At 40.2% G+C, this 57,671-nt stretch carries 57 protein-coding genes and 1 pseudogene (2 of these 58 running past the window's edge); 18 read left to right on the top strand and 40 right to left on the bottom strand.

The window, feature by feature from the left end; translation table 11 throughout:
- Window positions 1-213, top strand: the final stretch of a protein-coding gene (locus ACSFVZ_RS06355) for an SbcC/MukB-like Walker B domain-containing protein (RefSeq protein WP_435558398.1). The gene continues 3,441 nt to the left of window position 1, outside the view; 213 of the gene's 3,654 nt are visible here — the last part of the coding sequence; its start codon lies beyond the left edge, outside the window; it ends in the stop codon at window positions 211-213.
- Between the two features lie 9 nt (window positions 214-222).
- Window positions 223-885 (top strand): class I SAM-dependent methyltransferase, encoded by a 663-nt coding sequence (locus ACSFVZ_RS06350; RefSeq protein ID WP_435558397.1) that lies wholly within the window; start codon window positions 223-225, stop codon window positions 883-885.
- 208 nt (window positions 886-1,093) lie between these two features.
- On the opposite strand, the gene ACSFVZ_RS06345 is transcribed toward ACSFVZ_RS06350, so the two are convergent.
- The 8 genes from ACSFVZ_RS06345 to ACSFVZ_RS06310 form a co-directional block, all read right to left on the bottom strand.
- A complete protein-coding gene (locus tag ACSFVZ_RS06345; protein ID WP_435558395.1) occupies window positions 1,094-1,300 on the bottom strand; it encodes a hypothetical protein in 207 nt (68 codons plus the stop codon).
- 172 nt (window positions 1,301-1,472) lie between these two features.
- Window positions 1,473-1,856, bottom strand: coding sequence for a hypothetical protein (locus tag ACSFVZ_RS06340; protein WP_138556509.1), 384 nt, complete (start codon window positions 1,854-1,856; stop codon window positions 1,473-1,475).
- A gap of 188 nt (window positions 1,857-2,044) precedes the next feature.
- The gene (locus ACSFVZ_RS06335; protein ID WP_435558417.1) at window positions 2,045-2,650 is read right to left on the bottom strand and encodes a DUF998 domain-containing protein; all 606 of its coding nucleotides are present in this window, start codon (window positions 2,648-2,650) and stop codon (window positions 2,045-2,047) included.
- Window positions 2,651-3,000: 350 nt separating this feature from the next.
- A complete protein-coding gene (gene ggt, locus ACSFVZ_RS06330) occupies window positions 3,001-4,698 on the bottom strand; it encodes a gamma-glutamyltransferase (protein WP_435558394.1) in 1,698 nt (565 codons plus the stop codon).
- 142 nt (window positions 4,699-4,840) lie between these two features.
- Entirely contained in the window at window positions 4,841-5,653 is an 813-nt protein-coding gene (locus ACSFVZ_RS06325; RefSeq protein WP_335989528.1) for a substrate-binding periplasmic protein, read from the bottom strand.
- Between the two features lie 25 nt (window positions 5,654-5,678).
- Complete coding sequence (locus tag ACSFVZ_RS06320) at window positions 5,679-6,047, bottom strand: response regulator (RefSeq protein WP_063530004.1); 369 nt, start codon at window positions 6,045-6,047, stop codon at window positions 5,679-5,681.
- A gap of 70 nt (window positions 6,048-6,117) precedes the next feature.
- Entirely contained in the window at window positions 6,118-6,660 is a 543-nt protein-coding gene (locus tag ACSFVZ_RS06315) for a DUF6942 family protein (protein WP_335989534.1), read from the bottom strand.
- Window positions 6,657-7,106 carry a YaiI/YqxD family protein gene (locus ACSFVZ_RS06310; RefSeq protein ID WP_062565438.1) on the bottom strand — a complete coding sequence of 150 codons (450 nt, stop codon included), beginning with the start codon at window positions 7,104-7,106 and terminating at the stop codon, window positions 6,657-6,659. Before ACSFVZ_RS06310 ends, ACSFVZ_RS06315 begins: the two co-directional genes overlap by 4 nt.
- Before the next feature lie 104 nt (window positions 7,107-7,210).
- On the opposite strand from ACSFVZ_RS06310, the gene ACSFVZ_RS06305 reads away from it, so the two are divergent.
- Entirely contained in the window at window positions 7,211-7,744 is a 534-nt protein-coding gene (locus ACSFVZ_RS06305) for a lipocalin family protein (RefSeq protein WP_063528008.1), read from the top strand.
- A gap of 205 nt (window positions 7,745-7,949) precedes the next feature.
- On the opposite strand, the gene ACSFVZ_RS06300 is transcribed toward ACSFVZ_RS06305, so the two are convergent.
- The 3 genes from ACSFVZ_RS06300 to ACSFVZ_RS06290 are packed head-to-tail and all read right to left on the bottom strand — an operon-like array spanning window position 7,950 to window position 10,224.
- On the bottom strand, window positions 7,950-8,285 hold the full coding sequence (locus ACSFVZ_RS06300) for a DUF3325 domain-containing protein (protein ID WP_250660707.1): 336 nt from the start codon (window positions 8,283-8,285) through the stop codon (window positions 7,950-7,952).
- The gene (locus ACSFVZ_RS06295) at window positions 8,282-9,883 is read right to left on the bottom strand and encodes a PepSY-associated TM helix domain-containing protein (RefSeq protein ID WP_435558393.1); all 1,602 of its coding nucleotides are present in this window, start codon (window positions 9,881-9,883) and stop codon (window positions 8,282-8,284) included. The genes ACSFVZ_RS06300 and ACSFVZ_RS06295 overlap by 4 nt, the downstream gene beginning before the upstream one ends.
- Window positions 9,880-10,224: a hypothetical protein gene (locus ACSFVZ_RS06290; protein ID WP_250660705.1), complete on the bottom strand. Its 345-nt coding sequence runs from the start codon at window positions 10,222-10,224 to the stop codon at window positions 9,880-9,882. Before ACSFVZ_RS06290 ends, ACSFVZ_RS06295 begins: the two co-directional genes overlap by 4 nt.
- Window positions 10,225-10,425: 201 nt before the next feature.
- On the opposite strand from ACSFVZ_RS06290, the gene ACSFVZ_RS06285 reads away from it, so the two are divergent.
- From ACSFVZ_RS06285 to ACSFVZ_RS06270, 4 genes are read left to right on the top strand one after another with little or no spacing between them, the layout of a single operon-like run.
- Window positions 10,426-11,118 carry an aspartate/glutamate racemase family protein gene (locus tag ACSFVZ_RS06285; protein WP_435558392.1) on the top strand — a complete coding sequence of 231 codons (693 nt, stop codon included), beginning with the start codon at window positions 10,426-10,428 and terminating at the stop codon, window positions 11,116-11,118.
- Window positions 11,119-11,127: 9 nt separating this feature from the next.
- A complete protein-coding gene (locus tag ACSFVZ_RS06280; RefSeq protein ID WP_062565443.1) occupies window positions 11,128-11,490 on the top strand; it encodes a VOC family protein in 363 nt (120 codons plus the stop codon).
- Window positions 11,491-11,509: 19 nt separating this feature from the next.
- Window positions 11,510-12,091 carry a uracil-DNA glycosylase family protein gene (locus ACSFVZ_RS06275; protein WP_435558390.1) on the top strand — a complete coding sequence of 194 codons (582 nt, stop codon included), beginning with the start codon at window positions 11,510-11,512 and terminating at the stop codon, window positions 12,089-12,091.
- Window positions 12,092-12,094: 3 nt separating this feature from the next.
- Complete coding sequence (locus ACSFVZ_RS06270) at window positions 12,095-12,829, top strand: phytanoyl-CoA dioxygenase family protein (RefSeq protein ID WP_435558389.1); 735 nt, start codon at window positions 12,095-12,097, stop codon at window positions 12,827-12,829.
- Window positions 12,830-12,877: 48 nt separating this feature from the next.
- On the opposite strand, the gene ACSFVZ_RS06265 is transcribed toward ACSFVZ_RS06270, so the two are convergent.
- Window positions 12,878-13,435, bottom strand: coding sequence for a short-chain dehydrogenase (locus tag ACSFVZ_RS06265; protein ID WP_435558388.1), 558 nt, complete (start codon window positions 13,433-13,435; stop codon window positions 12,878-12,880).
- Between the two features lie 112 nt (window positions 13,436-13,547).
- Here ACSFVZ_RS06265 and arfB point away from each other — a divergent pair, with 112 nt between their 5' ends.
- A complete protein-coding gene (arfB, locus tag ACSFVZ_RS06260) occupies window positions 13,548-13,961 on the top strand; it encodes an alternative ribosome rescue aminoacyl-tRNA hydrolase ArfB (protein WP_062565447.1) in 414 nt (137 codons plus the stop codon).
- A gap of 135 nt (window positions 13,962-14,096) precedes the next feature.
- Window positions 14,097-14,417 carry a hypothetical protein gene (locus ACSFVZ_RS06255; RefSeq protein ID WP_062565448.1) on the top strand — a complete coding sequence of 107 codons (321 nt, stop codon included), beginning with the start codon at window positions 14,097-14,099 and terminating at the stop codon, window positions 14,415-14,417.
- A 16-nt stretch (window positions 14,418-14,433) separates the two neighbouring features.
- Here the strand turns inward: ACSFVZ_RS06255 and ACSFVZ_RS06250 are convergent, their stop codons facing one another.
- The 6 genes from ACSFVZ_RS06250 to ACSFVZ_RS06225 form a co-directional block, all read right to left on the bottom strand.
- Window positions 14,434-15,468: a DUF2955 domain-containing protein gene (locus tag ACSFVZ_RS06250; protein WP_062565449.1), complete on the bottom strand. Its 1,035-nt coding sequence runs from the start codon at window positions 15,466-15,468 to the stop codon at window positions 14,434-14,436.
- Between the two features lie 13 nt (window positions 15,469-15,481).
- The gene (locus ACSFVZ_RS06245; RefSeq protein ID WP_435558386.1) at window positions 15,482-16,543 is read right to left on the bottom strand and encodes an HlyD family secretion protein; all 1,062 of its coding nucleotides are present in this window, start codon (window positions 16,541-16,543) and stop codon (window positions 15,482-15,484) included.
- A 4-nt stretch (window positions 16,544-16,547) separates the two neighbouring features.
- Window positions 16,548-17,024: a MarR family winged helix-turn-helix transcriptional regulator gene (locus ACSFVZ_RS06240; RefSeq protein WP_135926648.1), complete on the bottom strand. Its 477-nt coding sequence runs from the start codon at window positions 17,022-17,024 to the stop codon at window positions 16,548-16,550.
- Between the two features lie 135 nt (window positions 17,025-17,159).
- Window positions 17,160-17,636 (bottom strand): TlpA disulfide reductase family protein, encoded by a 477-nt coding sequence (locus tag ACSFVZ_RS06235; protein WP_199526137.1) that lies wholly within the window; start codon window positions 17,634-17,636, stop codon window positions 17,160-17,162.
- The gene (locus tag ACSFVZ_RS06230) at window positions 17,633-18,523 is read right to left on the bottom strand and encodes a spermidine synthase (RefSeq protein WP_235381999.1); all 891 of its coding nucleotides are present in this window, start codon (window positions 18,521-18,523) and stop codon (window positions 17,633-17,635) included. Before ACSFVZ_RS06230 ends, ACSFVZ_RS06235 begins: the two co-directional genes overlap by 4 nt.
- Window positions 18,508-19,134 carry a fused MFS/spermidine synthase gene (locus tag ACSFVZ_RS06225; protein ID WP_135926645.1) on the bottom strand — a complete coding sequence of 209 codons (627 nt, stop codon included), beginning with the start codon at window positions 19,132-19,134 and terminating at the stop codon, window positions 18,508-18,510. The genes ACSFVZ_RS06230 and ACSFVZ_RS06225 overlap by 16 nt, the downstream gene beginning before the upstream one ends.
- Window positions 19,135-19,324: 190 nt before the next feature.
- Between ACSFVZ_RS06225 and ACSFVZ_RS06220 the strand changes: the two genes are divergently transcribed.
- The gene (locus tag ACSFVZ_RS06220) at window positions 19,325-19,783 is read left to right on the top strand and encodes a GyrI-like domain-containing protein (RefSeq protein WP_435558385.1); all 459 of its coding nucleotides are present in this window, start codon (window positions 19,325-19,327) and stop codon (window positions 19,781-19,783) included.
- Window positions 19,784-19,854: 71 nt separating this feature from the next.
- Here ACSFVZ_RS06220 and ACSFVZ_RS06215 read toward each other — a convergent pair whose 3' ends face one another.
- A complete protein-coding gene (locus ACSFVZ_RS06215; RefSeq protein ID WP_435558384.1) occupies window positions 19,855-20,517 on the bottom strand; it encodes an FMN-dependent NADH-azoreductase in 663 nt (220 codons plus the stop codon).
- 119 nt (window positions 20,518-20,636) lie between these two features.
- Here ACSFVZ_RS06215 and ACSFVZ_RS06210 point away from each other — a divergent pair, with 119 nt between their 5' ends.
- The gene (locus ACSFVZ_RS06210; RefSeq protein ID WP_435558383.1) at window positions 20,637-21,485 is read left to right on the top strand and encodes a LysR family transcriptional regulator; all 849 of its coding nucleotides are present in this window, start codon (window positions 20,637-20,639) and stop codon (window positions 21,483-21,485) included.
- A 70-nt stretch (window positions 21,486-21,555) separates the two neighbouring features.
- Complete coding sequence (locus ACSFVZ_RS06205) at window positions 21,556-22,566, top strand: alpha/beta hydrolase family protein (RefSeq protein WP_435558382.1); 1,011 nt, start codon at window positions 21,556-21,558, stop codon at window positions 22,564-22,566.
- A gap of 42 nt (window positions 22,567-22,608) precedes the next feature.
- Here the strand turns inward: ACSFVZ_RS06205 and ACSFVZ_RS06200 are convergent, their stop codons facing one another.
- The 4 genes from ACSFVZ_RS06200 to ACSFVZ_RS06185 all read right to left on the bottom strand — a co-directional run bounded on the left by ACSFVZ_RS06200 (window position 22,609) and on the right by ACSFVZ_RS06185 (window position 27,794).
- On the bottom strand, window positions 22,609-23,661 hold the full coding sequence (locus ACSFVZ_RS06200; protein ID WP_188728559.1) for a HupE/UreJ family protein: 1,053 nt from the start codon (window positions 23,659-23,661) through the stop codon (window positions 22,609-22,611).
- A gap of 96 nt (window positions 23,662-23,757) precedes the next feature.
- On the bottom strand, window positions 23,758-24,981 hold the full coding sequence (locus ACSFVZ_RS06195; RefSeq protein WP_435558381.1) for a DUF3500 domain-containing protein: 1,224 nt from the start codon (window positions 24,979-24,981) through the stop codon (window positions 23,758-23,760).
- A gap of 200 nt (window positions 24,982-25,181) precedes the next feature.
- Entirely contained in the window at window positions 25,182-26,939 is a 1,758-nt protein-coding gene (locus ACSFVZ_RS06190) for a bifunctional protein-serine/threonine kinase/phosphatase (RefSeq protein ID WP_435558380.1), read from the bottom strand.
- Between the two features lie 3 nt (window positions 26,940-26,942).
- Window positions 26,943-27,794, bottom strand: coding sequence for a formate/nitrite transporter family protein (locus ACSFVZ_RS06185; protein ID WP_235381992.1), 852 nt, complete (start codon window positions 27,792-27,794; stop codon window positions 26,943-26,945).
- 518 nt (window positions 27,795-28,312) lie between these two features.
- On the opposite strand from ACSFVZ_RS06185, the gene ACSFVZ_RS06180 reads away from it, so the two are divergent.
- A complete protein-coding gene (locus ACSFVZ_RS06180) occupies window positions 28,313-29,596 on the top strand; it encodes a nitrate- and nitrite sensing domain-containing protein (RefSeq protein ID WP_435558378.1) in 1,284 nt (427 codons plus the stop codon).
- A gap of 261 nt (window positions 29,597-29,857) precedes the next feature.
- On the opposite strand, the gene ACSFVZ_RS06175 is transcribed toward ACSFVZ_RS06180, so the two are convergent.
- From ACSFVZ_RS06175 to ACSFVZ_RS06165, 3 genes are all read right to left on the bottom strand, one after another.
- Window positions 29,858-30,391 carry a DinB family protein gene (locus ACSFVZ_RS06175; RefSeq protein WP_435558377.1) on the bottom strand — a complete coding sequence of 178 codons (534 nt, stop codon included), beginning with the start codon at window positions 30,389-30,391 and terminating at the stop codon, window positions 29,858-29,860.
- A gap of 109 nt (window positions 30,392-30,500) precedes the next feature.
- Window positions 30,501-30,926 carry a hypothetical protein gene (locus tag ACSFVZ_RS06170; protein WP_435558376.1) on the bottom strand — a complete coding sequence of 142 codons (426 nt, stop codon included), beginning with the start codon at window positions 30,924-30,926 and terminating at the stop codon, window positions 30,501-30,503.
- Between the two features lie 607 nt (window positions 30,927-31,533).
- Window positions 31,534-31,791, bottom strand: a complete 258-nt coding sequence (locus ACSFVZ_RS06165) for an Imm32 family immunity protein (protein ID WP_058032185.1) — start codon at window positions 31,789-31,791, stop codon at window positions 31,534-31,536.
- Between the two features lie 246 nt (window positions 31,792-32,037).
- Between ACSFVZ_RS06165 and ACSFVZ_RS06160 the strand changes: the two are divergent.
- A pseudogene (locus ACSFVZ_RS06160) lies at window positions 32,038-33,009 on the top strand (integron integrase).
- Window positions 33,010-33,253: 244 nt separating this feature from the next.
- On the opposite strand, the gene cobA reads toward ACSFVZ_RS06160, so the two are convergent.
- The 7 genes from cobA to tmpT form a co-directional block, all read right to left on the bottom strand.
- Window positions 33,254-34,189 (bottom strand): uroporphyrinogen-III C-methyltransferase, encoded by a 936-nt coding sequence (gene cobA, locus ACSFVZ_RS06155; protein ID WP_435558375.1) that lies wholly within the window; start codon window positions 34,187-34,189, stop codon window positions 33,254-33,256.
- Window positions 34,190-34,217: 28 nt separating this feature from the next.
- On the bottom strand, window positions 34,218-34,580 hold the full coding sequence (nirD, locus tag ACSFVZ_RS06150) for a nitrite reductase small subunit NirD (RefSeq protein WP_105180563.1): 363 nt from the start codon (window positions 34,578-34,580) through the stop codon (window positions 34,218-34,220).
- A 9-nt stretch (window positions 34,581-34,589) separates the two neighbouring features.
- A complete protein-coding gene (gene nirB, locus ACSFVZ_RS06145; protein ID WP_435558374.1) occupies window positions 34,590-37,121 on the bottom strand; it encodes a nitrite reductase large subunit NirB in 2,532 nt (843 codons plus the stop codon).
- Window positions 37,122-37,154: 33 nt separating this feature from the next.
- Window positions 37,155-38,333 carry an alginate export family protein gene (locus ACSFVZ_RS06140; RefSeq protein ID WP_235381985.1) on the bottom strand — a complete coding sequence of 393 codons (1,179 nt, stop codon included), beginning with the start codon at window positions 38,331-38,333 and terminating at the stop codon, window positions 37,155-37,157.
- 453 nt (window positions 38,334-38,786) lie between these two features.
- A complete protein-coding gene (locus ACSFVZ_RS06135) occupies window positions 38,787-41,117 on the bottom strand; it encodes a S9 family peptidase (RefSeq protein ID WP_435558373.1) in 2,331 nt (776 codons plus the stop codon).
- 94 nt (window positions 41,118-41,211) lie between these two features.
- The gene (locus tag ACSFVZ_RS06130; protein ID WP_235381983.1) at window positions 41,212-42,012 is read right to left on the bottom strand and encodes a DODA-type extradiol aromatic ring-opening family dioxygenase; all 801 of its coding nucleotides are present in this window, start codon (window positions 42,010-42,012) and stop codon (window positions 41,212-41,214) included.
- Between the two features lie 112 nt (window positions 42,013-42,124).
- A complete protein-coding gene (tmpT, locus tag ACSFVZ_RS06125; RefSeq protein ID WP_235381982.1) occupies window positions 42,125-42,757 on the bottom strand; it encodes a thiopurine S-methyltransferase in 633 nt (210 codons plus the stop codon).
- A gap of 97 nt (window positions 42,758-42,854) precedes the next feature.
- Here tmpT and ACSFVZ_RS06120 point away from each other — a divergent pair, with 97 nt between their 5' ends.
- The gene (locus ACSFVZ_RS06120) at window positions 42,855-43,736 is read left to right on the top strand and encodes a LysR family transcriptional regulator (RefSeq protein ID WP_435558371.1); all 882 of its coding nucleotides are present in this window, start codon (window positions 42,855-42,857) and stop codon (window positions 43,734-43,736) included.
- Here ACSFVZ_RS06120 and ACSFVZ_RS06115 read toward each other — a convergent pair.
- Window positions 43,731-44,306: a DJ-1/PfpI family protein gene (locus ACSFVZ_RS06115; RefSeq protein ID WP_138556528.1), complete on the bottom strand. Its 576-nt coding sequence runs from the start codon at window positions 44,304-44,306 to the stop codon at window positions 43,731-43,733. The genes ACSFVZ_RS06120 and ACSFVZ_RS06115 overlap by 6 nt on opposite strands.
- A gap of 126 nt (window positions 44,307-44,432) precedes the next feature.
- Between ACSFVZ_RS06115 and ACSFVZ_RS06110 the strand changes: the two genes are divergently transcribed.
- Window positions 44,433-45,137: a hypothetical protein gene (locus tag ACSFVZ_RS06110; RefSeq protein ID WP_435558369.1), complete on the top strand. Its 705-nt coding sequence runs from the start codon at window positions 44,433-44,435 to the stop codon at window positions 45,135-45,137.
- Window positions 45,138-45,175: 38 nt separating this feature from the next.
- Here the strand turns inward: ACSFVZ_RS06110 and ACSFVZ_RS06105 are convergent, their stop codons facing one another.
- The 4 genes from ACSFVZ_RS06105 to ACSFVZ_RS06090 form a co-directional block, all read right to left on the bottom strand.
- Complete coding sequence (locus tag ACSFVZ_RS06105) at window positions 45,176-46,642, bottom strand: DNA recombination protein RmuC (protein ID WP_435558368.1); 1,467 nt, start codon at window positions 46,640-46,642, stop codon at window positions 45,176-45,178.
- Window positions 46,643-46,870: 228 nt separating this feature from the next.
- Window positions 46,871-50,014 (bottom strand): DEAD/DEAH box helicase, encoded by a 3,144-nt coding sequence (locus tag ACSFVZ_RS06100; RefSeq protein WP_435558367.1) that lies wholly within the window; start codon window positions 50,012-50,014, stop codon window positions 46,871-46,873.
- Between the two features lie 415 nt (window positions 50,015-50,429).
- Window positions 50,430-51,392: a transcriptional regulator gene (locus ACSFVZ_RS06095; RefSeq protein WP_199526148.1), complete on the bottom strand. Its 963-nt coding sequence runs from the start codon at window positions 51,390-51,392 to the stop codon at window positions 50,430-50,432.
- Window positions 51,393-51,406: 14 nt separating this feature from the next.
- Window positions 51,407-52,645, bottom strand: a complete 1,239-nt coding sequence (locus ACSFVZ_RS06090) for an AAA family ATPase (protein ID WP_135926631.1) — start codon at window positions 52,643-52,645, stop codon at window positions 51,407-51,409.
- Window positions 52,646-53,415: 770 nt separating this feature from the next.
- On the opposite strand from ACSFVZ_RS06090, the gene ACSFVZ_RS06085 reads away from it, so the two are divergent.
- Window positions 53,416-54,630 carry a hypothetical protein gene (locus ACSFVZ_RS06085; RefSeq protein ID WP_063703764.1) on the top strand — a complete coding sequence of 405 codons (1,215 nt, stop codon included), beginning with the start codon at window positions 53,416-53,418 and terminating at the stop codon, window positions 54,628-54,630.
- A 58-nt stretch (window positions 54,631-54,688) separates the two neighbouring features.
- On the opposite strand, the gene ACSFVZ_RS06080 is transcribed toward ACSFVZ_RS06085, so the two are convergent.
- Entirely contained in the window at window positions 54,689-55,564 is an 876-nt protein-coding gene (locus ACSFVZ_RS06080) for a DNA replication terminus site-binding protein (RefSeq protein ID WP_138556532.1), read from the bottom strand.
- A 436-nt stretch (window positions 55,565-56,000) separates the two neighbouring features.
- Here ACSFVZ_RS06080 and ACSFVZ_RS06075 point away from each other — a divergent pair, with 436 nt between their 5' ends.
- Window positions 56,001-57,350: a class II 3-deoxy-7-phosphoheptulonate synthase gene (locus tag ACSFVZ_RS06075; RefSeq protein ID WP_435558366.1), complete on the top strand. Its 1,350-nt coding sequence runs from the start codon at window positions 56,001-56,003 to the stop codon at window positions 57,348-57,350.
- A 64-nt stretch (window positions 57,351-57,414) separates the two neighbouring features.
- Here the strand turns inward: ACSFVZ_RS06075 and ppsR are convergent, their stop codons facing one another.
- On the bottom strand, window positions 57,415-57,671 hold the 3' end of the coding sequence (gene ppsR, locus ACSFVZ_RS06070; RefSeq protein ID WP_135926628.1) for a posphoenolpyruvate synthetase regulatory kinase/phosphorylase PpsR. It continues 553 nt past the right edge of the window; 257 of the gene's 810 nt are visible here — the last part of the coding sequence; its start codon lies beyond the right edge, outside the window; its stop codon occupies window positions 57,415-57,417.

The raw sequence follows: 57,671 nt of genomic DNA, 5'->3' as shown, positions 1-57,671 counted from the left end.
AAAGTACAAATAAACTCTTTGTTTATCGACGAAGGGTTTGGTACGTTGGACAGTGAAACGTTAAGCATCGCGATGGATGCTCTTGATTCACTACAAGCACAAGGCCGCAAAGTCGGGGTTATTTCTCACGTATCTGAAATGACCGAACGCGTTGCCACCCAAGTGCATGTGGCGAAAAAACCAGGTGGTTATTCGACCATCTCAGTTATTTAAAGGATTAGCATGCCAACTTTTAATCACGAAGAAGCAAGTCACTACGACGAACGCATTTTGCGCCTAGTTCCAGGTTATGAGCTATTACATCAAGCAACCGCAGCCCAATTAGCAACCACGCTGAACGATGATGCGTGCATTTTAGTAGTTGGTGCCGGAACTGGTAAAGAAATCATCGAATTAGCGGCGCTAAAACCAAGCTGGCAATTTATTGCTCAAGATATTTCACAAGACATGCTTGATATTGCCGAGCAACAGTTTGGCCAGCATAACATTAGCGATCGCGTAACAGTACACTGCGGTGATATCAACGACATCGACACTCAATGTGACGCCGCACTGTGTTTACTGGTAATGCATTTTGTTGAAGATAACGGCGATAAAAAAGCGCTATTAAAAGCGATTCACAGCAAGCTTAAGAAATCGAGCAACTTATACATTGCCGATTTAATGCGCCCAGAAACCACTTTTGAGCGCGAATCTCAACTACAGCTGTGTACACAGTTAGGTTTAACAGAAGTCGGCGTAGAACGCATGCGCCACAACCTAGAGCACGAGTTTTACCCATTAGACCGCATTCGTTTTGCAGAATTAATGAATGAAACCCGCTTCAGCACCCCAAAACAGTATTTTAAAGTGCTTGGTTTTGCTGGGTATGTGGTTGGGAGTTAGCTACGTTCTAGAGCTGTCAGCTCGTAGGTTGGGTAGAGCGCAGCGAAACCCAACAAACTTAGGTAAAGTTAGCGAGTTACAAGGGGAAAGAGTAAAACGACATCACGTAGGCGCGAAATTTATTTCGCGCGATGTTTTGTAGGTTGGGTAGAGCACAGCGAAACCTAATCAATTGTTAGTAACCCCGCTTAATTTTCTTGCTATATTACTATTGATACCAAACATTTACTATTACTGTTGCAGGCATCCATGAACCACCACTTTGTGATTGAGTAATATTTTTAATTTCTATATCCGGTTGAGAGGCTAACCAAAGATTAATTTCCGTTTCTAAACCACAATCAGATGATGTAGGTGAACTAGGCCAAAAACTTTGTTTAGGCTTTATGATTTTTGTGAATATTTTAACTTCCATTTTTAGAATTACACTCTGTGATGATATTAGTAATATAACGCCGCAATAAACGGCAAGGAACGAGCCTGAGCCAAGCTTTTCGGATTCTATTTTGATTGCCTGTTATAAGTCTTTATCTTTAAAATGTTTGCAACTGAGCAAACTGTTGGCAGTCTCTAGCTTAATGCGCTTGTTAGCTTTTACATACACTGTAATCAAAATCATCCTTTATATTTGGCATTTCATCAACTTGAAAATAGCCCCAAATAGAAAAAAATAAAAAAAACAGAGGAATAAGTATATGTGCAGTTAACTTAAGATTTGCGCGCCATCCAGTAAGAATCTTTGTAGGTTGAAGCACTTTTACTCCCTTCGGTGGGAACTGTCCATGCATAAACCCCTTAATACCTACAGGTAGTGTAAATAGACCGATAAAAATAGCACTTAACAAAGGAAATCCGACAAAGGTTGAATACCATAAGACTGAAATCCCAGAATAACCGAAAGGAGTGTGACAGTGAACGGTATCTACATACCATTCTAAAAATGGAATAAACCATTTTATGCTAATTATCACGGCTAAAGCGCAAGCTAAAATAATTAATGCTTTTATTCTAATTTGTTCAGGTTTTGAATATTCTTCTGCGTATTTGATAAACTCTCTCCTTGAGTAAAAGCTAACGCCTCAAATAACAGGTTAAAATAAGCGAGGCACGAGCAAAAACCAACTGTTTTGTTCTGGTTTAATGACTTGTTAGTTCACAATTACACCAATACTAATGAAAAAACACTTAGCCAAATTAGCTGAAAGCCATATGAAATACGCTGATAGGTGCCAGGATTACTTTGGGATTTTACAGCTTTGGCCATTGCAAAAAGAAAATAAACCGCTGCGACAACAGAAAGCAATGAAAAAATACGGAAATATAACGGGATAGTTTCAGTTGTTGGACTTATAGCAACTAATATCGGTGCAATAACTAATGAAAGCAACATGATAAAACCAGCCCAAGAATGTACCTTGCAATTAAAAGTTGGATTCTTAGTAAATGGATCGGCGTCCATTGGAAAGTAACCTGCGACCCATGTACCTACACCATGAGCTATAACTAACCAACCCGCAACATTCACTAAAGTTGAAACATTTGAGAGTTGAGCCAGATACCAACCGAAAAAGCAAAATAGAAAACCAAGAGGATAATTATTAATTAAAGGAGACAATTTTTCAGTTGGGCTACCAGTCGCACCTAACTCACTACAAAATTGCTTAGAATGGCTATAACCAGTATAAAACCTACCTGCTACATATACACCAATGAAAATCCAGATTGTTGCAATTAATCCTGAATAGATCGCAATACTCTCAAACACCACCAAAGTCCCTTTGTTAACTAACATTTTATCGTGCACACTTCGCGCATATTTATGCCGATGCCACGCTCATTATGTTTAATAAATCTACTATTAACAAATAACGGAATGCATTGCTAACTGTAAATTTTTTTGATGCTAAAGATATTCAGAAAGAAAAATGGCTCAATGCTCATTTTCATCATATTTGCAGGGTATATGGTTGGGAGTTAGCGAGTAATGAACCATCGCGCGAAATAAATTTCACGCCTACGCGATGTAAAACGCTGCTGCATCAAAGCTCGCTAACTTTAGTTTGTAACTCGCTAAGTTTGTTGGGTTTCGCTCCGCTCTACCCAACCTACAATAGCCTAATACCCCGCAGCCTGGCCGTCTTTGCGGGTTTCAGATGCGCCGTAATAAACGCCGGTTTTTGGGTCTTTCAATATTGCTTGATAACCACCGTATGGGCCAACGGCGTCTTGTAAGGTGTGGCCTTTCTTTATTAACTCACGACGGGTTTCCATCGAAAAACCTGACTCTAAGCTAACAAAACCACCGTCTTCCATGATCTCACCTGTCGGCTGCGATGAACCTGTGTGCAGAATACGCGGTGCATCACCGGCTTCTTGCAGGTTCATGCCAAAATCAATCATGTTGATAAGTATTTGAGCATGCATTTGTGGCTGTGTCGCACCGCCCATTACGCCATAACTCATATATGGCTTACCATCTTTGGTGACAAACGCAGGAATGATTGTATGAAATGGTCGTTTACCTGGCTCATATTGGTTCATGTGGCCTTTTTTAAGCGCGAACATTTCGCCACGGTTTTGCAATACAAAGCCTAATTTTGCCGGTGTCATACCTGAGCCCATACCACGGTAATTGCTTTGAATGAGCGAAACCATGTTGCCGTCTTTATCGGCAGTCGTCATATAAATGGTATCGCCTTCTACTGGGCCTGCATGGTCGCGTTTTGCGGCTTTATTAGGGTCTATCAGTTTGCGTCTTTGGTCAGCATATTGCTGCGATATAAGTGTTTGTATGGGAATAGTGTTAAACGCTGGATCGGCGTAGTACTTAGCACGATCTGCAAACGCGAGTTTTTTCGCTTCAACAAAGGTGTGTACGTATTCAGGGCTATCAAAGCCCATTGCTTTAATATCGTAACCTTCAAGAATATTCAGAATTTGCTGTGCAGCAATACCTTGGCCATTTGGTGGCAATTCCCAAAGCGTATACCCTCTATAATCGGCGCTCACAGGCTTAACCCATTCACTATGGTGCGCAGCTAAATCTTCATACGATAAGTAGCCGCCGTTTTCTTTCATATAGCGACCAATTTCTTTAGCAATATCGCCTTTGTAAAAGGCATCGCGGCCGCCTTTGGCAATTTTGCGATAGGTGTTTGCAAGGGCAGGGTTCTTAAAGATTTCACCTTTTTCAGGCATTGCCCCATCAGGCATATATACATCTTTAAAGCCTGGGTATTTACCTCGTGCAGCCACACTTTTTTGCATGTAATAAGCAATCAGTTCAGACACAGGGAAGCCATTTTCAGCGTAGTCGATAGCAGGTTGGAGTAAGGCTTTCATTGGTGTTTTGCCAAACTTTTTATGTAACTCAAACCAACCATCTACTGCACCAGGTACCGACACAGGCAATGGCCCATAAGCAGGAATGTAGTCACCTTGTGCTTTTAAAGTATCAAAAGACAAGCTTTGTGGTGAACGGCCAGAAGCATTTAAACCGTAAAGTTGCTTGCTTTTGTTATCCCAAACAATGGCAAATAAATCACCACCAATTCCACACCCAGTCGGTTCAACCAGACCAAGCACTGCATTTGCCGCAATAGCTGCATCAATGGCATTACCACCGTCTTTTAATACTTGTAAGCCCACTTGCGTAGCTAACGGCTGTGATGTTGCAACCATCCCTGATTGTGCGATGACTTCAGAACGACTAGCAAAGTTATGGCCAGTGATGCGATCGTAAGCTTGAGTGGCGCCTGTTGCGCCTAAGCATACTGCTAGCACTAAGCTTTTAAATAGTGGAGTTGGTTTCATAATTTTTTGCCCTTTTTGTTATTTTTATCACTATAAAAAGCAATTAAAGATGAGGCAATGGCTTTGCGTTCTAGCGCGAAAAATCACGATTGACTTCAAAAATAAGAAAAACAGCGGCTAACTTACCTAAAACCACTCCAATTTAGTAAATAGCAGAACCATTTAAGCACTGCTGTGCAACTGTCAATGTTTCGCCGTGAGAGTGCATATCCTCTGCTACAAACTGATCAACAAGAGGGTCAATCAGGTTTTCTTGCTTCATGGTATCGAGGGCGTGTTGCAGCTTATTGACCACCTCCGGCGATGTATTTTTGTTAAGTGCTAAGTAATTACCCACTAAGGCAGGGTGCTTTAACTCAAATACCGGCGTGACTTGGTCTGGGCTCATACCTACATTCATCAACTGTGATGAAAGAGTGAGAGAGGAGCCAATCAGCAAGTCATGCTTACCTTGCTTAAACATTTTTAACTCTTCAAACTTTTTTGAGTAAGTTAAAAATTGCAGGCCTTCAGCAAGGTTAAAATCAGCAAGAACGGTTTGATAAACATCACCACGAGATACGCCTATGGTGTAGTTTTGCAACGACTGTGTACTTGTCACTTTAATGTCGTTGCGAGCATTTAAACGGTATAAACATGAATGCCCAGATACCAAAGGACCAACCCAGTAAAATTGAGTTTCTCGCTTTGCGGTGCGTGAAGTAGAATAAATTCCAGCATTGGGTTGGGCGAGTGTTAGTGACATTGCGCGCTTCCAAGGCAATACACTAAACGTACAGCTCAACTTGGCTCTTTCACACAAAGATTCCATGATTTTGGTGTTAATACCGGTGAGTTGATTGTGCTGCACAAAGTTATAGGGAGGGAATACTTCGGTGTATAAAGTCAATTGTTCAGCACTCGCCATGGCAGTGCTGGCAGTGAATAAACTCACTATTGTTAAATGCTTAAACATCGCTCTTAACTCCAGTTTTTGCAGGTTATTCTGGTTTAACAATTCGACTTAACTGCTTTTGCAGTGTATTTAAACAAAAAGGTTTAATGATAAAACCATTCACTTTTGCTGTGATCATCTCGCTTACTGTTTGTTTACTGTCTTCGCAGGTTACCATCAATACAGGTAAATCACATAGGACTGGGTTTTCGCGAATATGATTAAGCAAACATTTGCCATCCATTTTCGGCATATGCAAATCAGTAATCACCAGATCAAAGCTGTGTTTTTCTAGTAAATCAAATGCTTGAGCGCCATCAGTCGCCTCCGTTATATCCTTATATTCAAGCCTACGCAACATGTTTATCAACACATGGCGCATAAGTGGCATATCGTCAACGACCAGTATTTTCATCTAGAGTACTATTAAGTATTACAGTATTTAAAGCTTAGTTTGCTAACTCAATAACGCAATAAACCAGAAACTAAGAAAAAATATCTGCAACAAGCTGGCTAAGTCGTGCAATTTTAATATTGCTCAACTGGCGGTAATCAAAATAGGGGCAAACAATCACTTTATCTGATTTACTAATAGCAAATTCATCGTCAAGCCAAGTTAGCTGGCAATGCAAAAGCCCGTCATTTATAAGCTGCTTAGCATGGGTTCGCCCTGCAATTATATGTAATTGCTCTGGTTTGCCTAATATCGGTGGGCTAAACAGTAATGCAGTTTGGCTATGTGTTTGCAGTAGTTGTTCATCGCGAAAGCTCTGCCAATCAGGTGCTCTTTTAGCAAAATCATAATATTCACTTGGTAGTGCAAAAAGTACTTTGCCATACACATTAAAAACTTTGCGCCAACCATTGCCACATGCTTGGTTTATTTCGTTTATGTGGCCGGGTTGCATTACATGCAAATGCTTAAGCTCTTGCCAAGCAGGCATCGGCGGGCGCTTTTCTATATAAACAGCGACTCTAAAGGCTTCATCACCAAAACCCTGCAGTGGCATACTTTTAACGACACTCATGACTTTTTAGCGAGGATTCGATCTAGGTTATTTGCAAAGTTTTGGCGGTCAGCTTGGCTTAACGGCGGCGGGCCACCGGCCATTTCAACGCCACTTGAGCGCATTGTTTCCATAAAATCACGAACATTTAAACGTGAGCGAATGTTTTCAGTCGTATACAACTCACCGCGTGGATTAAGCGCTTGGGCACCTTTTTCGATAACTTCAGCAGCTAAAGGAATATCACCGGTGATCACCAAATCATTTGGCTCGATGCGCTTAACAATTTCGTTATCGGCAATATCAAACCCAGAAGATACCTGCAAACGGCTAATAAACTTTGAGGGTGGCACTCGCATCGCATGGTTCGCCACTAATGTGGTAAAGGTTTGTGTGCGCTCTGCGGCACGAAACAATATTTCTTTAATAACGACGGGGCAGGCGTCTGCATCAACCCAAATCTTCATGCTGTTCTCAATCTTTAATTTTAGACATTAATAGTTTACCGTAATTGAACTAAATTAGTGCTATTAACGTATTAATTTGTTTAATTTTTAAAGGGAGTAAAAACGTGCAAACATCATTAAAGTTAATCGGGGTTTTATGTATCACAGCCATTTTATCTGCTTGTACAGGCGTGCCAGACAACATCAAACCCGTCGATAATTTTGAGCTAAACAAATACACAGGAACCTGGTACGAAATTGCACGTTTAGATCATTCATTTGAACGCGGCCTTGAGGGCATTACCGCTGAATACTCAATTAACCCTGATGGCAGTGTAAAAGTTATCAATAAAGGTTACAGCGCCGAAGATAAAGAATGGCAGCAAGCTGAAGGTAAAGCGAAGTTTGCAGAGCAACAAGACATTGGTCACTTAGAGGTATCATTCTTTGGGCCATTCTATAGCTCATATGTAGTGTTTGAATTAGATAAGCAAGACTATCAATACGCTTATATTACTGGCTATAACAAAGAGTATTTATGGTTTTTGTCGCGCACACCGACCGTGACAGAACAGCAAATGCAGGACTTTATAAACACAGCAAAAGAATATGGTTTTAAAACAGACGAACTTATTTATGTTGACCATGAGAGCTTGTAAAGGGGCTTTACACCTGTCTTTAAACTATCACGAATGTGCAACACAACTGTAATGGATGCTAGGCAAACTTAGCGTCGTTAATTTGAAACAACATGTGATCCCCCAATTTAATCCCCTGCTTGGGTAGGCATTGCCTACCCATTTTTTTATTACTTAATTAAGCACTATTGCAAATTGGCATGAGATCAGTTTTTTACTAACTACACTACAAAATCATCACCGAAAAGCCACTCAACAGCAAAACAGACATAGTTAATACACTGACATGCTTTACCCATGAAACAGTAAAACTGTATAAAATCATGAGCATAAGTACACTTAAAGCCATATAACCGCAAAATAGCAATGCGCCGTACCCAGCATCTGACAGCACGCAAAGCACCAAACTTAGTAAAATACTGATCCAGCCGCTGAATAAAAAGCGACTTCGCTGTTTTTCGGTTAATTTCTTTTTAAATACATCACGGAAATGATTGAATTTTGCAAGTGCAAAACAATTAAAACCTAAAAAGCAGAGACTAAATTGCAGTAACTCCATCATCCTTGTTGCTCCTTTAACAGCCTGTTTTTATTTAATTTAGTCTTATTTGTAGCGGTTTTATGGCTAGGTATTTTTTTGCTTTGTAGTAAAAACAGCAGCCCAGCACAAATAAACGCACTATCAATACCGAATAAGGCCCACTGCTGAGTTAGTAAATACGTGATCCAATTACCATCTGTTGTCAACGCATTTACCACAGGTACTAATAAGCAAGCAGCAGCGTTAAGCCAAGCACTATAGCGCCAGTGGCGTTTTTCTCGGCCGATCACAGCAACGATTAGCATCGCCAGCCAAGCTAAGAAAAACACGAGTATTTCTTTATCGGCACGCCCGGCTAACCCTAAAGGTAATAATCGATTAGCAATGAAGAACGCTGCGGTTGCAATTGGTAAACCCATCAGGGTGGCTAAATTTAGTGTCTCAACGAGCTTAAGCCCAAAGCTTGGTTTTTGGTCTGCTTTGAGCCTCTCGCGTAAGCGTTTTGCCCACATGATGCAGCCTGTAGCTATCATGGCACAGCCAGCTACGCCACAGAAAAAATACAACCAACGCAGCAACGGCTCGGCTAAACGACCACTATGTAATGCTGTCATTGAGTCATAAAACTGCGCCGAAGCGCTCCAATCTTCGCCTGAACTGGCTTCAAGCTCACCTGTTACACCATTGAATAAGTAGCGTGGTCCGTTATCTACAACCTCTTTGCCGGTTGCCAAATAAACCACGATTTGTGAGGTCGCTGTATTGGCATTTCTAACAAACACGTAGCTAATGTCGGCATTCGGTGACTTAGTATAAATCTGATCTAACACATCTTTGATTGCCACCATAGGGCGCTGCTCTTCACTGGGCTTTGAACGTTTATTAATAGGCAATGCCTCATCAAACATTTGCCTTAAGCCATTTTCATATACAGTCTCGGCAGGGTAGGGGAACAGCATAAATATCAACGTGATAATCCCCGTGTAGGTGATCATGATATGAAATGGCAGTGCCAGCACCGACGAAACATTGTGTGCATCGAGCCAACTTCGGCTGCCTTTGTTTGCTCTAAAGCTAAACATATCTTTAAAAATACGTTTGTGGATCACTATGCCTGTTATAAGCGCTACCAACATAAATAATGAGGCTAAACAAACAATTATCCGTGCAGTAAATACATCTATGTAATGTAAATCAAAGTGTAAGCGATAGAAAAAGTTACCCCCCTTAGTTTCCCGAGGTTCGGGTAATTGCTCTAAGGTATTTGGATCTAGATGCGTATAGTTGAAAGGTGCACGGCGCTGACCAGGCTGTTTAGGCTCAGCAAACCCATAGCTTAAAACAGGGTTACGCGGCTCAGGTAAGTTTATCCGCCAAGATAATGAATTAGGTGCCTGTTGCTGTAATTGCGCAAACACATAATTAATTTGCTTAGCTTGAGACTGAACCCGTTGTGCTTGATGCTGCACATGGTGCGTTTCAGGCTTGGCCCAAATAGTGATTTCATCTTTAAAAAAGCTGATGGTGCCAGCAAAAAAGATTAAGAACAGTAGCCAGCATACCAGCAAGCCAACCCAGGTATGAAGCCAAGTCATTGAGCGGAAAAAGCTCTCTTTCATAACCAATCCTTAATCAATGAAAGGGCCAGCAATTGCCCACCAGTTGTTAGTAAAATAGTGATCCAAACAGTCTTTAAAGACTTAACTGAAAACACCCAAATAAACACACAACAGTAAAAAAATACCGATAGAGTCGTGGTTAACAGCACGCTGTCGAGTTTATTAAGTGGTAATAACACAGCTAGTAATGAAATAAGCACACTGGTAAAGGCGTAACCACCAATGATGGCTGCAACGAAACGCAAAAACACAGCAACACGATAAGATAGGCTCACAGAGCGCTTTTTAGCTGTATTTTTAGGGCGATTGGTAGTCACTGCATCTAATGATTGAGAATGCATGATAATCCCTTAAAAAATAACACGAGAAGAAAACCCCGTATTATATCGCCGACAAACAGAAAAGATAGTAGTTATCATTTGCATGCACGTGTTAAATAATGAAACAAAACCAACTAACTCGATCTGTTAGTAAAATAATGATCTGCTAGCTTTGTTCTGTGCAATATCATATGGTGTTAAGTAAATAAAAAGGGAGCTGAAATGAAAACAATAGGCTTAATCGGTGGCATGAGTTGGGAGTCTACACAAAGTTACTACCAGCTTTTAAATCAAGGCATTAAAAACAAACTTGGGGGGCTGCATAGTGCCAAGATAGTACTCGTTAGCCTCGATTTTGCCCACATAGCAGCTATGCAAAAGCAACAAAATTGGCCACAGATGACCGAGATACTCATTAAGGCCGCTAAGCAAGTTGAAGCTGCGGGCGCGGATTATTTATTAATTTGTACCAACACCATGCACAAACTAGCTGAGCAAGTGCAAGCTGCGGTTGCAATTCCTCTGTTACACATTGCAGATGCAGTTGGTGAAAACCTGATCCAGAATAACTTTAAAAAAGTGGCTTTGTTGGGTACCCAATTCACTATGGAACAAGACTTTTACAAGCAACGCCTAGCTGATAAATTCGCCATAGACGTGTTAATTCCTGATGCACAGGGGCGTGAAACAGTGCATCGTGTGATTTATGATGAACTATGTAAAGGCATCATCAGCCCAGAATCTAAAGCTGAGTATTTAACCATTATTGATGATCTAACTCAGCAAGGTGCTGAAGCCATTATTCTTGGTTGCACCGAAATAGCGCTGTTAGTTCAACAATCAGATACATCTGTTCCATTACTTGATAGTACAGCACTTCATTGCGCTATGGCGCTTGAGAATAGTTTAAATTAGGAGCACACCATGTCGAACCACCATAGCTTAAATTATGTTGAATTTGCTGCTAAAGATTTAGCCGCAACAAAGGCATTTTTTCATCAGGTGTTTAAATGGCAATTTACCGACTACGGCCCTGAATACACGGCTTTTAGCGCTGAATCAGCGGGCCTTGATGGCGGTTTTTATCAAGCCCCATTAACTAGCTTAACCAATAATGGCGGCGCGCTACTGGTGCTTTATTCAAATAATATTAAAGAGACTCAAGCACAGGTAGAAAAACACGGCGGCACAATTATTAAACCCTTGTTTGATTTTCCTGGAGGCTGTCGTTTTCACTTCACAGAGCCAAGTGGTAATGAGTTAGCAGTTTGGTCAAAGCAAGCATAGATCATATTTTTACTAACTCATGAGTACTCAATCATTATTAGAACAAGTTAGTAAATGCGTGATCTGCGAACCTCATTTGCCACTCGGAGCGCGGCCCGTTATTCAGTTTAATCCACAGGCTCGCATTTTAATTGCTGGTCAAGCACCGGGAATTAAAGTGCATGAAAGTGGCAAACCTTTTAATGATGCAAGCGGGCAAAGGCTTCGCTCTTGGCTTGGTGTAACGAGTAATGAGTTTTACGATGAGCGCAATTTTGCTATCTTGCCGATGGGCTTTTGTTACCCGGGCAAAGGAAAATCAGGTGATTTACCGCCAAGAAAAGAGTGCGCGATTGCATGGCGTGAAAAACTCTTAGCGCAACTTAATAATATTGAGCTCACCATTATCTTAGGTAAGTACGCGCAGGCATATCATTTACCCCACACTAAGCAGCTACCCTTAACTGAGTTAGTAAAATCGTGGCGTGAATATTGGCCAAATTACTTGCCACTTCCTCACCCAAGCCCTCGCAATAATATCTGGCTAAAGAAAAATCCGTGGTTTGAGCAACAAGTATTGCCTGAGCTTAGTAGTAAAATACGTGCAATTTTAGCAAGGTAAAAAATGGAAAATAACTTTTTTGCTGAAAACGGCTACTACCATGTAAAGGGCCTTTACACAGAGAGTGAGCTTAGCAAGGTAAGGCCAATTCTCGATAAATTTCATCATCACTGGTTGCAAGAAAACCAATCTTTTTACCAATCCAGAGGGATTAATAGCTCAGGTTTGACTGGTGCTGCATGTTTAAGTGTTGAGGAAAAGTTTACTCTTTTTGAGTTTGTCAGCGCCAACACACTATTGAAACAGGTTAAGGGTATTGTTGCTGAGCCCCAGTTTATGAATACTCAACTATTCTTTAACCCTTACAACCCTAAACAAGCAAATTATTGGCATCGCGATATGCAGTATCACTTAGAGCTTGATGCGCAAAAGGCCGCTCTTAGCGGCCCTGAAGTGTTGCATTGCCGCGTTGCTTTTGAAGATGAGCCGGGAATAGAGCTAATACCAAGCAGCCATAAAAACTGGGATTCAGATGAAGAATTAATAGTTAGATTAGAACAGCAGGGCGCTCGAAATAGTGACTCACTAACTCGTGGTAAAAGTGTAGCACTCAAAAAAGGTGACTTACTCATATTTTCGGCAAATATGATCCATCGTGGCTTATATGGCATGAATCGTTTTGCCCTTGATATTATTTACTTTGAACGTCACCCAAGCCTTAATGAGTTTGTACAAACTGGATTTTTACCAACTGCACAACAAAAGCAGCATCTAAAAAACCCTATGGTATTCAAGTAAGCATAAAAAAAGCGGCTCACTCGCCGCTTTCTTTATTTGATAGTGCTGTTACTGCAACATTGCGAACAATTCTTTTAACTGCGGCATATACTGCTTAACTAAGTTAACGTTACTTTCGCTAACATCTGCTGTTGCAGTACTTGCTTTAACACCTTCTAAAGCACCTGCCATTGAACGAGTACCCGCATCAGATGAAGATGCTGTAAGGCTTTGTAAACCACTCATTGCTTGATTTACACGTTGCTTGTTCTCTTCTGACATACCCGCTTTAAGGTTTTCTAAATACGCCATTGATACCTCTGAGCCAACAGTAACTAACTGCTCAGGTGTGAAACCATATTGCTTGGTCAGGGCTTCAAACTCTGTGTATAGCTCATGCTCTTTGATGTGGCCTAATGCATCCATTACTGACGAACTGTCAACACCATCAGAACTACCTAGCATACCACCGAGATTTACAGTATCTAACTCAGACTGATTTTGTGACCAATTGACCACAGCAGGTAAGGCTTTTATATAACGCTGTAGCTGGCTTTCAGTAATATCTTCTGCGAAGCTAGAAAAACTCATCGCAAGTAGGCTCATAGAAATAAGTAGTGCTTTCATCGTGATCTCCTTTCTTTCAAAATGGTTAGCAACCGGCGCAAATAGTCGAGCTATTATGTTTAGCCAATTACAAATGTTACAATACCTTTTTTACCATAGCTAACTGAACCTGATGTTAATTATTTCTAATACCGTCAAAATTGATGAATGGGAACTCGACTTTAGTGCGATCCGCTCGCAAGGCGCAGGCGGGCAGAACGTCAATAAAGTAGCTACAGCTATTCATCTTCGTTTTGATATTAATCGCTCAAAGTTACCTGACTTTTACAAACAACGTTTACTTAATTTAAATGATTCTCGAATTACCAAAGAGGGCGTTATTGTCATAAAGTCGCAAAGTCATCGCACGCAAGAAATGAACAAAGAAGATGCGCTTAATCGTTTGAAAGAATTAATCATTAATGCAACACAAATACAAAAGAAACGAAGAGCAACAAAACCAAGTAAAAATTCTCAGAGAAAGCGCATGGACTCTAAAACAAAAAGAGGACAAACAAAAGCATTAAGAAAAAATGTAAAATTCTAACTTTCACATCAGAAGATCGTGTCAAAAATAAGCAGAACTGTAAAGAAGTGTAACTTGTTAACAAAGTTAATTGATGGTTAATCCTGCCGCGTCTATAATAGTCATACAATCTCACCATTAATGAAGGAGCCGCGTATGGGCCAGAAATCACGCATTGTTGCCGCTGCAATGATAACGCTGTCAGCTTTGCCTATGTCGAGTTTTGCTGTAGATTCATGGCAAGCCGGAAGCGCGTATCCGCAAGGTAGTGAAACCTGTTACAACGAAATTCTTTATAAAGCCAGATGGTGGGCAACCCCAGGAGAAGAGCCTGGCAGTTCACAATGGGGCGCTTGGGTTGCAGATGTCGCCTCAAAAACCTGTGTACAGAGTGTCGTAAAGAAACAAGACGATTTACTTAAGTCTCTACCTACAATTTTCGAACCAAATATCAATAAAAAAGGGAGTTCTGATTAACTCCCTTTTTTAATCTTTAATCAAACGTGTGATGCCTAGTCATTGCAAAGCGATTTAAGATGTGATGCATTATATACACCGCACATAAGCTCAATAGTATGGCCACAGACACCGACGAAAAACGATAGAGCGCGCTGTAAACCAGATCTTGCCCCGGCCCTAATGACTGGCCAAACAAAATACCAAATGTGGTGATAATACCAAAGCCAACACCCGGAATACCGCCACCAATTATGTGATAACGACTAAAGATAAAGGTCAAAATCCACAGAATTAACGCAGGAAATATCAAAATATCTGTATGGTTATACAAAAATAACTGTGCCACTAACGCTAAGTTACAACCGATTAAGGTGCCTATCGCGCGCTGCCATGCAGCCATACCTGCCGCTTTCCAGCACAATGAAAACAATATCAGTACCGAGGCTGCTTGTGCAGAGATAGAGTCTTGTAAATCAAATACCTGAAATACAACAAATGATAAAGTCGCTACGGTTGAACAAAGTAATACTTCGTGGCGTATACTTTCTTTTGCTTTCTCTGGCATTACCCGACCTTGCCGTGGTGCAACATCAGGGAATAAACCATGCATTAGCATCGAAAACAGCACAGTTACGACAACTGCAACAGCGTTACTAATGATCAGCGGATAAATACTGACACCACCGCCGGTGTAGGTCGAAAAATGCAATTGAATCGACAAACTCACCACCGTTGTGGCGCCAAATAAAAAGTTAGCGCCACGGCTCATTTGATAGAACAAAAAGGCAAAGGCTATAAAGCTCATCATTGTCATTACAACAGGCAAGTGTGCAAACAGCCCTTGCACAACCAGAACAAACAGCGCACTAAACACCGCGCCTGCGTAAAACTGACGAATAATATGCATGTTAAGCACAGGCACTAAACCGAGCAGTAACATAGGGTAAACAGTGAAAAAGATGCCATTCGGCCAGTTCATCAATTTTGCCAGTGAAAACCCTAATGCTGAGCCCGTAGCAATGCGTAGCGCTTGGCGTAAGCCATTACCATCGAGTTGCAATACTGACATAACTCACCCAGCCTTAGTAAATGAAGTGCAGAACACTAATGAAGCGAATTTGCATACTTGCAAACCAACTGCCAATGCTAGAGTCAGGCAGAAGTTGCACAGTTGCACGCGCACCACTTGGAAATTTTGCCAGCATCTGGTGTTCATCTAGCTTAATATGAATACGTTGACGCTGTGCATCTCGTACCCAACGGTTGCTGCTTTCAGTGGCACTGAGTAAACCGTTAGCATTAAGCTGGCCATCACTCACACCCGCTTCAAAACTAACAATTTTGCCTGTAAACACTTTGCCCGGTAGCGCATCAAAGCTGACTTTTGCAGTACTACCAATTTGCACGTGAACTAAAGACTTTTCACGAAAATCAGCAACTAAATCAGCTTTATTAGCAACTATCGCCATTAACGGCTGGCCCTTATTAGCATAGGTACCCGGTGTTACTTGTAAGTTTGCTGTTTTACCGTCGGTATCAGCTGTCACTGTGGTGTACGACAGGTTTAGTTTCGCTTGTTCAAGCTGGTTTTGAGCATGACGAAGCGCTAAATTGTCATCCCCTATTTTACCGCGTGCTAATTTGGCCTCGCTAAGCTGCGCTTCAATCGCAGCCACATTGGCTTTGCTTGATTGATAGTTCGCATTGATTGTTTCGTACTCTTGCTCTGAAATAGAGCGCTTTTTCAATAACGACTCACCGCGCTCAAATAAAAGCGTTTGTTCATGCAGTTTTGCCTGTGCTGCCGCAAGCTGAGCTTCTATTGCCTTAACACTGCTATCTAAACGTTGGTTTTGTAGTTTCGCATCATCATAAGCGAGTTCTGCCTGCTGAACGGCAAGCTTAAAAGGCTCGTCGTTAATCTTAAACAAGGCCTGCTGCTTTTCGACTGCTTGATTATTGGTGACTAATACGTCAGTCACGCGCCCACTTACTTGCGGGGTCACTTGTACAACCGGATGATACACACGGGCCTGCGGTGTGACAGGCATGTACAGATCGGCAATCACAAAATATAAAAATAAAACAATAAAACCCGCTAAAGAGATTTTTACGTAACGGGCAAATTTTTGGTCCGGTGTCATAAGGTTACTTATCTCCTGAATAATGACGGATACACTGACGGGCATTTTGCTCCATCTGAATTAAACCATGCGCCATCGTATCGAGTTGCTCTGTGGTTAAGTCAGCATAAAGGTGCTCTTTCACATCAGCGATAATCACCTGTAATGTGTCTAACAATTGTAGACCTTGCTGTGTGAAGTACAGACGTTTACTGCGTTTATCGTCTGCATCAGCTTTGCGAGCAATAATCTCTTGTTGCTCAAGCTGCTTAATAGTGCGAGTTAACGATGGCATTTCAATGCCCAAGCTATTTGCCAACTCTTGTTGGGTGCAACCTTGGTTTAGATGAAACAGGTGCATCATCGCGGTCCAACGAGATTGAGTAAGACCCAAAGGCTCGACCGCCAAGGTGACAGCATCGCGACATAAACGATGCACACGGCCCATACTGCCGCACAGTGTTAAATCAAGAGTTTCGTGAAAAGGGGGAGTGGAAGACATAATGCGCTCCATTTACTTAGCATGCTAACTATTTTAATGTAGTTAGCATGCTAAGTAAATGTTGATGCAATTAATAAAACAGATAGCTATGTTCGATAAAAGCGAACAACCGCAAGAGTTATGCGAAGAACAATACTATTTTGCAATTAACTCTTTAATATGACTTTCATAGAGGTCTAATTTATCAGCAACAAATCCTGTATGTTGGAACCGTACTAAGCCCTCTTTATCGATTAAAAAACTACTAGGCATTCCTTTAAGTTGGTATTGCCTGCCAATAACAGCATCAGGGTCGTAAATAATAGTAAAGTTCACTGCAAACTCAGCTAAAAACGCATCGGCATCACTGCGTTCAACATCAATATTTACAGCTATCACTTCAAGCCCTTGCTGTTGATACTTGTTCTGCATCGCTATAAACCAAGGAAACGACCGTCGACATGGACTACACCAAGATGCCCAAAAATCGAGTAACACAACTTTCCCTTTATATTGGCTCAGTAGTTTAGACAATTGCTGCTGACTTGCAGTTAAAGGAGCAGTAGAAGATTGCTCTGCCATAGCAGCAGAGCCCGTTAATAAAAGAAGTGCAATTAAGATGTGTTTGATCATTGATAATTTAACAAGTTCGCAGGTGAATATTGGTCAGTGAGTACCTTGGTATCCGCGGGCCAATCTTGATTACCCTTAGTATAAAACAAATGTTCACGCAGTAACTGCAAATCAACATCGTAAGGGGTTAACTTATTTGCGAGTTTATTGGCGCGCTCGGCTAATTGTTGCTGGCTAGGCATAGTCTCGAAGCCTGCCAAAATAATGCGATTAGAGTTTTCATCGGTCACAACATTAACAAAGTCACCAAACACATCAAAGTAAGTTGCCGACTCATGCTGGTACAATTTACTCGATGAAAAAGTATTTGCTGCAACAATGCCGCCATCAGCCAGTATACTTTTTACTTCTGCAAAAAATTCCTTAGTGAGAAGGTGCTCAGGGATATAATCGCCATTAAAGGCATCAAGAATTATCCAATCGTACTTTTGCTTTTTCAGTGCAGCGCGTTTGATAAAAATACGCCCATCTTGCACTTTAGATGTCACATTATCGGTTTCTACAAAACTAAAATAATCACGGGCGACTTTTATTACTGCAGGGTCAATTTCGACATTTTCGATACTCGCTTCAGGATAAAGCTCATGTATAGTATTAGAGAGTGAGCCACCTCCCAAACCAATGATCAATACATTTTGCGGGTTATCAATAAATAGTAGGCTTGCAAAGGTCATTTTGGTGTAATTAAACACCAGCTTTTTAGGCTTACTTTCATACATACAACTTTGCGTACTTTTACGAGTTTTTTCGTTGAATTTTAAACACAGTAAGTCGCCAGACTTCTCAACTAAGATATTGCGATAAAGCGAGCGCTCTTTATGGATTACTTCAGCCAACCCGCTAAAGGGCAGCGCTATGAGCAAACAAGGTATTAAGACTCTAAACATACAGTACGCTCCTTTGTTTTTATTTGACTAACAGCTATTGCAAGCAAACCAAGCGCGCCTAATACCGCTGCAAAGGTTTTAATAATGTCGTTAACATCAAAAGCTAGCACCATATAAAAAGAGGTAATAATCGTGCCAAGAGCGCTTCCTAGGGTGCTCACAAAATACAAACCACCGGCAACCTGACCACTTTTTTCATGATCGGTAACCAATAATCGCACTGAATAAGGAGAGATCATGCCCAATATTGTTGTAGGGATAAAAAACAACGCCGTTGATGCCAGTAACGAGCCATAACGGCTGTCTTCAACATGAGTGAAAATAAAGGTCATAATTGGCTCGGCAAATAGTACAATCGGCACCACCATAATGCTCGCAACAAAGAAAATAAGACCGTATTTAGTTAACGAAGGATTGCGAGTAGAGAGCTTGCCGCCAAGCAAATAACCGATTGATAAGCTCAGCATAAATACAGTGATAATACTGCCCCATATATGCACACTACTACCAAAGTAAGGCGCTAAAATTCGCCCGCCTAAAAGCTCAATTCCCATAATACAAAAGCCGCTACTAAAGGCTAAAAAGTAGATAAGCGCATTGATTTTATTCATTAAACACCCGCTGATTTTGTTGTTATTTTACCCATCTTAACCTGATGCAGTTAAGGATGCCATGACTGTTTTTTAAGCTGTAAAGGCCGTTTACAAAATGATAGCTAATGAAATAAATAGTAAAAAAGGCTAGGTTAAAGCACATATGCTCTGGTATTTTAACGGGAACAAATAAGCAAGGATAAATGCAATGGATCAGCAAGTAACACACATCAATATCGACAACCCAACGACCTTATTTGGCCTCAAAGTTCGCACTAGCAATATAAACGAATTGAGCGGTGAAGGTGCCAAAATTGCAGGCTTATGGCAGCAGTTTTACACAGACATATCGCCCAAATTAGCGCCATCTAGCCAAGTTTATGGCGTGTACACTCATTATGAATCAGATGTCACAGGGGAGTTTGATGTATTTGCGTGTACTGACCTGCAAGTCACTTTGCCAGAGATAGAACAAACGACACTCGCCACAGGTAACTATCTTCGCTTTAGTGGCAAAGGAGCAATGCCACAAACCGTTATCGATGTTTGGGGTCAAGTTTGGCAGTACTTTAGTAATGAACAGTGCCCGCATATTCGAGCATATAAAACTGACTTTGAGTTTTATAAAAGCAGTGAAGAAGTTGAAGTATTCATTTCGGTTGAATAACACTAAACCCTATTTTTAGTGTAAAGCCCCATTACAAAATAAAGCCGCTTATTGCGGCTTTGTTGTATCTATTAATTGGCGTATCTCAGCGCTAATTGTTCTGCTTTAGCATAGGCATTAGTCAAAGAGCGTTGGTGTCTTTGGTCGTTAAATTCTTGATACTCACAGGCTATTTCATCAATATGCTGAACACCTAAATACTTACTCAAGGTTTTAATGTGCGGCACTAAATGGCTCATACTCTCGCGTATACCACCGGCCTCAAAGCCAAACTCACCCGTTGAGGTTATAACCAGCAAACGTTTACCAGTTAACAAGGGTTGCAAAGGGAAATCTCCCCGCTGCAAGTCAAAATCAAACGTTTTATTGATCCTAACGATTTGATCAAACCATGCTTTTAATTGCGCAGGCATGCCATAGTTATACATAGGCGTTGATATCACTATGGTATCAGCCTTAATCAACTCATTTATCAATTCATCAGATTCGGCCAGTACTTCTTTTTGCTCTAGCGTTAACTTGTTGGCTGGCGTAAACACAGCAGCAATCCAGGATTGGCTAATAAATGAAGGTGGATTAATCCCAACATCACGGTAAATATACTCAGCTATAGCATTGTTTTTCTGTAAATGATTTACAAATTGCTTAGCAATATTTTTAGAGATTGAGTCGTGGTTAGGATTTGCATTTTTAGCTGAACGCACACTAGCATCAATGTGTAGCAGAGTAGTCATAGTAAATACCTCATTAGTTAATGTGTTGGTATCATCATTAAATGAGGGCCATTTAACAAACGAGTTATAATTCACTATAAGTAAGTTATACTCATCTATAAATTTAGACGGGTTCAACTATGCATATATCATTACAAGCTTTAAAAGCCTTTGAGTCAGCTGCGCGATTAGGTAGCTTTAAAGCAGCCGCCGCTGAGCTTGCGATTACGCCTACAGCGGTATCACACCACATTGCTAATCTAGAAAGCCGCTTAAATACTGACTTATTTCATCGCGAAGTGAGAAAGATTACCTTAACTCCATCAGGCGAGTACCTAAGCCAAAACACAACTAGCGGCTTTAAGCTTATTTTTGCGGCAATTGAACAATTGAGCCAAGCACATAACCAAGTACGCATCACCACAACATCATCTCTAGCAGCCCTAAGATTAATACCCGCTTTAGAAGAGCTAAATAACGAAAAACCGCATTTACAGCTTGATATATCAACCAGTGAAACTTTAGATAAGCAACTGCATACCTTGCCTGTTCGGCTAGGAAATAGTGAGGAAGTAAACAAAGCAGATATCATCAAATATGAGCGCTTTGATATGTTTGCGGCAAACGCGCAACAAAGCGCCCCTTGGCTTGATAAACAGGTTACTTTATACACCAGCCAATGGAAAAATAATGCCCTACCAGCCCCACCATTAATGCAATGGCTCAAAGTAAATAACCTAAGTGATTCATGTTTCAAGGTAAACACATTCGATCAAGAACTGTTTGGTATAAATCAGGTGCTCGCCAATAAAGGCGTGGTTTTTTGCTCAAAAACCTTAGTGCAACCTTACCTAGATGCAGGGTTACTAACATCGTTTAATAGCCAAGATGTTGAATCAAAACTGTGTTACTACATTCCCGAAAAATCTCGCTTCGAAACAGCAACACATAACGTTGTGATTGAATGGCTTGAGCGGTTACTGAATTAATGATGTACAAATAACCATCATTTAAGTTACTGTGGTTTTGTAACTTTTAGTCACCAATAAGGATGTTGTTGTGTATAAATTACTCTTATCTACCTGCTTATCTCTCGCTGTTTTTTCTACTAGCGCAGCGAAAATTATCGACAATGAACGCGTCACAAAAGAAACAGACTGCTTCACAGGCATCTTTGCTGACTATGATTCGTGGCACCAATTTATAGCGCAAAAGAATAAACGCAAAGCTAAAAACGAAGAAGCATACTTAAAGCGCATAAAAGCCTTTGAAGAAATCTTTCCACGAAGTATGTTCGATAACTTTAAAGCGAATTTAACCTGCCATATTTTTAAATATCAGGTCGATAATGTTGAGGTGCTTGGATATATCATCAAACCTAAAGTCACCAAGAATAAGCTCCCAGTATTAATTTATAACCGCGGCGGTAACGGTAATTTTGGCAATGTTTATTTTGCTGCAATGATGCGCAATTTATTTCCTTTAGCAGAGCAAGGCTTTGTGGTTATCGGCAGCCAATACCGCGGTACATTAACTAAAAATGATGATTTAGATGAGTTTGGTGGCAAAGATGTGAACGACGTACTTGCGCTTATTGATTTTATTCCTCACATAGCAAGTGCAGATGAAAACCGTATTGGTATGCTAGGAGTGAGTAGAGGCGGCATGCAAACCCACCTTACGATGCAACACACAAACAAGATTAAAGCCATTGCAACCATTGCTGGGCCGACCGATTTAGTCAAAGAGCTTACGTTTAGACCTAACATGGAAAAAAACGTGTATGTGCGCCGTATCCCCAATTATAAAGAGAACAAACAAGCAGAGCTTGAAGCACGCTCTGTTATGAACTGGGTTGATAAGCTATCGCCTAAAGTGCCCATATTACTTATTCATGGCAGTGACGATAAACGAGTATCGGTCGAGAACTCAATTCAATTTGCCAAAGCGCTAGATAAGCATCAAATACCCCATAAACTCGTGGTGTATGACGGTGACAACCACTTTTTAATGAACCATAAAGAACAACTGGAAACAGAGCTAGTTGATTGGTTTAACACCTATTTGTAACTTTGTTTTAAAAGTAAAAAGGGCCAAATAAGGCCCTTTTCATTACACACTTCGCTCGATAATCCAATAGCTCGCAGCCGCCATTGCCAACACTGATAATGTAATTCGAATAGCACTATAAAAATAAGTTCTGGCAAGCATTGCTAGCACGGGTACAACGCAAATAACGATTAGCAACTGCACAGTTTCAATACCCAGATTAAATGCCACCAATGCGACGATAATGGCCTGAGTATCAAACCCCATATGGCTCATTTCAATCGCGAATGCTTGACCATGGATAAGCCCAAAAATAAATGCTATCCACATAGCTGACTGCGAAAAAATCGGCCTAATTGCATTTAACGCCGAAACTAAAATAGACGCCGCAACCAAAATCTCAATTGGCTTTGCAGGAAATGAAATATATCCGAGCGTCGTCAGAGCTAGCGTTAATGAGTGTCCGAGTGTAAAGAAGGTGACAATTTTAGCTACCGACATAACACATTGGCGCACAGGCGCCACTGATTGCCAGCGCTTATTGGCACTAACTAGAGGAGCGGGCAAAATTAAACAGAGTAAAAATAGCAAGTGATCTATACCGGCTGCAATATGGCTCATACCATTTACAAACATCAGCTTAAACTGAGACCATGCAGTGATTTTTTCAGGCTCTATAAATAAGGTTTCGCGCTGATAGCGGATCAGCCCTATGGTTGCTATGTCTTGACTTGCTTTAAGTACTTCATGCATATCGTTGCGATACGAAACATAAATTTTGTGAGTAACAACTCGGTGTAAAATGGCATTGTAATGCAAAGAAAAACCACTGGTATCAAAATTATCTGGTTTGATAAATTGCATCTTCATTACCATAAACAGTACGTTATCAAATTCATGGATAGCAAAATCATCAACCTTTTGTGCTGTTAACGGCTGAGAATTTTGTGTTGTGATACTTACATGTGTTTGCATGTAGTCTTGTAAAGCCGAGAAATTAACCTGCTTTAGGTCATCACTTTGTGAAGGAAATAGGCTTTCATCAGCTAAACGTAATTGATCGAGGGGTAAATAAATTTCGAGTTCAATCTGTGGTTTATGCGTATCAATAAACACAGAACTCGTTGAAGCAGAATGGGCAAAGGCTTTGGCACAAAAGAGGCTGACCAAAAAGGTCAGCCCAAATAGGAGATTAATTACTGCTTTCATGGTTTATAAATTATTACCATAATCCCAGCTCTTATCCCTGAATATTGTGTGGTAATGAGTTTCACCACTGATAATAATCCCATTTTGACACGCCACCTCAATCCAAAGGTTAGGGCCATCAATACGCATATAAGTCCCGGCAACATCCACATCAACACCAGCCGATTCAGTGCCAGCCCAGGCAATGTAGGTATCTGCATAAGCAGAACTCGTTACATAGCTTAGCGTTAAATTTTCAACCACTTCTTCAGGGTAGTCGTTGATCCACTGCTCGATTGCTGCTGTAACCAGTGCTTGTTGATCCTGCGTTAAACTTGAAACAAGGATCCCTTTGCGATTATCCCCTGTAGGGTAATCAGTTGGTAACGTACCACTCCCGTTATCTGGGCCTACTAATACATCTGAATAGCTTTCACCGCTTAAGTAAGCCTCAGCAAGCTCAGATTCACTTAACGAGTCAAACATAGCAACGAGGGCATCACCTTCATCCGCAAGCGGGGCATAGCTTGCCGAGTCTAGTTCAAAGCTGACTTTAGGTTCAGTACCAATATGGTTTGGCACAGGGTAACCATCGCCATTTAAGTAAGTAATGTTATAAGCTAAGTGGTGACCACCTAACTGCAACATCCAGTCGCCGCTCACATCTGGGTCGCCAAAAAACGCTAGATAATATTTACCAGATGAGTAAGCAGAACCACCACCTAACTCATTCAAATAGTCATCCGCAGCAATAACACCTAAGAAATCTTGGTAGCCATCATCACTCAGTGCCGCTTTCGCAACCATCATCGCCGCTTCAAGTGATTCATCGTCTAATGCCCCAAGTTCAATACCATTACGACTTACATTGCCCGTCGGTAAGTTTGACCACACAGTTCTTGCTTCAGAGTCTGAATAATCAAGCTGTAAATCGGCAAGTTCATCTTCATCTAATGTGTCGATTAATGCATTTGCAGCACACACGAGTGACTCTAGGCTGGTATCGAGCTCACAGTCACCTAGACTGATATCGCTGAAGTCACTGACACTAATTGAACCTGAGCTACTTGAAGAGCCACTGTTGTCACTACCACTGTTGTCAGTACCGCTGTTATCAGTACCACTGCTATCGCTAGTCGATGTATCTGTATCTGATGACGACGATGAGTCACTGTCACCACAGGCCGCTAAGTTTGCCAATAACGCAAGCACTGCCAGTGATTGCCATACCTTTTTACTTAATTTCATAACCAAATTCCCTACATGAATTATTGCTTAAAAAATTACCATAGAGGCAAGGTTGAAAAGTGTAGAAAATATGTAGATCACCAAATGAATTATGGAATTTTATTCACGAAACAAGCCTATTTAGTGAAGGTCAAAAAGTAACTTCGCACTTTAAAATTAGGTATACGTCATCAGCAATTTCGGTTATCTGCTTAGCTTTATCACTCAGAGCTACTCACCCAATTTATAATTAACAACAGCGCTAAGACAGCAGAAACAAGTTGCCAAAAGAGCACGTGATTACGTTCAAGTAGTGGCAGCTTTCTATTATATGCTGGATTTGGGTTATGCATATCAAACAAAAACTCAGATATACTTTGATAGCGTTTTTGCATATCAGGTTTACAGGCTTTGTTGATTGCGGCATCAACCCATACTGGGATCTGTAAATTATTATGCAGCAAAGATTTATATTGGAGTCGATGTAGCTCTTTCAGATTAGACACTTTAGCAACTGAAGTATCATAAGGATAGGTTCCGCTGAGTGCATGATAAGTCATCACAGCTAATGCAAACATATCACTGCTCAGTTCGGGCCAATACCCCAAAAAGTATTCTGGTGCGCTATATAACATGTCACCCGGTATGCGCAACACATCATCACTGTTACTAAATTGCAGGCCATGTAAACTGGCTGAGCCTAAATCCAATAAGGTTAAATTGTCGTGTTGATCAATCATGATATTTTCGGGCCGAATATCTTGATGCAAAATACCTTTGCTATGCAATGCGCCTAACGCTGAGACAAGTTGCGTTAGCCATGCTCTTACTTGCTGTAAATTTGCATTACCATTATCGTTTAACCATTGCCTTAACGTTATTCCTTGCACTCGCTCTGTCAGTGTGTAAAAGACATGCCGTGTAGTCTCAGAGTGCCCTCTTTTAACAATGCGTGGGTGGTCAACTTTGGCAATTAACCACTCTTCTTTTGCTAGCTCATCTAAGTAATACAACTCAGTTTGCAAGGATAAAGAGGGAACTTTCATCACCGCAGTGGCACCAGTGATCGTGTTGTGAACTTCAAATAAAGAACTTCTGTCGCTTTTGTGAAGCTGATTAATAAGTTTAAAATTATCAACGACATCACCGACACTCAAGGCATCAGGCAAAGGTAAAAAACCATCAGAAGTGTATTCAACCGTTTCTCTGGGATCGGCGGCACGTTTTTTAATCGCGACAATACTCAGGTTGTCATCGCTTGCGTTAGCCAAAGCAAGTTCAGCAGCCTTTTGACATGCATGTTGCAATTGCTGTTCACTCTCACAATTGGCAAATAAGCCCAATAATTGCTCAGTTGATACAAACTCAGTAATACCATCCGTAGCCAAAATAAAGCAATCACCTATGACTAGGTCGATTTGCTGAACATCTAACTGTAAGTTTGAACGTATACCCAATGCATTACTTAAATATTGCTGCCCATATTCATCAGCTGCGCGATGCTGTTGGCTAAAATGGCAAATCTTACTGTTTCTAATTCTGAAAATACTTGAATCGCCACAATTAAATAAATTGGCTTTCTTATTGGCTAAAATTACCCCTGCGAAAGTGCAGACAAACCCTTGATCAAAGTTATCTTGATATTGGCTATGTTGGGTTTTTGCCAGTAATTGAAGGTTAATCACTTCAAGTACTTTTGTGCCAGCTCTGGCTGCAGACCATACATCACTGGTACGTAAATATTCATCACAGAAAAGCATCACAGCCAAGTCACTTGCATGCTGACTGACTTGGCTGCTACTTATGCCGTCTGCAACAGCAGCTACAGCCCCTTTTGAGCGAGACTCTGTTAATGCGGGGATAGTGCATTTAACACTATCCTGATTAACCGCTTTGTTCCCGCGAGATGTATAAAACCCTGCTATTACATCGGCTGTCATAGTTAATGCGTCTTTGTTGTTTTTGTACATTGATTGCATTAATTACTTAGCAATTACATTGTCACCAATAGGTGCTGCAGTTGTCGCTAACTTGCGCTTTGGTTTTGTACGATAGTGCGTTGTGTACAAAGTAAGCCCAGTAAATGCTAGACCACCTACCAAGTTTCCAAGCGCAGTTGGAATTTCATTCCAAATTAAATAATCAACAACAGAGAAATCACCACCCATGATCAAGCTAAATGGGAACAAAAACATGTTTACAACCGAATGTTCAAACGCCATAAAAAAGAACAGCATAATAGGCATCCACATAGCAATCACTTTACCGCTAACATGTGTTGACACCATAGCACCCACAACACCCATAGATACCATCCAGTTACATAGCATGCCACGGATGAAAATGGTCATCCATCCTTCAAAACCGTATTTAGCATAACCTAATGTACGCGCTTCACCGATACTAGCAACCTTAGCTGCAATAGCCCCACCATCGGTATTAAAGCCCATGGTAAATACAAACGCCATCATGACAGCAACAGTCAGAGCGCCAGCAAAGTTGCCAACAAAAACTAATCCCCAGTTTCGCAAAATTTGTGGCCAAGTAACGCCTGGCCGACGAGCAAGCCAAGCTAATGGTGTTAACATGAACACACCGGTTAATAGATCAAACCCCATTAAATAAAGCATACAAAAGCCTACAGGGAACAGTACCGCGCCGAGCAGAAATACACCGGTTTGCACTGCAACTGTGATCGCAAATACAGCAGCTAAGGCTAAAATAGCTCCAGCCATATAAGCACGAATTAGCGTATCTCGCGTGGACATATATATTTTTGATTCGCCCGCATCCACCATTTTTGTAACGAAGTCACTTGGTAATAAATAAGCCATGTTATTCACCTTTCATTGTTAATCTTTAATCTGTTTCACAGTTAAAATGACCATCTTTCAGGCAAAAAAAAACGCCCGCACCGACTCTTACTTTTAAGAGCAGGTTGCGGACGCCATTGTCCTTTGCATTTCCAATTGTCACAGCCTATTCAACTGTTCATAATTTATTAAACAAGTTATATGCCAAAAATAACCAAAAAATAAAACTAAATCCTTTCAATAGTTTAACTTTTTCACTTTTGCTTTCACCAAATCAAAAGTTAACATTTGCTTTACTTTGGAGCGTGGCACGCATCACTTTGGGGCGAATCAGTAAACGAAATAAAGAAGGGGCTTGCGAAATTGAACCATAAAACTTGTGATCTGATTTTTAAATCTCTCTGTAAACCCCATTTACAGTGGCACAACGCAGATAATATTCGAGCAAAACTGATTTTACCTTGCTTAAAAATGACTATTAATTTTTAGGGAATAATAATTGCTTGATGGTATCTATTCAATATTAGTAATAAGAACCTATGCCGACATCTTCAACCTGTACCAAACGCTTTTTACTCGCAGCAAAATATGCCGAGCTGAATAGCCTAAAGGCGTTAGCTTCAAACTGTAAAATAGTTATAGCTGCGACACAGATGATCCATCAGCTGCAAAGAGAGCGCGGAACAACGAATGTTTATCTAGGGTCAAAAGGTGTCGCCTATAAAACAAATTTACCTGTGCAATTTAAGAATAGCTCAGAGGCAGAGGAGCAACTACTCGATTTACTTATTTCAAAGTTCTTAAATAGTGATTCAATTCACACCCAAACAAGACTATTAACGTCAATTACTTTAGCTTCTCAAGGTCTTGAACAGCTACCAAAGTTAAGAAAGCAAATTCAAAAACTACAGATTACACCTTTAAAATCTACCGATGCGTATTGCCGATTAATTAGTAAAATCATAAACCTAATATTTGAAGCAGCAGATGTATCAAGTGATGCGTCAATAACCAAACTTTTAGTTGCACTGTTTAACTTCATTCAAGGTAAAGAGCTTGCAGGGCAAGAGCGTGCTTTAGGAGCCATTGGGTTTTCGCAACAAAAACATGAGCCAAAAATATTATCGAAAATGCATGAACTTGAAAGCGCACAACACGACGTATTTGAGCGGTTTTTAGAGTTTTCGGTTAGCCAAGAACAAGCAGCCTGGCAAGCGATACAACTCTCTGAACTAACTAATGACATTAATAAACTCAGAGCAATGTTCAAAGCGGTGTCCGCATCAAATAGCTACACACCCGAGCTTGGTGAAGTCTGGTATGAAGTTGCAACTAAACGAATAGATGCCCTTCAAAATATCGAAACTATGCTGACTACTAGGCTAATGGAGCAAGTTCAAGTAAGGATTAAAGAAGCTGAAGCGAAAATATCTAATCACAACCTTTTAATGGAAAAAATCAGCGAAAACAATGAGACTGATCCGGGTTTTAACATGCTCTTTGACCGTCGCTTTTCAGGGCTGCATGGCGTAGAAATAAATGCTGATGAGCAGCAACATGATGTTCAATCTGGGCATAAATCGTTTTATGATTTAATTTGTGAACAAGCAAACCATATTAACCAAATGAGTGAAGAACTAGAAAATGTAAAACGCGCATTGCATGAGCAAAAGGTGATAGGCAGAGCAAAAATGTTATTAATGCAAAGCTCTAATGTGGGTGAGCATCAAGCCCATCAACTGCTCCAAAAAGCGGCAATGTCACAAAACCAATCATTAATAGACGTTGCAAACAGCATTGTTGCCAAAGTTTCAAAAGCTTAGCAACAAATAGTCGCACCAAAAAGATAGCAAGCGTTTAATTAACCTCAGATGCTATTAGTTAACTTAACCATTTAGATAAGCAAATTAACTAAAGCCAAAGAACGAACAAAGGGGTAGTTCAAACTCGTTTTTGGACAAAAACACGTTAGAGTATTTAATCAGTAATGCCCACATAAACGGCAGCCGAAGCGAAGCGTAGGCTGTCCAGTGGAGGCCGCGCTTTTTGCGGCCGGAACGTGTTTGATGTGCTTGTTATACCTTTTACGCATTTGGAATTTTGACCAGTAAATCAGTAACACCAACCTCAACACCTGCTTGGCTAAGAAGAGTGGAAGCTTGCCCACGGTGGTGAGTTTGATGATTGAAAAAATGCTGAATAAGGTGACCAAATTTTTTGTTAAACGGCTCACCTTTGGTATTGCTATACGACAGATTAGATTCCAATGCTTCGTCTGTAAGTTCATGTGCAAAATCTCGGATAACCTCATCCATTTTGATTCGCGCACTCTCAAGATTTTTAAATTCAGGGTACAAAATGGCGCCCAAGGCTTTTGGGGTATTAAGATCCCGAACGTAATCAAGAGTTTTCAATTTTGATGGGTGATCAGCAAATCGCTTGAGCCAGATTATGTCTCCAACGAGAATGTGATTAAGCGTGCCGATGATTGATCCAAAAAATGCTCCTCGATCATTAGATAGATCATCGGCGTTCAATTTGGATGCGGCTAGATAGATGCTTTTATTCATCCACTGATTGTAATCTGCCATCAGCTCAAAATTTAATTTTAATGACATGACTTTCCTTTAGGTATAACGCCCCATTCAGGGGCTTTTAATAGTTGGCTAAAATAACGAACGCAGTGAGGAAAGCCAACTGTTAAAAGTCCCGCACTGCAATGGCTTGTTATGTAGCCGACTTCCACGTACTAACAATTTCTTCATACTTTTCGTCAACCAACTCTTCATCATCGGGGCACGAAAATAAAACTACTTGAAGAGCATTGTACGAGTTTGGAAACTTTGAAAGTTTGACCATAATCTCCAGTGCCTCGTTGTCAGTTAGCTCCTCTTTATTAATATATGAGAGTGCAGCAGGTTCAACGATTTTTTGTACAGGACTAGAAAAGGACTCTTTCCAGAAATAGTACATTTGTAGGTGCTTAGCTTCTTCGATTTTTTCTGATGCTGGCACTCTACATATTTCGTGCAGCACCATAAAGGGAGCGTCACCACCAATCTCGATAGATTGCTGAATAATTCGTTTCCATTCACTTTCATTGTGATAAGGAAAATTGCAATCAATACTGTAATAAAATTCTTCGTAGGTCATACAAACGCCGATCTATCCTTGGCTACATAACGCCCCAATCAGGGGCTTATAACCGTTGGCTAAAATTGTGAAGCGAAGCGGAACTCAGCCAACTGTTAGAAGTCCCTGTCTGCATTGGCTTGTTATGTTTTCTTATACACATAGAACCTAAATATCATTGCTTGGGACAATGCAGTCAAAGCAAATAATACAGAGTCCTGATTTTGAACGAAGTACAAAATTAAGCTAACTAAGATACTAACTGCCACATAGATCTTGAAGGAAGCATTTGCATATTTAGAAATTACCCAATGAACAGGAAAGCCAACACATAGCCACCCGACCAACGATACAATTAAATAGACACCCAGAAAAAGTAAACTTGATAAAAGTAAGCCAGCTATATCACTAGCAGTAGTAGGGAATGAGCCCATAACCAGAGTTATTACAATTATTCCTAAGGCGACCCATGACAAGCTTTTAATTATTGCGCTATCCCAGCTTCCTAAGTTCACCATTCCTCCTTGAAAACATAACGCCGCAAATAAACGGCAAAAATTAGTTGGCTAAACTTGTGAGGAACGAACAAAGCCAACTGATTTTTGTCCGCCCTTTTTAATTTGCTTTGTTATATGCCTGTTGTCTCTATTTTATGGCCGTAAATAACAAGGTGATTAATAATCTCTCGAGACTCGGGGTTACCAATTAACTCATTGGTTAACTCATGACCTCCCCAATCTTCTGTCATTAGATGATCATGTGCATTTCCAGACTTTTCGGCTTGCGCTGCAATAGCCTCTAATCGAGATGCTAACCAGCGAAGCTTTTCTGGTGATGCATGAATGAAAACTTGTTCAGCTTTTTCGTCTTTTTCTAAAGTTAACATCCGAACCCTTTTGGCATATAACATGTTTATAGCGAGCTAATCGCGCGTTTTTCTACCACAGCGTAGCTCGTTTTTCTTATTAGATTATTTCTAACAAACTTGTTAACTAATTACCAGTGTTATTAAAATTTAGGAGTTCTCGCTTTTACCTCAGGATAAAAACGAGCGATTGGGTCGTTTTCTTGACTATACGAGCGACTGAGCTAAAACTGTATATATATACAGCTTCATTTCAAAGGAATGAAAATGAAAACTCGCTCTCCTTATTTAAACTACATTGCAGACTATATGCTCACTCGTCAGTATTCATTAAGAACAATTAATGCTTATTTAGGTTGGATCGCAAAATTTATTCACTTTCACAACAAACGTCACCCAAGCTCAATGGGAGATGCAGAAGTCAAAGCGTTTTTAGACCATATTGTATTAAAACGTAATATGTCACCTAGAACACAAAGTGCAGCTTTAAATGCGCTCGCTTTTTTATATAAACATATTGTCAAAAATGAGCTTTCTTTAAACTTGAATTTTGCACGAAGTAATCGACAACCCAAGCTGCCTGTAGTGATGACGCCTGATGAAGTAAAGCAATTGATGAGTCATCTTTCCAAGCGATATTACTTAATCACTGGGTTAATGTATGGAAGTGGTTTGCGTGTGATGGAAGCGGTGCAATTGCGAGTAAAGGACATTGATTTTGATTACAAATGCATTCAAATTTGGAACGGAAAAGGCAACAAGCATCGTATAGTTACTCTTGCAACGGAGTTGATCCCATTACTTAGAAATCAAATTTTGCAAGTTGAAGAATATTTAAGATTAGATTTACAAAACGAGCGATACGCAGGTGTGTGGATGCCTAACGCTTTAACTCGTAAATATCCCTCAGCTAATAAATCACTAGCGTGGCAATAATTATTTCCTTCCTACAAATTAAGTGATGACCCAGAAACTGGCGAGATACGTCGCCACCATTTCCACCCTACATGTGTTAGAAAAGCGATTAAAAAAGCATTAAAGCAAACCAATATTACAAAGGTTATTACGCCTCATACCTTGCGCCATTCATTTGCAACGCACCTATTGCAAAGTGGCGCCGATATTCGCACCGTTCAAGCACAATTGGGCCATTCTGATGTCAAAACCACACAGATTTACACCCATGTTTTACAACAAGGAGCAAACGGTGTTGTAAGCCCATTAAGCAAAATTTTCTAGCTATTATTAAAGATGCGTTAACTTATCATTCAATGTGTAGGGCTTGGACCGTTTCTTGATTGCTCAAAGCAGCAGTTAGAGCATTTAAACTAACTTATTTTGGGGCATAAACGAGTTCACCCTTAATGAATGATAAACTCGTAGGTACAAAGGTCAGGTTCGTTTGCTATTTAACTCTAACGTGAACCTCACAGAAGACGCTAACATCACTATGAATGAGCCTATTAACCCTGTTATAAAAGGCTTACGCGCCTTTTATTTTTAAACAGCTGGGTGATTGTGTTTCTTCGACAAAGTAATTCGCTTGTAACAATGTTAAATCTACACGCTGACGGTAGTTAACAACATCACCCACAATCACTAAAGCTGGGCCAACAAAGTCCTTTAAGTCTCGCTCAGCATCAATACTTGCTAAGGTTCGGCAACAGAGTTGTTGATCAGTTAAGCTACCTTTATCTACCACAGCAATTGGCATATCAGGGCTCATTTTATGTTTAATCAACTGTTTAGCAATACTATCAACACGGGTTAAGCCCATATAAAATACTAATGTTTGTTTTGATGCGACTAGCTGTGACCAATTTGCTTGTTGCGCGTCATCTTTACAATGCGCAGTCACGAATTGCACAGCTTGTGAACATCGTCTGTCGGTCAGCGGGATCCCCGTATAAGCAGCACAAGCACTCGCGGCTGTCACGCCTGGGACTATTGCAAAGGGAATATCATGCTCTGCTAATGCGTGTGTTTCTTCCGACAATCGACCAAAAATAGATGGGTCGCCCCCTTTTAAGCGAACAACTGTTTTATTTTCAAGTGCTTTAGCCACCAAAAGTTGGCAAATTTGCGCTTGTGACATGCTATGGCAGCCTTGTCTCTTGCCAACAAAAATAACCTCTACATGAGCAGGAAAATACTGCTGAATTTCGCTATTTACTAACCAATCAACTAATACCACATCTGCGTGTTGCAGAATTCTATGCGCCTTGAGTGTCAGTAGTTCAGGGTCGCCAGAACCTGCACCTATTAAATAAACTTGACCATTTTTCGAAGCACTGCGTTTAAATGGTTTGGTGTGCGTATTTGAAATAGCTAATTTCAATTTATGCAGCCATTCATTTTGTACATTTAATACAGTTTTAAATGCAGTATTGGTGAAGTTAACCATTTGAGAAACCATCATTATTCTCCTAGATGCATCGAAACGTTGATTACAACAACACTTCAATTTTACTGCCATTAATACGTGCGTCGTAAACAGGTAAGGTGATCGTGTCATCGTCTAAACAACGACCATCATTCAGCACATATCGCTGTTTATAGAGAGGCGATGCAACAAAAATTTGCTCATCTGCGCAGCCAATTAAGCCCCGATACAACACATTAGCTTTTCCTATTGGATCAAAGTTTCCTAGCGCATAGACCTGCTTTTTCTCGTTTGCTTCTTGAACGTAGAACAGTGCGATTTGTTGCTCTTGTTTGTGTGTATCACTCACCAATGCACACACACCTGAATCCAATACAAGGTCAGTTACTTCACAGATAGTTTGCCAGTTTTGATTACTATTACTCATATCGTTTTCCTATACCGTTTCAAGTTTTTCTTCAGCTCTCGCAGGGCGGATCTGACCCCGTTCTTCAACAAATTGAATGTTGATATCCTGTTTGTCACTATTCACAAATTGACGGAAGCGTTTTAAAGATGCAGGATTCTCGAGGGTTGTTTTCCACTCACATTGATACGTATCAACAACGCGTGCCATCTGCTCTTCTAGCTCATCAGCAATGGCTAACTCATCCGCTATGACCACTTTTTTAAGGTAGTCTAAGCCACCTTCCATATTTTCCATCCACACTGAGGTACGTTGCAGACGATCTGCTGTTTTAACGTAAAACATTAATATGCGATCGATGTATTTAACCAAAGTCGTACTGTCTAAATCGGTAGCAAACAAATCAGCATGACGAGGCTTCATCCCTCCATTACCACAAACATAAAGATTCCAGCCCTTTTCTGTTGCGATAACACCGATGTCTTTACTTTGTGCTTCAGCACATTCGCGGGTACAGCCTGAAACGGCAAATTTGATTTTATGTGGGGCTCGAAGGCCTTTATAGCGATTTTCTAAGTCGATAGCCATGGTGACACTATCTTGTTGACCATAACGACACCAGGTGCTGCCAACACACGATTTAACGGTTCTGAGGGATTTACCATAGGCATGCCCAGTTTCAAGGCCCGCATCGATAAGTTGCTGCCAAATGAGTGGTAGCTGATCAACACGCGCGCCAAATAAATCAATGCGTTGACCACCTGTTATCTTTGTATATAGACCAAATTGTTTAGCGACTTGACCAATCGCAATAAGCTTATCAGCGGTAATTTCACCTCCTGGAACCCTTGGAACAACAGAGTAAGTGCCGTCTTTTTGCATATTGGCAAGGAAGGTGTCATTGGTGTCTTGAAGCGCGACATGCTGCGGGTTAAGCACATATTCGTTCCAAACTGAGGCCAAAATAGAACCGACAGCTGGCTTACAAATTTCACAGCCTTTCCCTTTTCCGTACTGCGCTAATAACTCAGTAAAGCTTTTAATTTCTTGAACCTTAATAATATCGAAAAGCGCTTGGCGGCTATAAGCAAAGTGTTCGCAAATATCCGTGTTGATTACCACTCCACGCGCAGCAAGCTCACTATCTACAACATTCTTTAATAAGCTTGCGCAGCCACCACAACCAGAAGCTGCTTTAGTGCATGATTTAACAGCTGAAACAGTTGTTGAACCGGTGTCGATTGCGGCAATAATATCGCCCTTGGTCACATTCAAGCATGAGCAAATAGTTGCGGTTTCGGGAAGGGCATCAGCGCCTAAACTTGGTTTCTCTCCTGCAGAAGGAAGAATAAGTGATTCAGGGCTTTTTGGCAGCTCAATGCCATTAAGCATATATTGCAACAAGCTATCGTAGTCAGATGTATCGCCAATGAGTACAGCGCCCAACAATTTAGATTCATCATGACTAACCACCATTTTTTTATACACACCAAGCGGCTGATTTTCATATGTGTAAGTTAAACAGCCAGAAGTTCGACCATGGGCATCACCAATAGACCCCACATCCACTCCCATTAACTTCAACTTTGTGCTCATATCTGCGCCAGTGAATCGCTCTGAAGACTCATCGCCCGCAATTATATGGTTCGCCACAACCCGAGCCATAGTGTAACCAGGCGCAACAAGACCGAAGATGAAATTGTTCCAAAGTGCGCACTCACCAATTGCATAGATATTTTCACCGCTTGTTTGGCATAGGTCATTAACAACAATGCCTCCGCGTTCACCAACCTCTAAGCCAAACTCTTTGGCTAAATTATCGTATGGGCGAATACCTGCGGAGAATAGAATAAGATCGGTTTCAAGCACTTCGCCATCACTAAAACAAAGCTGATATCGACACTCTTTTCCCGCTTTTATTTCTTGTGTTGCTTTTGATGTATGAACCTGAACCCCAAGCTGTTCAATTTTATCTTTCAGTAATTTTCCGCCGCCAGCATCAATTTGCACCGCCATCAACTGAGGGGCAAACTCAACCACATGCGTTTCTAAGCCAAGCTGCTTTAAGGCATTAGCAGCTTCGAGACCAAGTAACCCGCCACCAATTACAACCCCCACTTTACTCACCTTCGCCGAGGCTGAAATGGCATCTAAGTCATCGATGGTACGATAAACAAGACTATGCTCTTGATCTTTACCCGGAATAGGGGGAACAAAAGGATATGAGCCTGTTGCCAGCACTAATTTGTCATAGTTATAAACAACACCGGCGGCAGTTGTAACGGTTTGCAGTTCGCGATTAATATGAGTGACTTTTGCATCTAAAAAGAAATTAATCCCCCATTGCTGATAAACCATTTCGCTGGTCATGGCTAAATCATCTGCAGTTTTTCCTGCAAAATACTCAGATAAATGGACACGGTCATAAGCAAGTCGGCTTTCACCACTAAGAACGGTTATTTCAACGGCCTTAGCTTCACTATTTAGGTTGTGTAATTGCTCAACAAAGTGATGCCCAACCATCCCGTTACCAACAACAACTATTTTTTTCGGTGTAGACATAAAATTTTCCTCAATCATTTAGCGTGCAAAACGTTAAAATTTTGCACCCACCCATACCCAAAGCTTATTTGTATCGACTTTCGCAAACGCCTCATCACCAGCCATATAAGCGGCATACTTCACTCCAAGGCTGTATTGTTTATTAAATGATTTGCTATAAACGACATCGAATTCAGAACCTAAATCATCATCTCCTGCGAGAGATTCATCCGCAGAGTATGTGTGGTAAACAAGGCTCCATTTACCGCTGAATGCGTTACCCGATAGGCTGGCATAAAGATCTTGCAAACCCGCAGCGGGTGTCGCTAAAAACTGATCGGCCCAGCCATTAAATTTGTGTAAGGTTGCCAGAGGAGTTTGAAAGGCTTGCTCACCCTTATCAGAGCCTAGCGATTCGTAACCAAGCTTGTAGGTGATATCACGATAAGTAACACTGCTCTCAAGGAGTAAATACTGGGTATCGTAGCTATTTGCACCACTGTCATTACTTTGTAGCGCATACTCTGCAGAATACGAAACGGGCAGCTCAGCAACGTTTTTTTTGCCAACTAAGCGAACACCATAGGTATCTAAGGAGTTATCAGTGTTATTGTCGACCTCGAGTAAGTAGCCATAAGCTATTAACTTACCGAAATCGGTTTTTAATGATGCATTGAAAAGATGATCTTTAGAGTCGAGATCTTTTTCATCTGCGAAGATTCTATTGCGTTTGTTTATATATGCATAACTGGCATTAATAGCGTCTTTTTCATAGCGCGCACTAAAGGCATCAAAGGTTTGTTTATCTTGACGCCAGCCAACATGCCCAACAAAACGATGGTTGTCGAGAGTAATGACTTGTCGGCCTAACTTGGCTGAAAATTGCTCGGTATTATAGGCAAGGTAAAGTTGGTCAATTTCCGTTGATTCAGGATCGGCTACTACAGAATACTCTGTGCCATCACCAATTCCATTATTATAATCATCGATAACAGCCAGCGTATTCTCAAGTTCAATGAAAGCAGAAACCCCTGCGAACGTTTTAGTTTTGAAATTCCCTAAACTGCGAAGTGTTAGTGCTGATGCATCTTTCAATGCATTGTCTTGATCAACCGACTCATAGCGTAAGCGAAAGTCAGCATTCAAAGTACCTAACTCAGTTTCAACAGCTGCAAAAGCTTGATTTGCAGCGATAAGGGTTAAAATTGACAACGTAACTCTAGTTAATTTCATGGTTTATTACTCTTATTATTCCTAGTTGATTTGCAAGCCGTCACATCAGACGCCACCTTAAATTTCCCAAACAATATTGAATTGCTCGCCATTCATGCCATGCAGAAATTTCGAGCAAAAAAAAACCCACTCGATAACAGAATGCACGTTCTGTCATCGAGTGGGCTTCTTTGCCGTAGTGCTATTTAGGTAAAACTAAACAGCCGGATTTTGTAGTTGCAGTTATCTAATACACATTATGTGCCAAAAATTTTCCTCATTAAAAATCAGCAACATAAAAAACATTAGCTTTTTATTAGCCACTTTTTTCACCATAACAGTGCATACAGCTCACAAAAATAGGGCGCAACCGATTTCTTGTATCAGGCTGTATTTTACTTGTAACGGGGGTTTACAGTTTGCATAAAAAAACCGCAGCTTAACGTCTAAGCTGCGGTTTTTAATAAAGCATATTTACTTGTTAAGTAAATGCTTTTCGAAGAAGTTAGCCATCATAGTGTGATAGTGCAGGGTAGTGCCTTTACCTTCTCGTAGGCTGTGAGAACGGTTCGGGTAAGAGAAAAACTCGAACTGTTTATTGTGCTTAACTAATTCATTAATTAAACGCTCTGAGCCTTGGTAGTGTACGTTATCATCTCCGGTACCGTGGATCAGTAGCAACTTACCTTGCAGGTCTTTTGCAAAGGTGATCGGAGAGGTGTTGTCGTAACTTTCAGGATCGGTATTTGGGTTACCCGCATAGCGCTCTTGATAGATGGTATCGTACAAGCGAATATCAGGCACTGGTGCTGAAGCAATACCCACTTTATATTTATCACCATGGCGGAATAACAAATTAAGCGTTGAACTACCGCCACCTGAGTGACCCCATACACCAACACGGTCGGTATCAATGACATCCCAACGTTTTGCCATTGCATCAAGGGCGTCAACTTGGTCACGCACGGTAATAGAGCCTATTTTTTTGTAGATAGACTTACGCCAATCTCTGCCTTTTGGTGCGCGCGTGCCGCGGTTATCAACTGAGGCAACAATAAAGCCTTGCTGAGTTAAATACGACTTGTATAAGTAACTGTCGCCTTCCCAGCGGTCTTGAACTGTTGAGCCCCATGGCTCACCGTAAACATAAAATACGATTGGGTATTTTTTGCTTTTATCCATATTAGCTGGGAACATGATGTAGCCATCAAGCTCAACACCATCACGGGCATTAACTTTAAAGAACTCGTGAGTCGGTAATTGTTCAGTCGCTAATTTCTCTTTTAATACTTTGTTCTCAACTAAGGTTTTCACATTACTGTGATCGCTTACTTTGATGATCTCTTTCATTGGTGGAGTGCCAAACTTAGAGAAGGTATGCATCGCCCAAGAGGTATCTTTAGACATGTAATAGCTGTTTGAACCATCAAATGACTCAGGCGTTACGCGCACCGGTTTAGAGCTGCCATCAAGCGAGGTACGGAATAAATAACGCTGGCCTGGATCATCCGGTGATGCAGTAAAGTACATAACGTTTTTATCTTCGTTGAGCGCTAGCATATCAATGATGTCGTACTCGCCCGGTGTTAAATCAACAACCGTTTTACCATCGCGAGATACACGGTATAGATGACGCCAACCATCACGCTCACTGTGCCAAATAAAGAACTTACCGTCTTTTGACCAGTTTGCTTTATAAAACCACTCAATAAAGGCATCGTCTTTATCTTCAAGAATTTTAGTCAGCTGTTGTTTTTGCCAGTCGAATAACCAAACCTTGTTGTGGCTTTGCGGGCGGTTAAGATCTTGGATCATCAAAGATTCACCAGTACCTGCCCAGCTAATTCGTGGGATATAACGATCGCGATTATCGCCACCTAGTTCAGCCCAACGGGTTTTCTTGTCGCTAAGACTAACCACACCCACTTTAACCGCAGAGTTCATCTCGCCGGCTTTTGGATACGGGAATTCTTTCAGGGTAGGGTAGAGATCATCGGTGTTATTGATCATGGTGAAGTATTTCACGCCACTGGTATCAAGCTGCCAATAGGCAATTGATTTGTTGTCTGGACTCCATCGGAAACCATCACGAATGGTAAATTCTTCTTCGTATACCCAGTCAAAATTACCATTAACAATGGTGTCGTTACCGTCAGTGGTTAAAGCAGTCACAGCCTTGCTGCCGACTTTTTCCATGTAGATGTTGTTATCACGCACGTAAGCTACTTTTGAGCTATCTGGTGAGAACTTTGCAAACATCAGCTTTTTCGCTTCGATGTTTTCACCACCTAACTGATACAGCGAATCAGTTTCGAGGTTTAATAGCCAAAAATCACCACGGCTACGTGAGCGCCACACTTGCTCGCCATTGGTAAAAACCATCAGCCATTTACCATCTTTAGACCATTGATAGCTTTCAACAGTGAGTGGCTCTTTCTCACCTTTTGGAATTAATTTTTCGTAGCTAACAAGTACCTTACGACCCGTGCCATCGGCGTTATAAAACACAATATCATTGCCTTTTACGCCGTGCTCGTCGTCTTTAGCTTTATCGTCTTGGCTGTTTTTATCGCTTTCGCGCTCTTCAAGTACCGTATAACCAGTACCATCATCGAGCCACGTAAAATAGGTGCTACGCTCAGCTTTAAAGTCTTTTTCTTTATAAATTTGTTCAAGCGAGAGCGGATTAGCCGTTGCGTTCACTGTTGCTGATGGCGTGCTTACTTGCTCTGTACTTGAGCATGCTTGCAAACCTAAAGCCGCAACCACAGCAAACGCAAGGGTTGATGTTTTTATTAAGTTCATTTTGTTGTTCCTAGGTTTTAACTTACCTAGCGTACCAAAATAAACTTATAAAATCTGAGCCTTTATCGTGTTATCTGGGGGGTTGAACTTAAACTCAATCGTCCCACAAGAACATACTGGCTTGCTTGTTGGCAATACGTAGTTCGTAGATACCACTACAAGGGCGCATCGCCGCACCATAGCAAACATGTAATGGCAATAAGTGCTCTTCACGAGGATGACTAAAACGCGCCGCAGGGGCCATTTGCCATTCTAATAACTTAGCTTGTCGCTGTTGTTCACTCAGCTCAGTATTGCCACATACATCAACTAACCATTGCTCAAAAGCGATATTTTGCGCTTTAATTTCAGCAGTTTCTGGCGTGAAAAATGCGCGCATATTATGAAAAGTAAAGCCAGAACCAATGATCAATAAATTATCGTAATCAAGCTGTTGTAAAGCCTCACCTATCGCTAGGTGTAAGCTTGGCTCAAGGCTTGGATGTAACGACAATTGCACACAAGGTATATCTGCTTCTGGATACATAATCTTCAAAGGCACATACATACCGTGATCAAAGCCACGAGATGAGTTTAATGTGCTATCGATATTAGCCTTTGCCAATGCTTGATGTACTTTTTCGGCAAGGGCTGGTTCGCCAGGGCTTGGGTACTCAATACTGTAGGCAGGCTCAGGAAAACCATAGTAATCATAAATTAGCTCAGGAGCAGCGCTCGAAGTGATGCTAATAGGGTTTGCTTCCCAGTGCGCACTCACCATCAAAATAGCAGACGGCTTTTTAATTTTTGCAGCAATAGACTGCAAACAAGTGACCATATCAGCATGACTTGGATCGCCAAGCAATGGCATAGGACCGCCGCCATGTGAAACAAAGAAAACGCGTGGCTTTTGCATAAATGTGCTCCTTAAATACGCTTATCTCTATAGTGCACGCACAGAGGTACAATAACCAGCCACAAAAACGCACAACTAGGGTGTGAATTTACACACCACTAGTTTGTAAGTACTAACTTAAATGCCAAGCAACGTTCATGGCGGGGACTTGCCCTCTTAAGCCACCTTCTAGAGGCTCTTTGCACAGTAATGTTAGTTGATAAAAAGCATCGTAGTGCTGATGTAGCTCATCGGCGACTACACTAAACGGTGGACCCGAAAACTCACTTTGCTGATACTCAAATACCACCACTAACTGCGTTGCTCTATTGGTTAATTCAAGTAAATGCTGGGTATAGCGAATGCGCATGGGCTTTGGCAGCGCGACTAAAGCGGCACGGTCATAAACCGCGTTGATAGTGCCAAGTTCATTCGCGGTAAGCGCAAAAATATCACCTACCCAAACGGTTAGATTTGCGCCTTGGTAACGTAATAGTTCGCCATGTTGGCTAATTTCGGGTTCTAGCTTTAACTCATCAAATAACTGCTTAATGGCTATCTCACTAAGTTCTGCCCCAACAACACGCATACCTTGCGCTAGCAAATAATGAATGTCGTGAGTTTTTCCGCACAGTGGCACAAAAACAGTATCGCCTTGCTGTAAATTTAAGTTAGTAAAATACTGATCTAGATAACGATTAACGTCTCCCTCGTGAAAACCTATTTCGTTATTTTCCCAACGTTGATGCCAATGCGTTGCGTCCATTAGTTGCTCCTAAAATGTTTCAATAAAAACATGATAACTAATTACAAAAGTGATAAAAATAGCAAGATAAACAAACAATGATTGCATAAATGAGAACATGATTGACGATATCGCTCTATTCATACAGATTGTTAAACAAGGTGGCCTGAGTAACGCAGCTGAAAGTTTGTCGCTACCTACCGCGACAGTATCAAGACGCTTACAACGACTTGAGCAATGCCTTGGGGAGCAGCTATTAAACCGCTCAGCAAGGCAATGCACGTTAACGCAAGCAGGGGAGGTGTATTTTCAAAGTTATGTTGAATTAATTGAGCAATTTGAACAAACCCATCGCCAGCTTAATGAGCAAAAAGCACAATTGTCAGGAAAGCTTAAAGTTTTAGCACCTCTGAATATTAGTCATGGTTTCTTAAAGCCAATGTGGCTCGCATTTACTAAACAGTACCCCGATATTCAACTTGAGCTGCTACTTAATAATCAACTTGAGGATCTGAGTAAAAGCCAAGCTGATATAGCGATAAGAGTAGGGCCACAGGCCGATTCTATGCTTCATCAAAAAAAGTTAGGCAGTGTTGATACTTTATTTGTAAGCACTAAAGCATACCTTGATTCGGCACCAGCCTTAGAAGAGCCAGCTGATTTAAAACAGCATAGGTTAATTGGCACCACACTAAGAAGTAAATGGCAGTTGACCAATACACAAACGAATGCAACTTATAACCATATGTGCCGATTTGCGAGCACTTTTAACGACACTGGATTTGTAAAATACTTAGTTTGTGATGAGCAAGGTATCGCTTTGTTACCTCGGTTTGAGGTAATAGATGAATTAAAATCTCAGCAACTAGTTCAAGTATTGCCACACTGGCGAGGCGAAAACCGCGATATTTATGCGATTTGGCCAAGCGCACGTTTACTGAGTAAAAAGGCTGCCTGTTTAAAACAGTTTATAACCGACTACATTACTGAAAAATTATAAAGTCTGCCATTGATACTCCATCTGTTTAGCAGTCAACAAGGCGTGTTCGTAGCTAATAAACTCAGCGACTAAAGCCAAGCTCATATCAATGCCAGCAGAAATACCACCTGAACTGGTAAACTTACCATCAGTGACCCAACGAGTATCTGCAATCACATTGAGATCAGAAAACATAGCAGCCAGCTCAGGTTGATCTTGCCAATGTGTCGTGACATTTTTACCACTTAAAAGCCCCGTTTTAGCAAGCAAAAACGCCCCTGTACAAACACTCGCAACACGCTTGGTGTTAGTGGCTGTGTTTTTTAACCAAGCAATAACCTCTGCTTTTTCTAGCTCTCGTGTATGATCACCTCCAACCACAACAAGTAGATCAAGCAAAGGGCAGTCAGCAAAGCTGTAATGGGGGTTTACACTATAACCACCGCGGGCAAGTACAGGCCTATCATTTTCAGCAATTAAACTCACTTGCCAGTCATTATTCGCTAGACGCCTGGCAGTACTAAACACCTCAAATGGGCCTGAGAAATCGAGTACTTCAGCATCATCATAAATGTAAATCCCAATATTCATACAATTGTTCCTAATAACTGGATTTATTTCTCAAGCAAAAAATCGTACTATGCGATTTTCGCAGTCCGTTAATAACATATTATTAAACTGAGCGCGGTATAGAAACAAAACTTTAAGGCATTGTTAATGCGTTTATTATTATTACTGACAGTATTGCTTGTTGGCTGTAAAACAACAGAGCATGCAGTGAATGAAATCAGTGAGATATCGCCGGGCACAATTTACTACAAAGGCGAAACTTCCAAAAAAAGTGTCGAAGAGTTTGAAAAACTATTAGTTAGTAGCCGTAACCAAATAGATACCTTAGTGATCAATAGTGAAGGCGGCGACGTTATGGCCGGCCTACATTTAGGAGGCTTAGTGCATGAGTATCAACTCAATGTTGTGGTACGCGAGCTTTGTGCATCGTCTTGCGCTAATTATGTACTTACCGCTAGTCCACATGTACTTGTTGAAGAGCAAGCCGTTATAGGCTGGCATGGCGGCTCATTACAGCCACTATACGTGCCTATGGAACAGCCTCCTGAAGTTGCTAGCTATATTGCAAAATGGCAAACCGCAGAGCGACAATTCTTCGATATCATTAATGTTGAACAGGCGGTTACTATCATAGGTATGATGCCTGGTATTACAGAGAAACGTGATTCTGCTATTTATAGTTACGACGCTCAAACCCTGAAGCGTTTAGGGTTACATATTGAATTTGCTGGTGCGCAAACAGGGAAGTCAGCAAGTGGCGAAAAAATCGCGCAGGTATTCGAACTTGAAGAGTCTGTACTTAACCACTTTTTGATGCTCAACGATATTGTTTCAGCAGAACTTATTAACTAATAAAAAGCCAACAAGACGTTGGCTTTTTTGTATCGCATTTAATCTAACTCTAATTGGGCTTTTTCAACACTTTCCGCGGGCAACTCTTTTTGAACAGAAACCCCCAATTCTTTGAACTCTGAGGCCTGCTTAATTAAGTTTCCTTTACCGCGGTACAGCTGAGAAAACGCTTTATCATAGCTTTCTTTGGCGCGGTCTAATTGCTTGCCAACCCCTTCCATACTGGTTAGGAAACCATTGAGTTTGTTGTAAAAACGCTCAGCACGGGCGGCAAGCTCTTTTGAGTATTTAGTTTGCTCTTCAAAACGCCACAGTTGTTTTACGATGTTCAAACTGGTTAATAACGTCGTTGGTGTTGCAACTAAGATATTGTTTTCGATAGCCTGCTGATATATATCACTTTGGTATTTAAGTGCTTCAACAAAAGCCGACTCTATCGGTACAAACATGATCACCACTTCAGGTGAGTTAATACCGGGTAGCCTATCGTAGGCTTTGCTTGCTAACTCGTTAATACGTGATTGCACCGCCGCTACATGCTCTTTAAGCGCTTGCTGTGCTTCAAGCTCAGTATCGGCGTTTACATAGCGTGTATAAGCGTTTAAAGAGGTTTTAGCATCAATAACTAAATGGCGTTGCTGGGGTAAATACACCACAACATCTGGGCGTAGACGACCATCTTCAGTGTTAAACGACACTTCACGTTGATAATCTACACCTGCACGCAGCCCAGCGCTGTCGAGTACATTTTCAAGCATTAACTCTCCCCAATTACCTTGGGTTTTCTTTTGTCCTTGTAATGCAGTGCTCAGCCTATCTGCTTGCTCAGTAATAGCTTGGCTTTTAGCCTGTAAATGCAATAACTCAGTTTTTAGTGCTGCACGTTGTTTAAGATCTTCAACGTGGATCAATTCCATCTTATCGCGAAAGCCTTTTAGCTCACCCTGAACCGGTTTTAATAGTTGTTCGATGCTTTCTTGGTTTAGAGTTTTAAAACGCTGAGACTTCTCTTCAAGGATTTGGTTAGCGAGGTTTTCAAACTCTTTTTTGAGTTGCTCTTTGCTCTCTTTGATATGACTAAGCTGCTCTTTAAAGTGCAGCTCTTTTTGCTCTATCGTACTGCGTAAGGTACTTAATTCAACATCTCGCTGATTAAGAGCCGCTTTAGTTTCAGTGAGTTCGGCTTCAACTCTACGCCAAAATTGGTTGTATTGTTGCGCTTGTTTTTCTTGTTCTACAAAACGGGTTTTAAAATGTTGCGATTCATCACGCTGTTCAGCGTAATCTTGCTGTAACTGTGAATGCGAAAGTTGGCTTTCTTGCAGTTGCAGCTGCTTTTGCTCTAAATTGCTTTGCTGGATTTGATAGCTATTTTGCAGCTCGGTTAACTGATTTTTTAAGCGACTTTTTTGCAAGGCAAAAATAACACCACTTGCAACTGCACCTACAGCACCACCAAGTACCACACTTTGCCAATTAATCTGTGCAATTAGCTCTGTAATCATAACGAAAACTCAATAACTTGAAGACACATCATCATAACGAATTAGTACTCGGCAGAGTAGGGGAGCAGGCATAAAAAAAGCCAGCTCAAGGTGAGCTGGCTCTAACATTACTAAAATTTAGTAACCAAATGGGAAATCAACATAATGCTTATGTAAACTGCAATTTAACAACAAGCATAATAATAGACGCCCCAAAATTTGATTAGTTCAAAAAAACTTTAAAAAAATTTAATTTTTTATCAGAGCAAGCATTTGCTCTTCATCAAACTGAGTAAAACTCATTGATTTTTCGGTAAATAATGCATCAACAAGGGCTTGCTTATGCTGCTGCATTTTAAATACTTTTTGTTCAATTGAGTTAGCCATAATTAATTTATAAACAAACACAGGGTTAGTTTGACCAATACGGTAGGCACGATCTGTCGCTTGTTTCTCAACAGCAGGGTTCCACCAAGGATCAAAATGAATCACAGTATCGGCTTGAGTTAGGTTTAGCCCTGTACCACCGGCTTTAAGACTAATTAAGAATACGGATGTATCACCTTGAGTAAACTCTTCGATAACACGGTCCCGGTGTCTTGTTTGCCCGGTAAGCATACTAAAACTGATGCCTAATTCATTTAATCGCTCAGCTATGACATCAAGTGCCATGGTGAATTGACTGAATATAATCACCTTACGACCTTCGCTAAGCATGATAGGCAAATGCTTAGATAACCATTCAAGTTTAGCGCTGCCAGCTTGAGAGCTTGGATCAATCAGTTTTGGATGGCAACAAATCTGGCGTAATTTTAATAACGCATCTAAAAACGCAAGTTTACTCTTTTGCACACCTTGCTGAGCAAATAAATCGACAAGCTTTTGCTCAAGAGATTCTGTAATTCCTGTATAGAGTTCTTTTTGTTTTGCCTCAAACTCAAATTCTTTAATTAGCTCAGTTTTTTCTGGTAGCTCTTGAGTAACCTGTGCTTTAGTGCGGCGTAAGATGAATGGCATGATCAAAGACTTCAATTCATCAGCACGCTGTACATCGTTATCACGCTCAATCGGCGTCTGGAAATAATCTTTGTAATGAGCTTGTGAGCCAAGTAAAGAAGGCATGGCAAAATCAAGTAAGGACTTAAGCTCAAAGAGGTTGTTTTCGATAGGTGTGCCACTTAAACATAACTTAAAGTCAGCATTAAGTCGTTTAACTAAGCGCGAAACCTGCGCAGCATCATTTTTAATGTATTGCGCTTCATCAAGAATAATATTTTCAAAATACAGCGGTGAATAAAAAGCGATATCACGTTTAAGTAAAGGGTAGGTCGTTAAAATACAATCTGCCTGTGATAACTGCTGCAATTGCTCGCTGCGAGCAGCACCAAACACGGTAGTAATTTTTAAGTTACTCGCAAACTTATTAATTTCACTTTGCCAGTTTCCAACCAAACTGGTAGGGCAAATAATTAAAGTTGGTCCTGCCTGAGGTAATTGCTTTGCGTTTGCCAAAAAGGCAATAACTTGAAGGGTTTTCCCTAGCCCCATGTCATCAGCTAAAATCCCACCTAGTTGGTGTCGTTTTAAAAAGTTGAGCCAATCAACACCGTGTTGCTGATATTCTCTTAACTGCACACCCTTGTTTAATCCTTGAATATCGGACTTTTTAATTAACTGTTGCGAATGACTTAATTCCGCTAAATAGGCATCAAGCGTATCATCAACAATATTCACTTTAATGGCTGTCTGCTCTATTAATTGTGGTAAAAATGACAGCGGCATTAAAATTTCATCACGTGTTTTTATGTGTTCAAAACGTTCACGGTATTCATTTAGTTGCGCTATGGCAGCTTTATTAATAACAGCGAAACGCTTGCCTACATTAAAATAGAAGAACTGCTCACTTTGCCTGTTAAGCGATTGAAAGTTTTTATCATCAGTAGTGAAAAGCTGCTGCGTCTTAACACCAGAGATCACTATTTTACTAACTATTTGGTGACCTTTGCCGCGTTGTACTTGAAGTGAAAGTTGCTTTAAAGCTTTACCTACATTTAGATCGTCGTTAATTTTCCAACCGCGTTTTGACAAGTTTGGAATAATTTCAAACTTTAACCAGTGTTCATGTATAACTGATTGTTTATTAAATATAAAATCAGTTTGTAAAGCCCCTTTACAAAGCTCAAAACCAAGGTTAATTAATTCATTTACAACGGTATTCTCGAATGATTGATTAATAATCTCTGCAGGAGCTTGGCTTAAATCATACAAAGAACGTTGGTAATTAAACTTAAGTGATAACCGAATAGTTCCTTCATCATTATTTAAGCTAATGACAGGAAAAACACTACGCGCATTACAAATTTTATTCTCTTTGTACGCATGAGGGATTACCCCTTCACCAAAATTATCACTGAGCTGCTGATAGACTCGATCAAAGTTTTCACTATGTATTGCAGGCATATTTGCTAGTAAGGCAATTTCATCAGCTGTTAAAGGTGTTCTGATGCGACCAACTTTTAGCTTGTCAGGGTCAAGGTAAGTAGGCGGTGTTGTTTTTAATAATAACCAATTATCTTGACCTGCGAGTGTCATGCTCAATGAGGTTAGATCTTTATTTTGTTTCCAATCAAACTCTAGAGCTTGCATGGTATCTGCTTTAATAGCTTGGCGAGAACGACCTAAGAATAGACGCTGTGTGGCAATAAGTTGTTGCAGGGCCGCAAACCCCCATTGACCTTTAAGCTCTAACTTACCAAGGGCATTTTGCGAGCGGATCCAACTATAAAGTCGAAAGTCAGACTCTAGTAAATCTGTTGGTGTAACAAAGCTATTTAATTGTTGTTCAGTAAGGTTGCGGCCAAGGGTATAGTTATGATCGGGATCGAAATTAGCTATTTTAGGCGTTAATGTTACAACCGATTTTTCAACATCTAAAACAAAAAGTAGAACTTGTTTGGCTGTATCATTCGATGCTTGCTTTAATGTTTTAAGCTCACTAAACCAATCATTAATAATATAATCTTCGCCATAGTTGCCTGAATGTTCAATTTTTAACTTGAGTAAAACTGCAGCGATGTGGCGGCATTTTGTTTTTGAACCACATGTACAGTGTGAATCGACCGAAAAACCAGTTGGTAATTTACTGATCTCGATATGCTGGGTAAATGTATTTCCTTCATTACCAAACATAGATGCATCTATAACACTAAAATCACTATTGTGTTCTAACCAGTTGATTTGACCGTTCTGATGATACTCTTTAGCTTTACTTAACACATGCGGCTTAAATAGCTGTTTGATGAATCGTTCAGAAAGAGGAAACTGGGTTTCTTGCTCTTGTTTGATTTCCTCAAAGATAGCTAATAAGTCATTTTTGGATAAGTTAGCAGACATAAAGTTTTTGGCAGTAAAAACAAAAAATAATTCTGCCAGTATATGATCTATCGGCGATGAGCTAAAGCACTAATAAGCCATTTTGGACTGGTTGGAGCTGATAAGTTGGTAAAAAAGTGTTTTATAAAACAGCAAATCGACTTAAAACACAAAAAGCTGATTTAACAAACAGCAATCGCACAAGTTATGAACAACTTATAAACAACGAAGGGGCTTTACAGATCACTTTTTTACTAAGATATGTAAGGAAAACCAAAAAAGAGCTGTAAAGGGGTTATAAGTTAGTAAAATAGTGATCTGAGAGGGTAGGATCTTATGATTATTGCCAAATGAGATCATTATTTTACTAACTAAACAGGAGAACAGATCACGCTTTTACTAACATAAAAAGCGTGATAGATCGTTATTTTACTAACTAATTAAAGCTATTTAATAGCTTTGTTAATTGCTCTAAGCGTTTGTCAGTCATAACTTTATTATCTATTTTCACAGATAGATCACCGCTTTTAATGTTGCGCTGTACAACAACAAATTCACTATCAAGTATTGCTTCACGGCGACTAGTCGACACTGGCTCTGCAGTTAAGCGTTTAGTGATAGCTAAAGCGCGTTTGTCATCACTGCTAATAGCCGCAAGCTCAGCATCAGAACTGATTTCGTCAACAAGCTGAGTAAACGCTTGCTCATCTCGCTCTTTAGCTGCTATGAGCTTTTTAGCGACCTCACGACCTACGTGATTTGCAGTAGGGTAAAGGCTTAAAACTGTTGCTGGAAGATTCTCATAAGCTTTGATTGCATCAGCAATTGCAGTGTGAGACACGCCTTCAATAGCAGCAATTTCACGATAAGAGCCTTTTTTACCTTCAGCAATAAGCTCATCACGGGTCTGTTGATATGCTTGACCAAGCTCCCATAAACTCGGGGCAATGTATTGATCTGAAGAAACGGCAAGAATTTTTGCATCTTGATCTGTAAAGTCTGCAGAGCTTAATACTAAGTAATCAGAATTACTTAAAATACAGGCTTTACGACGACGTGAGCCTGCTAATACAAGCATTTCGTCACCTTTATCCCAACATAGGGCAGGGTGCTGGTTACGACCGTCTTCAGCAATTGCAGGTAGAATATCGGCAACTGACTTTTCGTTTAGAAGTGATTGTACTCGGCGGTTTTTACCGTATACCTTTGTTTTAGCTTCAATTTCAGAGCTAGGGATCACTTTACATACCAACGTGATTTGACGGGTAGGATCACTAGGAGCAGGCATACTGATAACATCACCGGCAGATGCTTTTTCAAGCAATGCATCTAAACTGCTACTTTCAATAGAGGTTGAAAAAGGATCTAAGCTGGTATCATTTTTACGTTTTTTAGCCATCTTTATTATTAACCTTACTTAGCTGTATTTAGTGTTGATTGAGTTGATTGCCAGTTAGATCTGATCAACATTTCAAGTTCATCAACCACATCTTTGATATTTTCTTGAGCACGTAATAGTGACTCGCGACTTGCTAAGCTGTCAGAAGTCTTTTGATCAAAAATGGTATTAAATGATGATGAGCTGGCTGTTATAGCAGAACTATGATTTATAGGGTAACTCATTACTTGACGACCGAAGGCACTACGTACATCTTTTACGATATCACGCTGTGAGTGATTGCCTTTCACATAGTTAGTAACTAAGAACTGCATAAAATCCCATCCCTCGTGACCAAGGGCTGCAACTGTATGGTATATCTCACCTAATCGTTTTAAATATTTATTGTTGGCATCAAAGTCTACTGCTTCTGGATGAACAGGAATAAGCATTGATGTAGAAGCCATTAATGCATTATAAAACATAAAGTTAAGAGAAGGAGCGGTGTCAATTAGAATGATATCAAATTGATCTTTTACTGGCTCAATAACTTTCTCTAATAACTTGTGGTAATGACGTGTTTTATCGTAGCTTGAGCTGTCTTTTAGTAAAGTGGCTGTTTCATGCTCAAAATAAAAGTCATCCATACCTGAAGGTAAGATACGGATATTAGGAATATGAGTAGGTAGAAATGCACTTGTAACTAATTCATCCCACGTTTCATTATCTTCAAGTTCAATACAATCACGCATTAAGTCACCTACAGTGATTGGATCAGGTTCACTTGGTGGGAAAAAGCTTGAAGATGAACCTTGTGGGTCAAGGTCAATGATACCAATGCGATAACGTTTAATATTGGTGGTAGCCAGAGCTGCGGCTATATTAACCATACTAGTTGTTTTACCACATCCACCCTTTAGTGAATTAATAACAATAACTTGTAATTTATCATCTAGAGTTCGGTGATCTGGCTTGATATCCATGATATCTGCCATAGCAAAAATATTGACTAACGTATAAGCATAGTGACCATTTGCGCCACGTTTGATATTCAATTCATCAAAGTCACCATTGTCATGGCGTCTTTTAAGGGTGCGATTATTACAACCTAGTAGATCAGCAGCGGCTTTTTGAGTGTAAGTGCGAAGTTCTTTTTCTTCAGACTTAAGATGGGCACGGTAATGTTGAATACGTCCTTCTAGCGATTTTTCAGCAACTTCTGCTGTCGCTTTTAGTAACCTATAAGTGGCTAGCGCATTATTATTGATAGACATACTTTCTTCCTCAAAGTTATGCTTTAAGTATAATGTCCATTCAAATTGCTGTAAACAAGTATTTAAGACGACATACCTTTTATTAATAAGACATTTAATAAAAATTTGTAACTTTACTTATGCTAAGTATAAATAAGTAAGTTTAATATCGGTTAAATATATAGGTATATAAGGTTAAGATGCTAAAATAGTGTAATATCTAGCTGATTTGATTGAATATTTCATAAAATAGCAGATCATAATTTTACTTGGTTAAGATCAGATCTCTTATTACTCACAGATCAGCTTATTACTAAGTAAAAAATGGGCTTTTTAGTTATGCACAGCTTAATCACTAAATTACTCACAATTATGTCTGTGTAGATCAAAATTTTACTAACTAAATTAGAAAGTTATACACTGGTACCCAGGTAAATTTAAGCATTTAGTTAGTACGGATCTGATCTATAGTTGGTACAGATCAGATCTATGCTAACTTAAACTTGGTTTATCCACATGCGATTTAAAAAATAGAGATTTATGTCGTGTAAATAAGCCTTAAAAAGTAGATTCACCGGACATAAATTGAACTGAGTTAGTAAAATCGCCACCTATGAACTATAACTTAGTAAAAATCTGATCTGAAAATTAGCAATTACGAGAGAGTTAGTATAAATCTGATCCTAAGAAATTAATTGAGATCGGATCAAGTTTTTACTAACTTAAACATTTAACTTTTTAAGTTTTATGTGTTGTTATTAACTGTCGAAGAAAAATTGGAAATAAGAACAATGAGCCGAAAGGTCAACATCTCGGTAGATAACTTACCCGATACATTACGCGGGCAGATCCACGGGGTGGAAAGTGCAATAGATAATGAAAGTCTAGCACTATTTACAGACAACAAAGATGTGCGCGTTTCAATTGAAAATGCTGCTCATGGTTTGAGAGCTTACTCAAATACATTTAATCATTATGATTTATGGGGACGTTTTGTCCGTTCTGGTCATAAAAAGCTTCCGGTTGAAGAAGCACCAAAGAAAACAATAGTTACACGCAGAATCTCAGAAAAAGTAGACGGCATTCTTTATGATGGCGAAATAAAAATTACACCTGCGGTAGTAAGCACTCGTAAAGATGGTGAAGATGTTGAATATCTTGTTTGGCCATCTGACCGAGAAGAAAAAGTCGAGCGAGCTCTGATCCGTTTAGCTTCTAAAGGTAAAATTGTAAAAATTAATTTTAAATCGGGTATTCAATACGCGGTTGTATTTTCAATGAATGAATTGGCGCAAGAGCTGAAAGCTGTTGGCCAGTCGATGCCATATCCTCAAATTAAAGAATCTTTAGAAGCATTACAAGGTTCTAAACTTTCATTTAGATATTCAGCAACCGACACCCGCAATTCTGATATTGATGATTCATTTTACGAATCGAATATGAACTTTTTATCGTCACTGCACTTTAGTGGCAAGAAAGGTCAAGGTGGTAACGTAAAATGTGTTGCATGTTTAAATGCGTTCGTACATAACATGATCGATAATCTTGAATATAAAGGTTATTACTTTAATAGTGCACAAGAATTAAAGCGTGGTTTATCACGTTGGATGATGCTGCGTTTGTATCATTTATGGCGTTATGCTGCACCGGGTAAAACCTACCATTTTCGACTTTTATCAATTATGGAAAAGTACGGATCAATCTACTCGACAGATGAAATAACAGAAAACAAATTGAAAGCATTGCGTCGTGATATGACGACAACAATGAAAGATTTGATCGAGAAAGGTGCAATTTCAGAATATAACATTACCAACGTTAAAGATGATAAAACAGGTAATATTATTGATTACACTTACGAGATGCATCCGTCTGACCAATTTTGTGATGAGATTCTTACACTAAATAAGCATAATAAACGAATCGAAATACAAGGTGGCAAACGCATTGTTGAGAATGCAGTTTTAATTGATGAAGATAAAATTGAAGAAATAGTTGAAGACTAATTTCTTTAATACTACTAACTACAAACAAAAGGCCACATAAGTGGCCTTTTTAACATAATCAATCTGTTACTTGTTCTAAGTAAAGTCTATCTACTAAGAAATCATATTCTCTTTTACGAGGATGGCTTTGTGGTTTTTGATAATCAGATAACGTACCAAGTTTTACATCTGGTTCAGGGTTTATCAATATAAATGGTAAAGCAGCGCTAACATGATATCTGTTCTGAGCAGTGTATCTCACATTAACTTGTGGGCTTACCCTTGTTGGTCTACGAATTCGTAATTTCTCTTTATCACCTAAACTTGCAACACGACTTTGTTCTTGTGCAACAAGTGCTTGCCAAGAATGTTGATCGATCATTCTTGGATTTGAATAACTTGCAGACTTTTCTAACATAGCGAGTGCCATTTTTTTCGTTAGTGTTTTAGTTGCATGTTTGTGCATCCAAGTAAAACGAACAGAGTAGGGTGACTCTGTTTCATAGTGAATTTTACGATAGGCAGCTAAAGTAATTAAGTTTGGCACAGCATTATGAACAGCTTCAAAGCGTGCATCGTTATTATCGATAGCCAACACACAATTTTTAAAATCAGCTTTGGCTTTGTTTATTTGATTGATTCTGGCGGTAATATTTTGTTTATCAACATCTTTAAGCACTAATAAGCCAGGATGCCTTTTAAGTACTCGACTACTTAAGCCCGTCTTTTTATAAAAATCACCAAACGAATTAATGATTTGTTTTTGTGCATCAGCACCTTCAACTTTTATGACAGGTATTGCCGAAGGGACTTTTTTCTCATCGTTTATATCAATATCAGGTAATTGATAATATGACGCTTTATGAAAATCAAGCTGTTTTAATTCATCACAAAATAGGTGGGTTAACTCATTAACTAAATCAAACTGACTGCGAATTTCAAGTTTAGTACTCATAGGAACACATCTTACATATAGATTCCCTAAGTTTAACCTTATCACTTGACCTTTTAAATATTTATTTCACTCAGACGTTGACCTTACATTCTCTTTTAATAAAGTATGATGTGTTCCTTATTTGTAGTGCTTAGCATGTATTTTTATTATTTCAACTTAGTGATAAAAAAGTGTTTTTAACTAGCGTAAAGCTGAGGTTACACTAGTGCTATCTAATAGTAAGATGTGTTCTTATATATTCTGTAATAGAAGTTCGCTATACACAGCAGGTAACTTACTGTTCTATAATGTTTAAATCGTTATTTTTTAATTATTCATAGCTAAAGTATTTATCAAATAACTAAATAATTACAAATAGCTGAATATTGTCCTTGAACTTAGTACCTGCAATAAGTTAGTTTTCGTTAACGGTCTATGTTAGGAATGAGGAAAGAACATGCAATCGTGGAACCCAGACAGCTGGAGAAAACTGCCGATACTTCAGCAGCCAGAGTACCCAGATCAAGAAGCCCTAAAATCAGTTGAGGGGCAATTAAAAAGTGCACCACCTTTAGTTTTTGCTGAAGAGACGCGTAGCTTATATAAACAACTAGAAGCTGTATGTGAGGGCAGAGCCTTCTTATTACAAGGTGGTGATTGTGCGGAGTCATTCAGTGACTTTAACGCAGCGAATATCCGCGACACTTTTAAAACACTTTTACAAATGGCCGTCGTTTTAACTTATGGTGGTAAATGCCCTGTTGTTAAAATTGCACGTATGGCTGGTCAGTATGCTAAGCCACGCTCATCAGATTACGAAACGATTGACGGTGTTTCATTGCCTTCATACCGTGGTGATATCATCAATAACTTTGAATTTACAGAGCAAGCGCGTATTCCAGATCCACAGCGCTTAATGACGGCGTACCATCACAGTGCAGCAACGTTAAATTTATTACGTGCATTTGCCCAAGGTGGATTAGCTGATTTACATCAAGTAAACCGTTGGAACATGGGTTTTGTTGCTGCAAATCCACTTAAAGAGAAATACCAACAGTTAGCAGACAGAATTCAAGATGCCCTTGAATTTATGGAAGTGTGCGGTATCGACTCAACAGTTGCACCAAGCTTAAAAGAAACAGACTTATTTACATCACACGAAGCATTATTATTAGGCTACGAAGAAGCATTAACACGTCGTGACCATCTATCAGGTGACTGGTACGATTGTTCTGCACACTTTGTTTGGATTGGTGAGCGTACACGTCAGTTAGATCACGCACATATCGAGTTCTTTAAAGGTATTAAAAACCCAATCGGTGTGAAAGTTGGCCCTGGTATGGACCCAGACGAGCTAATTAAACTTATAGATGCCATTAACCCAGATAACATTCCTGGGCGCTTAACATTAATTACCAGAATGGGTGCTGATGTACTTCCAGAGAAACTGCCGGCACTGGTACGCAAAGTACAACAAGAAGGCCGTAAAGTAATTTGGAGCTCTGATCCAATGCATGGTAATACAGAAAAAGCGAGCTCAGGCTACAAAACAAGAAGCTTTAATAATATCCTTCGTGAAATTAGCCAGTTCTTCGCAGTTCATAAAGCTGAGGGTTCATACCCAGGCGGTGTTCACCTTGAAATGACTGGCCAACACGTAACTGAATGTACCGGTGGTGCGTATGGTTTATCTGATGAAGACTTAGCACAACGTTATCGCACACAGTGCGACCCGCGTTTAAATGCTGACCAAGTATTAGAACTTGGTTTCTTAGTCGCAGATTTATTAAAAGACGCACGTAAGTAACTTATAAGTTATACAAAAAAGGCTGCTATTTGCAGCCTTTTTTAATGTCCGATACTAAAGAAAGTTAGTACTTACGTCTTTCAAGACCTGTATCAGATATAATCTTTGCAGATATTTCTTCAACCGAATGATGTGTTGAATTTAAATATTGAATCTTTTGTTTTTTATAAAGCATTTCTACTTCACGAACTTCAATTCGACACTGTTTTAAAGACGCATATTTAGAGTTCGCCATACGACGTTGGCGAATATCAGCAAGGCGAACAGGATCAATTGTTAAACCAAATAGCTTATGTTTGTAGGCCTTTAAACATTCAGGAA

This window comes from Pseudoalteromonas nanhaiensis (genome assembly GCF_051235485.1).
In the GTDB taxonomy this organism is placed as follows: Bacteria; Pseudomonadota; Gammaproteobacteria; order Enterobacterales; family Alteromonadaceae; genus Pseudoalteromonas; species Pseudoalteromonas lipolytica_C.
The sequence above is the reverse complement of the archived record's forward strand: the minus strand, read 5'-3'. Positions and strand labels throughout refer to the sequence as shown.

Coding starts and splice junctions, on each gene's coding strand:
- nirB (WP_435558374.1), bottom strand. CDS start 37,121: ATGTCTACACCGAAAAAAATAGTTGTTGTTGGTAACGGGATGGTTGGG.
- ACSFVZ_RS06195 (WP_435558381.1), bottom strand. CDS start 24,981: ATGAAATTAAGTAAAAAGGTATGGCAATCACTGGCAGTGCTTGCGTTA.
- ACSFVZ_RS06230 (WP_235381999.1), bottom strand. CDS start 18,523: ATGTTTAGAGTCTTAATACCTTGTTTGCTCATAGCGCTGCCCTTTAGC.
- ACSFVZ_RS06310 (WP_062565438.1), bottom strand. CDS start 7,106: ATGAAGATTTGGGTTGATGCAGACGCCTGCCCCGTCGTTATTAAAGAA.
- ACSFVZ_RS06180 (WP_435558378.1), top strand. CDS start 28,313: ATGCCGACATCTTCAACCTGTACCAAACGCTTTTTACTCGCAGCAAAA.
- ACSFVZ_RS06100 (WP_435558367.1), bottom strand. CDS start 50,014: ATGTCTGCTAACTTATCCAAAAATGACTTATTAGCTATCTTTGAGGAA.
- ACSFVZ_RS06350 (WP_435558397.1), top strand. CDS start 223: ATGCCAACTTTTAATCACGAAGAAGCAAGTCACTACGACGAACGCATT.
- ACSFVZ_RS06285 (WP_435558392.1), top strand. CDS start 10,426: ATGAAAACAATAGGCTTAATCGGTGGCATGAGTTGGGAGTCTACACAA.
- ACSFVZ_RS06120 (WP_435558371.1), top strand. CDS start 42,855: ATGATTGACGATATCGCTCTATTCATACAGATTGTTAAACAAGGTGGC.
- ACSFVZ_RS06255 (WP_062565448.1), top strand. CDS start 14,097: ATGGGCCAGAAATCACGCATTGTTGCCGCTGCAATGATAACGCTGTCA.
- ACSFVZ_RS06175 (WP_435558377.1), bottom strand. CDS start 30,391: ATGTCATTAAAATTAAATTTTGAGCTGATGGCAGATTACAATCAGTGG.
- ACSFVZ_RS06090 (WP_135926631.1), bottom strand. CDS start 52,645: ATGTCTATCAATAATAATGCGCTAGCCACTTATAGGTTACTAAAAGCG.
- ACSFVZ_RS06115 (WP_138556528.1), bottom strand. CDS start 44,306: ATGAATATTGGGATTTACATTTATGATGATGCTGAAGTACTCGATTTC.
- ACSFVZ_RS06135 (WP_435558373.1), bottom strand. CDS start 41,117: ATGAACTTAATAAAAACATCAACCCTTGCGTTTGCTGTGGTTGCGGCT.
- ACSFVZ_RS06140 (WP_235381985.1), bottom strand. CDS start 38,333: ATGAAATTAACTAGAGTTACGTTGTCAATTTTAACCCTTATCGCTGCA.
- ACSFVZ_RS06215 (WP_435558384.1), bottom strand. CDS start 20,517: ATGACTACTCTGCTACACATTGATGCTAGTGTGCGTTCAGCTAAAAAT.
- ACSFVZ_RS06325 (WP_335989528.1), bottom strand. CDS start 5,653: ATGTTTAAGCATTTAACAATAGTGAGTTTATTCACTGCCAGCACTGCC.
- ACSFVZ_RS06320 (WP_063530004.1), bottom strand. CDS start 6,047: ATGAAAATACTGGTCGTTGACGATATGCCACTTATGCGCCATGTGTTG.
- ACSFVZ_RS06290 (WP_250660705.1), bottom strand. CDS start 10,224: ATGCATTCTCAATCATTAGATGCAGTGACTACCAATCGCCCTAAAAAT.
- ACSFVZ_RS06185 (WP_235381992.1), bottom strand. CDS start 27,794: ATGGCTTATTTATTACCAAGTGACTTCGTTACAAAAATGGTGGATGCG.
- ACSFVZ_RS06220 (WP_435558385.1), top strand. CDS start 19,325: ATGGATCAGCAAGTAACACACATCAATATCGACAACCCAACGACCTTA.
- nirD (WP_105180563.1), bottom strand. CDS start 34,580: ATGAGTAATAGTAATCAAAACTGGCAAACTATCTGTGAAGTAACTGAC.
- ggt (WP_435558394.1), bottom strand. CDS start 4,698: ATGAAACCAACTCCACTATTTAAAAGCTTAGTGCTAGCAGTATGCTTA.
- ACSFVZ_RS06315 (WP_335989534.1), bottom strand. CDS start 6,660: ATGAGTGTCGTTAAAAGTATGCCACTGCAGGGTTTTGGTGATGAAGCC.
- ACSFVZ_RS06345 (WP_435558395.1), bottom strand. CDS start 1,300: ATGGAAGTTAAAATATTCACAAAAATCATAAAGCCTAAACAAAGTTTT.
- ACSFVZ_RS06240 (WP_135926648.1), bottom strand. CDS start 17,024: ATGTCTTCCACTCCCCCTTTTCACGAAACTCTTGATTTAACACTGTGC.
- ACSFVZ_RS06245 (WP_435558386.1), bottom strand. CDS start 16,543: ATGACACCGGACCAAAAATTTGCCCGTTACGTAAAAATCTCTTTAGCG.
- ACSFVZ_RS06075 (WP_435558366.1), top strand. CDS start 56,001: ATGCAATCGTGGAACCCAGACAGCTGGAGAAAACTGCCGATACTTCAG.
- tmpT (WP_235381982.1), bottom strand. CDS start 42,757: ATGGACGCAACGCATTGGCATCAACGTTGGGAAAATAACGAAATAGGT.
- ACSFVZ_RS06300 (WP_250660707.1), bottom strand. CDS start 8,285: ATGATGGAGTTACTGCAATTTAGTCTCTGCTTTTTAGGTTTTAATTGT.
- ACSFVZ_RS06165 (WP_058032185.1), bottom strand. CDS start 31,791: ATGTTAACTTTAGAAAAAGACGAAAAAGCTGAACAAGTTTTCATTCAT.
- ACSFVZ_RS06080 (WP_138556532.1), bottom strand. CDS start 55,564: ATGAGTACTAAACTTGAAATTCGCAGTCAGTTTGATTTAGTTAATGAG.
- ACSFVZ_RS06110 (WP_435558369.1), top strand. CDS start 44,433: ATGCGTTTATTATTATTACTGACAGTATTGCTTGTTGGCTGTAAAACA.
- ACSFVZ_RS06265 (WP_435558388.1), bottom strand. CDS start 13,435: ATGAAAGCACTACTTATTTCTATGAGCCTACTTGCGATGAGTTTTTCT.
- cobA (WP_435558375.1), bottom strand. CDS start 34,189: ATGATGGTTTCTCAAATGGTTAACTTCACCAATACTGCATTTAAAACT.
- ACSFVZ_RS06270 (WP_435558389.1), top strand. CDS start 12,095: ATGGAAAATAACTTTTTTGCTGAAAACGGCTACTACCATGTAAAGGGC.
- ACSFVZ_RS06225 (WP_135926645.1), bottom strand. CDS start 19,134: ATGAATAAAATCAATGCGCTTATCTACTTTTTAGCCTTTAGTAGCGGC.
- ACSFVZ_RS06190 (WP_435558380.1), bottom strand. CDS start 26,939: ATGCAATCAATGTACAAAAACAACAAAGACGCATTAACTATGACAGCC.
- ACSFVZ_RS06095 (WP_199526148.1), bottom strand. CDS start 51,392: ATGGCTAAAAAACGTAAAAATGATACCAGCTTAGATCCTTTTTCAACC.
- ACSFVZ_RS06170 (WP_435558376.1), bottom strand. CDS start 30,926: ATGACCTACGAAGAATTTTATTACAGTATTGATTGCAATTTTCCTTAT.
- ACSFVZ_RS06280 (WP_062565443.1), top strand. CDS start 11,128: ATGTCGAACCACCATAGCTTAAATTATGTTGAATTTGCTGCTAAAGAT.
- ACSFVZ_RS06105 (WP_435558368.1), bottom strand. CDS start 46,642: ATGATTACAGAGCTAATTGCACAGATTAATTGGCAAAGTGTGGTACTT.
- ACSFVZ_RS06275 (WP_435558390.1), top strand. CDS start 11,510: ATGAGTACTCAATCATTATTAGAACAAGTTAGTAAATGCGTGATCTGC.
- ACSFVZ_RS06085 (WP_063703764.1), top strand. CDS start 53,416: ATGAGCCGAAAGGTCAACATCTCGGTAGATAACTTACCCGATACATTA.
- arfB (WP_062565447.1), top strand. CDS start 13,548: ATGTTAATTATTTCTAATACCGTCAAAATTGATGAATGGGAACTCGAC.
- ACSFVZ_RS06295 (WP_435558393.1), bottom strand. CDS start 9,883: ATGAAAGAGAGCTTTTTCCGCTCAATGACTTGGCTTCATACCTGGGTT.
- ACSFVZ_RS06250 (WP_062565449.1), bottom strand. CDS start 15,468: ATGTCAGTATTGCAACTCGATGGTAATGGCTTACGCCAAGCGCTACGC.
- ACSFVZ_RS06130 (WP_235381983.1), bottom strand. CDS start 42,012: ATGCAAAAGCCACGCGTTTTCTTTGTTTCACATGGCGGCGGTCCTATG.
- ACSFVZ_RS06235 (WP_199526137.1), bottom strand. CDS start 17,636: ATGATCAAACACATCTTAATTGCACTTCTTTTATTAACGGGCTCTGCT.
- ACSFVZ_RS06210 (WP_435558383.1), top strand. CDS start 20,637: ATGCATATATCATTACAAGCTTTAAAAGCCTTTGAGTCAGCTGCGCGA.